Genomic DNA, 57,671 nt, shown 5'->3' with positions numbered 1-57,671 from the left:
GCGTCGGCGGGCCGATGCGCTTCTCCGGCGGCGAGGCCGGCGAGATGATCCGCGAGGCCGAGGTGTCGAGGCGCTGCTGCTCCTGCAGCTCCCGGGCCCGGACCAGGAAGGCCTCGTAGACCGCCCGGCTCGCCTCGACCTGGCGCTCCAGCTCGCGCAGCTGCACGAAGTCGTCGCCGACCTTCGAGGCCTCGGCCTTGCGCCGCTCCAGGGTCGTGGCGAGGACCCGGGCGCTCGCCTGGGCGGCCTCGAAGTCGTTGCGGCTCGCCGCGGCGATGCGGCGGATCTCGGCCTCGATCGCCGCGCGCAGGGCCTTCTCCTGCACCACGGCCGCCATGTAGCTCGGATGGCGTTTCCCCAAGGTCTCCTCGGCGTCGGCGCGCAGGCGTTCGACGCCGGCGAGCTGCCCGCGCAGGGCCGAGATGGTCGGGTTCTGGACGATCTCGTTGACCGCCTCGGAGCGCCCGCCGGCGAGCACGGCCTCGACCTGGCGCAGGCGGGCGCCGGCCTCAAGGGCCCTGGCCCGGGCGGCGCCGAGCTGCTCGCTGAGCTGGGTCAGCTGCTGCTCGCTCACCAGCTGCGTGCGGGTGCCGACGAGGCCGCGCTTCGTCCGGAATCCTTGAGCCTTGTCCTCGGCCTGGCGCAGGGCCTCGCGCAGCTCGGCGAGCCGCCCCTCGATCGCTTCGCCGGCCCGGCGGGTGGTGTCGGAGCGGGTCGCCGCGTCGCGGGCCAGATAGGTCTCGGCGATGCCGCGGGCGAGCCGCGCCGCCTTCTCGCGGTCCTCGGAGGTGACGCCGAGCTCCAGCACGAAGCTGCGCTCCAGGCGCCGGGCGCCGACCCGGTCGCGCAGGATTCGCAGCGCCGTCAGCCGGGGCTCGGCCGGCGGCTCGGTCCGGCCGGTGAACCGCGCGATCAGGCCCTTGATCGCGCCGAGCAGGGTCTCGCGGCCCTGGAACTCGGGGTCGCGGACGAGGTCGAACCGGTCGACGGCGCGGCCGAGCACGTCGTCGGAGGTGAGCACCCGGAGCTGGCTGTCGACGAGGAGGAGGCTGGCGTCGCTCGCCTGGTCCGGCGGGGTCAGCCCGTCCTTGACCACCTGCAGCCCGCGCGGATCGATCAGGATCTGTGTCGAGGCGGCGTATTGCGGCGGGTTCAGGTGCGTCCAGGCGGCAGCCAGCGCGAGGCACAGCGCGACCGGCAGCAGCACCGTGAGCCAGCGCAGGCGCACGGTGCGCAGGATCTCCCGCGGGTCGAGGAACCAGGGCTCCCGCCCCTCCTCCCCCCGCGGGGCCGCGCCGACGAGCAGCCCGGTCCGGACATTCTCGACCATGGTCATGATACGCCCAAGGCTCCCCGAAGGATCTCGTGGTAGGTCGGATCTGTTCCGTTCCGGGACGATCGGTCGGGAATTCAGCCCTTGTGCCGATGACGCTTCAAGCGGCGGGCCAGACCCGGTCCGTCTCGCGCAGGGACACGACGGCGGGGCCGGCGATCTCCGGCGCCTCGGCCTCGCGCCGCGCCGCCCGGGCGCAGGCCAGCACCGCGACGTAGGCGAGCACGTTGACGTTCCAGTCCTGGAACAGCCCCGGGGTCGTCATTCCGTTGAGGGCGAGCATCAGGATCAGGCAGGCGACGAGGCGGCGGGTGCCGCGGTCGGCGCGGGCGGCGAAGCGGACCGGCTCGACGAGCGTCAGGACCGCGAAGCACAGGCCGACGATCCCGGTGCCGGCCCAGGCGCTCAGGAACATGTTGTGCGAGCTCGTGATGAACACCGCGTCGCGGCCGAGCTCGTCGGCGAGGCCCGTGGTCGGGATCAGCAGCTGCACGAAGCGGTCGGCGGCCGAGAAGCCGGAGCCGAGCAGGTGGTCCTGCGTCGCCGCGATGAAGGTCGGCCAGAACTGGCCGCGGCCGGTGGCGTTGGCGAGCTCGACCTTGGGCTTCTGGAGGACGACCGAGAGGAGGTCGAGGAGTGCCGGAAAGCTCGACAGGCCGACCATCAGGAACAGGAACAGCACCAGCGAGACCAGCGCCAGGACGATGCCGGCGACGCGCAAGCCGGGGCGCCGCGAGGCGATCATCAGCCCCGGCCCGACGGCGATCAGCGCCCCCGTCGAGGCGGCCGAGCCCGCGATGACGAAGCCCGCCGCCGCCAGCACCAGGTAGCGGCCCCGCCGCCGGTTCGGCGGCCCGAACGCGACCGCGAAGCCGAGGAGCGCGCAGACGAGCGGCATCATGTTGTTCTTGGCCGAGGAGAACACGATGCCCGAGGCCAGGCTCTGCAGGATCTCCGGCGTCACCGCGACGAGCCAGGCCAGCGTCACGATGGCGAGGATGTCGGCGAGCCGCCGCCGGATGTCGGGCCGGTCGAAGATCAGGATGCAGGCGAGCGTGAACACCGCCAGCTCCGCGGTGCGGTAGAGCGTGTAGGTCGGCACGATCGACCAGGCGGCGCTCACCCCGTTCACGCCGATCATCATGGTGAACGGCAGGTAGGGCATCGCGAAGGGCAGGAGCAGGACGCGCCGGTCGGCGGCCACCTTCACGACGAGGTAGAAGGCGGTCAGCCCGGTGAGCACGATGGTGACGACGTTCGAGGCGGTCAGCCCCTGCTCCAGCACGGCGTTGCCGTCCTCGCGCGGCACCGTGAAGACGAGCGGCATGAAGGCGAACACCACCAGGAGGGCGAGCGGCCAGAACAGGGGGGCGCCGCCGGAGGGCGGATGCGTCTCGAGGCGGCGGCGCAGGACCGGGTAGGCGACCGTGAACCAGGTCGCGGCCCCGACGGCGATGAGGGCGTTCAGCATCGCGGGCTCTCCGCCGGTGTGGTCGGGGCTTTCGGGACCGGGGCGCGGCCGAGGGCCGCCAGGAGGGCGAGGAGCGAGGCACCGTGGGCGAGCGACACCGCGGCGGCCGCTCCCGTCGCGCCGTAGCGGGTCAAGAGCGGCTGGATCAGCGCGAGCGACACCACGAGGCTGATCGCGAAGGCCCGGAAGATCACGTCGGTGCGCCGCCGCGCCCGGAAGATCTGCGCCGCCATGTCCCGCAGGAAGATGAACACGACGCCGAGCGCCAGCCAGCGCAGGGCCGGCGCGTAGGGCGCGTAAGCCTCGCCGAAGACGAGGCCGAGCCAGAGCTCCGCCGGCACGGCGACGAGGGCGAGGAGGCACAAGACCGGGATTCCGAGGCGGCGGGTGACGCCGAGGAGATAGGCCCGGAGCGCCGCCTCGCCGCCGGTGTCGTAGGCCCGACCGGCGCCCGTCGGCACCACGTTCTCGGTCGCGGCGAGCGTCAGGAGCACGAGGCCGACGAGGTACTGCGCCGCCCGCAGGCCGCCCAGGGCCTCGTCGCCGAGGACGCCGCCGGCAAGGATCCAGACCAGCTGCTCCTGCCCGAAGGTGACGAGCACGACCGGCAGGAGCCAGCGCGCCATCTGCCAGTGGCGCAGGGTGGCGGTGGCGAGGCGCCGGCGCCCGGGATCGGCGGCCCGGCCGAGGAGCGTCGGCAGCGTGGTCAGGACGGCCGTCAGCGCCAGCAATTCGACGAGCCGCGCCGCGTCGAGGGGCACGCCGGCCGCCCAGAGCCCCGCGACCGCGAGCGGGAACGACGCCGCCCGGGCGAGGTCCATGGCGAGCGCCTTCAGCCCCCCGCCATAGGCGAAGAGCAGGCGGCGGGCCGTCAGCTGGAGGTTCTGCGCCAGGGTCAGCGCGCCGGCCGCGGTGACGAGATCGACCGGGACCGCCTCGCCGCGGGCGGCGAAATACAGGGCGAGCGCCCCCGCGACCCCGAGGGCCAGGGCAGCCGCCAGCACCAGGGCACCGGCGCCGACGGCCGCGGCGTAGCGGGCCGGGTCGCGCACCGAGCCGGCGAGCGTCATCAGCGGCGCGGTGACGAGCGCGTTGTGCAGCCCCTGCGCGAAGCCCGCCACGATGAGCACGAGGGCGAAGCGCCCGAACCCCTCCATGTCGATCAGGCGGGCCGCCGCGATCCCGGCGACGAAGCCGAAGCCGCTCACCGCTCCCTGGTCGAGGAGCGAGAGCAGGGCCGGTCCGCCGAGACGCCTGGAGAGCCGCGCAGGAAGATCGGCGAAGAGCGTGGAGACCCTCCTCACCGGGCGAGCACCGCCCCGGCCGCCGCGGTGACGAGGCGGTTGCGGCCGTAGAGCCAGAGCGGCCCGCTCGACGCGACGTTGCGGGTGAGCCCGCGCTTGAAGTCGTAGACGCCGCGGTTGTGCGCCGGATCGATGCCGCCGAAATCGAACACCCGGCAGCCCTCCTCCGCGCCGCGGCGGATGAAGCTCCACACCGCCAGGTAGGCGGCGGCGTTCGCCTTGGCCCGCTCGGTCGAGGCGGTGAAGAAATCGGTGAAGCGGTCGCGGCTCACATGCGCGATGCGCACCAGGCACAGCTCGTCGCCCTCCCGCACCTCGAGCATGACGTGGCGCGGGTCGTTCGCCGCGAGGTCGCGGTAGGCCGCGGGGTCGAAGTCGTTCGAGAAGCCCTTGCGGGTCTTCAGGGCCGCGTACATCGCCGCGAAGGCATCGAAGGCCTTCAGCCGCTCGGCGGGCTCGTCGAGGAAGCGGAGGTTAAGCGCCGCGTTGCGCTCGGCCTTGCGCAGGGCCTTGCGCCAGCGCTGCTCCATCTCGGCCTGCACCGCGTCGAGGCCGCGGGTGAGGTCGACCTCCAGGGTGTGCCGGCTCGCCTTCGCGACCGGTCGGAATCCCGTCGCCAGCAGGCCGAGCACCGCCCCCGGGCTCTCGGCGCGGTTGAAATCGATCACCAGGAGGTCCAGCGGCCCGAGGGCGAGGTGCGCGAGCAGGGCGCGCAGCACCGCCTCGCCGTGGCGCTCGCCCTTCTCGGTGAGGAGCGGCCCGCCCTGGAGGTAGAATTGCCGGGCCGGGCCCCGGCGGCGGCTTTGCACCTGCGCGAGGCCCAGGAGGTCGCCGGCCTCGTCGAGGACGCTCAGCCGCTCGACGCCGGCGCCGCGGCGCGTCTTATAGGTGCCCCAGCCGGTCGTGGAGAAGATGGTGCCGCGCGGCTGCGCCCATACCGCTTCGTCCCAGTTTGGCGCGTCGATCACGGGTTGCACCCGTAATCCCGTCTCAGGGTTCGTCATGGTCTTGGGAGTTCCGTGCCAGGATGCGACATCGCTCGCCGCCGATGCTCCGGTGACGCAAGCGGCGCACCGGCTCGCGCCCGTCCGGCGACGATGGGCAGGGAAGATCCACACGATTTCCCGGTCTACGTGGTTTTCTTGGGTTGTCCCTGCGGCGGGTCGGTCTCACCTACGGCGGGCGGATTATTTTCCAGCACGATGGCCGGGATGCTGCACGCCTTCAAGACCCTCGCCCGCGATCATCCGGCAGTCCGGGCCGTACTGCTGCGCGGGCTGTCCCGGTTGCGCCGGCTCGCCGACGCGCCGCCGGGCCTCTACACCCTGTGCTACCACCATGTGCCCGAGCATCGCCGGGCGGGATTCGCGGCGCAGATCGCCTATCTCCGGCGCCACGGCCGCTTCGTCGGGGCCGACGAGGCGGCGGCCCTCGTTGCGTCCGGCGCTGCCGCGGCGGAGCGGCACTTCCTCGTCACCTTCGACGACGGCTACGCCGACACCGTCGAGGTCGCGCTGCCGGTCCTGCGCGCGGCCGGGGTCCCGGCGATCCTCTTCCTCGTCGCCGACTGGCTCGACGCGCCGCCCTCGAGCCCGCCCGGCCCCTATGCCGGCCGGCCCCTGATGGCCGAGTGGCTCGAAGCCGGCATGGAGATCGGCTCGCACGGCATGAGCCACGCCCGCATCGCGACCCTGGACGAGGCCGGCGCCGAGCGGGAGATCGCGGCCTCGCGCCGCGCGCTGGAGGCGGCGACGGGTCGGCCGATCCGGCACTTCGCCTGCCCCTGGGGCGTCGCGGAGCACGATTACCGGCCGGACCGCGACCCGGCCCTGGCGCTCGCGAGCGGCTACGCCACCTTCTTCACCACCCGTCGCGGCGTCGCCACCCGTGCCGACGATCTCCCATCGATGCCGCGCCACGTCCTCGAACCGGAATGGCCCGTGCACGAACTCGACGCCCTGATGGGGGGCCCTGCCCGGGGAGCCCGCCTTGCGCGACCCTGACCGTCCCGTCGTGGTGGTGACGGGCGCGCTCGCCCCCTACACCCAGGTGCTCTACCGGGCGCTGGCCGCCGCCCTCGACCGCCCGCTCGCCGTGCTCGCCTGCGCCGCCAGGGAGCCCGCCCGCCAGTGGGAGCTGGCGGCGGCGGACGGCTACGGCTTCGAGGTGCTGCCGGGCCTGCGCTGGCACCGGGACGCGGTGCGCAACCTCTACGTCAATCCGGGCGTCGTTACCCGCCTCGCCTGGTTGCGGCCGGCAGCGGTGATCCTCAACGACTTCTCGCCCACCATGGCGATGGCGGCGCTCGCGGCGCGCGCCTTGCGCATCCCCTATGCGATCCGCACCGACGGCGTGCCGGAGACCGATCCCGGCACCCGCTCGCCGGCGCATCGGGCCTTGCGCCGGGCGATCGTGCCCGGCGCCGCCTTCGGCCTCGGGCCGAGCGAGGGCAGCCGGGCGCTGCTCGCCGGCTACGGGCTGGCGCCCGAAGCCGTGCTGCGCGCGCCGCTCTTCCCGGCCTGGACGCCGGCGCCGCCCCTGCCCGGGTCGGAGGATCGCCCCTACGACGTCCTGTTCTGCGGCATCCTCAACGAGGAGGTGAAGGGTGCGCGCTTCTTCACCGACGTGATGCGCGCCTGCGCCGCCGCCGGGCGCCCCTTGCGGGTGCGGGTGGCGGGCGACGGCCCGTTGCGGGCCGAGATGGCGGCGCGCCTCGCGGAGGCCGGGATCCCGGCCCGGTTCGACGGCTACCTCGCGCAAGGAGCGCTCGCCGAGGCCCACGCCTCGGCCCGGCTGCTGCTCTTCCCGAGCCGGGGCGACGTCTGGGGCATCGTGGTCAACGAGGCCTTGCAGAGCGGGGCCTCGGTCCTCGCCTCGCCCCATTCGGGCGCCGCCCGCGAGCTTCTGGAGGCGCGGGGCTGCGGCACGGTGCGGCCGATGGAGGTCGAGGACTGGGCGCGCACGACGCTCGCCCTCCTCGACGATCCGGACCGGCGGGCGCGCCTGCGGCGGGCGGCCGAGCGCGCGATGCCGGATTTCTCGCTCGATCGCGCGGTCGCGGCGTATCGGGAGGGGCTGGCGTCGGTGGTGTGAGGCGGGGAGGCCTCTCCCGCGCGGATGCATAGTCTTCAGCGCCAGTTCGATTGGCCTCACAAGATTGTAGACCCTCCACGTCATTCCGGGGCCGCGCAGCGGAGCCCGGACTCCAACCCGCGGATGGTGTAGGAAAGCGCGGACCGCGTTCCGCTCTATTGCCTCCGACCTGTGTTTCTCGAGTCCGGGCTCCGCTGCGCGGCCCCGGAACGACCCGGAGGGTGTCAAGACTGATGGGAGATGCAGGCCAACTCTCGCACGATGCAGCACGAATCTCGGTCTCCCCGCCGGTCTCCCCATGCGCGAACCGGATCCTTCGCCCAAGCTGAGCGTTGAGACGAACCAAGCACCCGGTCCGGCCCAGTGCGCCTCCGGCAGAGGAAATCGCGCCCCATGAAACTCTCCCTGATGGCCGCCCTCGCCCTCGCCACCCTGGCGCTCGCCGGCGCCGCCGAGGCGCAGGGCATTCCCGGCGGCATCGACCGCGGCGCCCGCGAGGGCAACCGGGTCGGCGGGCCGATCGGCGGTGTCGTCGGCGGCGCGGTGGGCGGCGCCGTGGGCGGCGTCAACGGCGTGCTCGGCATCGATCCGGGCCGGCGCGCCTACCGCACCGGCCTGCCGGGGCGGCGCCATCATCACCACCGCCGGCACCGTCACTACCGCTGAGTGCGCGAAGCGGGCGAGTGTTCGTCGCCCGTCGGTCCCGGCAGTCAGTGAGATCGATTTTGCCGATTTGATCGATCTTGTAGACGTTGCTTCTCCGCGCCGGTTCACGACGGTCACGGCGCGCCGGACGGGCGGGTTCTACTGTGTCGAACGACAGGGCTCCCCGCTTGACCCTCAGGCCCGCCAAGTCCTAAGCACGTCGGCCAAAGACCGACGCCCGAGGACGCCATGACCGACCGCCAGCCCGGCTTCAACACCCTCGCGATCCATGCCGGCGCGGCGCCGGACGCCGCCACCGGCGCCCGGGCGACGCCGATCTACCAGACCACCTCGTTCGTGTTCGACGACGTCGACCACGCCGCCTCGCTGTTCGGGCTGCAGGCCTTCGGCAACATCTACAGCCGCATCACCAACCCGACCAACGCGGTGCTGGAGGAGCGCATCGCCGCGCTCGAGGGCGGCACCGCCGCCGTCGCGGTGGCGTCGGGCCACGCCGCCGAGTTCCTGGTGATGCACGCCCTGATGCAGCCCGGCGACGAGTTCATCGCGGCCAACAAGCTGTACGGCGGCTCGATCAACCAGTTCAACCACTCCTACAAGAACTTCGGCTGGAACGTCGTCTGGGCCGATACCGACGACCCGGCCTCGTTCGAGGCGGCGATCACGCCGCGCACCAAGGCGATCTTCATCGAGTCGATCGCCAATCCGGGCGGCGTCATCACCGACATCGCGGCGATCGCCGAGGTCGCCAAGCGCCACAACATCCCGCTCGTCGTCGACAACACCATGGCGACGCCCTACCTGATCCGCCCGTTCGAGCACGGCGCCGACATCGTGGTCCACTCGGCCACCAAGTTCCTCGGCGGCCACGGCAACTCGATCGGCGGGCTCATCGTCGACGGCGGCTCGTTCACCTGGGCGGGCGACGCGCGCTACCCGATGCTGTCGCAGCCGCGGCCGGAATATGCCGGCATGGTGCTCTCGGAGACCTTCGGCAATTTCGGCTTCGCCATCGCCGTGCGGGTGCTGGGCCTGCGCGACCTCGGGCCGGCGCTCTCGCCGTTCAACGCCTTCCTGATCATCAACGGCATCGAGACCCTGCCGCTGCGCATGCAGCGCCACTCCGACAACGCCAAGACCGTGGCCGAGCACCTGAGCCGCCACCCGGCGGTGGCCTGGGTGAGCTATCCGGGCCTCGAGACCGACCGCTACCATCAGTTGCACAAGCGGTACTGCCCGCACGGGGCCGGCGCGGTGTTCACCTTCGGCCTCAAGGGCGGCTACGAGGCCGGCGTGGCCCTGGTGTCGAACCTCAAGCTGTTCTCGCACCTCGCCAATATCGGCGACACCCGCTCGCTGGTGATCCACCCGGCCTCGACCACCCATCGCCAGCTCACCGACGAGCAGAAGACCCGGGCCGGCGCCGGCCCGGAGGTGGTGCGCCTCTCCATCGGCATCGAGGACCCGCGCGACCTGATCGCCGACCTCGATCAGGCCCTGGCCTGAGCAGACTCCCCGCCCGGCCGCGACGATCGCCCGCGGCCGGACGGCCTTCCGTTGTGGCAGAGACGATCGGGAAAAATTCAAGCAAGCATTGCAGCCAAGCCTGCTCCCGTGATCTACTGGCATCGTCCAGTTTCGGCGCCGGGTGAGCCGATCCGTGCCGAGCGGGACGCATGCCGCCCGGGCGGGTCTGGAGGCTGGTGCGATGGTCGCCCACGACGACGCCCAGGACGACGCCGACGCCGAACGCGCCTCCTGCGACGAGACCGCGCGCCGGCGCGCGATCCGCGAGGAGACCGCCCGGCTGCGCGCCCTGCTGCGCGACGCCCATGGCAGCCCCGTCCGGACCGCCAGCTTTGAGCCTCCCGCCACCGCCGAATGGGAGGCGCGCCTCGCCACCGCCGAGGAACTGAACGCGCGGTTGCGGGCGAGCGAGGCCTTCACCGCCCGGCTCCTGGCGGCGAGCCGCGACAGCATCCAGGTCCTCGCCCTCGACGGCACGGTGCAGTGGCTGAGCGAGGGCGGCCGCCTCGCCGCCGGCCGTCCCGACGAGGCGGTGATCGGCACCGCCTGGGCGGCCTCCTGGCCGGAGCCCGCCGACCGCATCGCCGCCGAGGTGGCGCTCGCCGCCGCGCGGGCCGGGCGCACCGGCCGGTTCCGCGCACCCTCCGGGAGCCTGGACCCGCGCTGGTGGGACGTGGTGGTCTCGGCCATCCAGGGGCTCGACGGAACCCCCGAGCGCCTGCTGGCGGTCGCCCGCGACGTGACCGAGGCGCATCGCGCCGAGGAGCAGCAGGCGCTGCTGATGCAGGAGATGGCGCACCGGGTGAAGAACACCCTGGCGCTGGTCCAGGCGGTCGCCGCCCAGACCCTGCGCAGCGCCCCGACCCTGGACGCGGCGATGGAGGCGTTCAACGGCCGCCTGATGGCCCTGTCCGACGCGCACGACGTGCTGATCCGCGGCGCCTGGGCGGAGGCCGACCTCGCCGCGGTGGTCGAGGGCGCGATGGCGCCTCACATCGACCGGGAGGCCGGCCGCTTCGCCGCGGCCGGGCCCCGCATCAGCCTCGGTCCGCGCTCGGTCCTGACCCTGTCCCTGATGCTGCACGAGCTCGCCACCAACGCGGCGAAGTACGGCGCCCTGTCGATCCCGTCGGGCCGCGTCGCCGTCACCTGGGAGCTCGCGGGAAGCGCCGAGGCGATGCTGCGCCTGTGCTGGCGGGAGAGCGGCGGCCCGCCCGTCGCGCCGCCGGTCCGGGGCGGGTTCGGCTCGCGGCTGATCGAGCGCAGCCTGGTGCACAGCTTCGGCGGCCGGGTCAGCCTGCGCTTTCCCCCCGAGGGCGCGGTGATGGAACTCGAAGCGCCGCTCGCGGCGATGCAGGACGGGACGACGTAGCCGTCGCCGGGGCGGAATGGCGCGCGACTTGCTCGGGACGCGACAGTCCCGCGCCGTTCTCCGGCCACGCTTGACCCACGAGATGCGGACCCATAGGCAGCACGCTTCGGCCGCAACCTTTCCCCCCCACCCGCATTGCCCGCGATGACATCCGACCTCGACCGACACGATCAGGCTTCCCGTCGGGAAGACTCCCGACAGGATGCGCCGGACGCTCCCTGCGACGCGGCGCCGGTGGTGCTCCTCGTCGAGGATGACGGCCTCCTGCTGATGGAGGCCGCCGACACCCTGGCGGAGGCCGGCTTCACCGTGCTGGAGGCGCCCCATGCCGACCAGGCGCTGAAGGTGCTGGAGAGCCGGCCCGACGTCGAGGTGCTGATGACCGACGTCGACATGCCGCTCGGCTCGATGAACGGCTTCGCCCTCGCCCGCCTCGTCTCCCGGCGCTGGCCCCGCCTCCCGGTGCTGGTGGTCTCCGGCATGGGCAGCCCCGGCCCGCACGACATGCCGCCGGGCGCGCGCTTCATCCCGAAGCCCTACGCGCCCTCGGCCCTGGTGCGCACCCTCCACGACACCGTGCGCCGCGCCGCCTGAGCGAAGCCGAAATCCGCGTTGGGAAAGCGATCCCGCAGGGATCGCCTGAAGCAATCAGTCGGATTTCGTATGAGCCTGCCTTTTCCACGGACGACCTCGATGACCGATCCGACCAAGCCGCACTCCGCCGAACTCCATTTCGCGACTCGGGCGGTCCATGCCGGCACCGCCCCCGATCCGGCCACCGGCGCCCGGGCGCAGCCGATCTACTTCACCAACGGCTTCGTGTTCGAATCGAACGAGCAGGCCGCCGACATCTTCGCCATGCGGGCGACGGGCTTCTCCTATTCCCGCGGCTCGAACCCGACCGTGGCGGCCCTCGAGCGCCGGGTCGCCTCGCTCGAGGGTGCCAAGGCGGCGGTGGCGGTGGCCTCCGGCCAGTCGGCGATGCTGCTCGTGCTGATGACCCTGATGCAGTCGGGCGATGCCTACGTCGCCTCCTCGCGGCTGTTCGGCGGCTCGCTCGGGCTGATGCGCCGGCTGGAGGGCCGCTACGACCTCGTGCCGCAATTCACCCGCGGCCTGACGCCCGACGACTTCGAATCCGCGATCACCGACAAGACCCGGGCGATCGTCTGCGAATCGATCGTCAACCCGTGCGGCACGATCATCGACCTCGAAGGCGTCGCCGCGGTGGCGCGCAGGCACGGCCTGCCGCTCGTCGTCGACAACACGCTGGCCTCCCCGGCGCTGATCCGGCCGATCGAGCACGGCGCCGACATCGTCGTCCATTCGACCTCGAAGTTCCTGTCGGGCTCCGGCACGGTGATCGGCGGCATCGTCTGCGATGCCGGCCGCTTCGACTGGCGGGGATCCGGCCGCTACAACCTGATCAACGAGCCCTGGCCCGATTACGAGGGCCTGATCGTCTCCGAGCGCTTCCCCGAGACGTCCTTCGCCACCGCCTGCCGGCTGTTCGGCCTGCGCGACCTCGGCCCCGGCCTGTCGCCGATGAACGCCTTCCTGACGCTGACCGGCACGGAGACCCTGCCGCTGCGCATGGAGCGCCACTGCGCCAACGCCAAGGCGGTGGCCGCCTTCCTGCGTGACCACCCGAAGGTGGCCTGGGTGAGCTACCCGTCGCTGCCGGGCCAGCCCGGCGAGGCGCTGGCGAACCGCTACTCGCCGATGGGCGCGGGCTCGATCTTCACCGTCGGCTTCAAGGGCGGCGAGGCGGCGGCCCAAAAATTCATCACCGGGCTCAACCTGATCTCGCACCTCGTCAATATCGGCGAGATCAAGTCCCTGGCGATCCACCCGGCGACCACGACCCACCGCCAGCTCCCCGCCGCCGACAAGGAGGCCGCCCGGGTCGGGCCGGACACCGTGCGGCTGTCGATCGGGCTCGAATCGGTCGAGGACCTGCTCGCCGACGTGGCGCAGTCGCTGGACGCGCTCGACTGAGCGATCCTCCGTTTCGCGCGACCGAACCTGTCACCCTCCGCGTCATTCCAAGTGCCGCTTTCGCGGCACCGGGATGGCGCGGAGTATTATCGGAGGAGCGGTATCGCTTCGCCCTTTTCGCTTGCCTGATGTCGCGAACAAATATAGAACACTTTCTGGCCTTCGGCATGTGTGAAGCGGGCACAAAGGCGCCCCTCCCCTTGCCGGTCCCGGCCTGTTCGGCCCAACTCGCGTGACCGAAGCGGTGGTCCGCGGCGTCGGCCGGGCATGCGCCCGAGTGAGATGGAACGAGAGGAGAGCGGGATGGCGGGCAGCGTGAACAAGGTGATCCTGGTGGGCAATCTCGGGCGCGATCCCGAGACCCGCCGGCTGGCCTCCGGGGATCCGGTGGTGAACCTGCGCCTCGCGACGTCCGAGTCCTGGAAGGACAAGGCGTCCGGCGAGCGCAAGGAGAAGACCGAGTGGCACTCGGTCGTGATCTACAACGAGAACCTGGCCCGCGTCGCCGAGCAGTACCTGCGCAAGGGCTCGAAGGTCTACATCGAGGGCCAGCTCCAAACCCGCAAGTGGCAGGACCAGTCCGGCGTCGAGAAGTACACGACCGAGATCGTGCTGCAGCGCTTCCGCGGCGAGCTGACCATTCTCGACGGCCGCGGCGGCGGAGCCGAGGGCGGCATGGGCGAGATGGGCGCCGACGACATGGGCGGCGGCCAGATCAGCCGCGGCGGCGATTACGGCGGCGGCGGCGGTGGTCGCAGCAGCGGCGGCGGACGCTCCTCCTCGTCCGGCGGCGAGCGGCGCCCGGCCTCGTCCGGCGGCGGCAACCAGAAGCGCTACGACGACCTGGACGACGACATCCCGTTCTAGGACGCTCGCCGGCGGAGCGCGGAGCCGCTCCGTTCGGGGCCATATTGTCAGAGTAAGAACCAGGAGCACCGTCCGATCGCGCCGCGATCGGGCGGTGTCGGCGTTCGGCCCCGGGCGTGATGAGGCGGACCTGAACGGGTTACCGGTCCGGGCTCCGTGTCGATCGGCGAGGCCGCGTGAGGGTGCGAGGCGTCACGCGCTGTCTCAAGCCGGAACGGGCTGGCAATGGGCTGCCGATACCGGTCGAGGCTCTCGCGTGCAGAAGAGCCGGGTCGGTCAAGTCCCTGCCCCCATTCACGACCGGCAGCGCCCGCCGACGGCGCGGTCGAGCGGCTCGCCGCTGGCCCGGGGGGGCGGCCTGCAACCTGAGCGCTCACTCGAATCCGAGTTGCGAAATGCAGTGCCGTGCCGACGTCGAGAACGAACAGTATCGCGGCTGCTTGAGTCCTTCCGCGAGGGCGCCATATCGGTCCTGCGCCGCGCCTTCGGCCGTGTTCGATGAGGACCGTTCGGCGGACACCTGCGTCACCCTCGGATCCTGTCGCGATCGTCATCGTGGATCGCCCTTCCGACAGATTATGATCTTACAAAATATTCCTTTGAAGCTTGATCTCGCCATCGCAGGCCAGCTTGCGAAATGGGCGCCTGTCCCAGGCGATCCACGATCAAGTGTGGCAATTTGATACGGGACAGAAGCGATTTTCGCGCTCCAATCCATTGAGGGCCATCGAAAAAAAGCAGGTTCTCGTAACGAGAAACCGACATATTCCTATGGCGTAGGGGACTTGGCGATTCTGAGGTGACGGGCGTGGTGCGTGTGTTGCGATGGCTGGCCTGGATGGGGACGACGGCGGCCGGCCTCGCCCTCCTGAGCCAGCCCGTCGGCACCCAGAACCAGCTCGCGATGAGCCTCGCCGCCATGGCGGCGATGGCCGGGCTGTGGCTGGTCTTCGACGGGCCGCGGACGCGCTTCGTTTTCCTGGCGATGGGCAGCCTGGTGGTGCTGCGCTACATCCTGTGGCGCGTGACCGACACCCTGCCCTCCCCGGGCGATCCGGTCAGCTTCGGCTTCGGGCTTTTGCTGCTGCTCTGCGAGCTGTACTGCGTCTTCATCCTGTTCGTCAGCCTGATCATCAACGCCGAGCCGCTGCGCCGCCCTCCGCCCGCCGCCCTGCCGGCGGCCGACCTGCCCTCCGTCGACGTCTTCGTGCCGAGCTACAACGAGGATGCCGAGATCCTGGCGATGACGCTGGCCGCCGCGCGCCAGATGAACTACTCGCCCGAGAAGCTGACCGTCTGGCTCCTCGACGACGGCGGCACCGACCAGAAATGCGCCGATCCGGACCCCGAGAAGGCGCAAGCCGCACGGGACCGCCGGGCCGCCTTGCAGGCGCTCTGCCGCGACCTCGACGCCCGCTACCTGACCCGCGCCCGCAACGAGCACGCCAAGGCCGGCAACCTCAACAACGGGCTGGCTTCCGCCACCGGCGACCTCGTGCTGGTGCTCGACGCCGACCACGTCCCGTTCCGCTCGCTCTTGGCCGAGACCGTCGGCTACTTCGCCGAGGATCCGAAGCTCTTCCTGGTCCAGACCCCGCACGCCTTCCTCAATCCGGACCCGATCGAGCGCAACCTCAAGACCTTCGAGCGGATGCCGTCCGAGAACGAGATGTTCTACGCGGTGACGCAGGCCGGGCTCGACAAGTGGAACGGCTCGTTCTTCTGCGGGTCGGCGGCGCTCCTGCGCCGCACCGCCCTCGACGAGGCGGGGGGCTTCGCCGGCATCACCATCACGGAGGATTGCGAGACCGCCTTCGAGCTGCATTCCCGCGGCTGGACCAGCGCCTATGTCGACAAGCCGCTGATCGCCGGCCTCCAGCCCGACACGCTCGCCGATTTCATCGGCCAGCGCTCGCGCTGGTGCCAGGGCATGTTCCAGATCCTGCTCCTGAAGAATCCCGCCCTGCAGCGCGGCCTCAAGCCGATCCAGAAGCTCGCCTACCTGTCGAGCATGACGTTCTGGTTCTTCCCGGTCCCGCGGCTCGTCTTCATGTTCGCGCCGCTGCTCCACATCTTCTTCGATCTAAAAATCTTCGTCGCCAGCGTCGACGAATCGATCGCCTACACGGCGACCTACATCGTCATCAACCTGATGATGCAGAACTACGTCTACGGCAAGTTCCGCTGGCCGTTCGTCTCCGAATTGTACGAGTACGTCCAGGGCCTGTACCTGTCGAAGGCGATCGTCTCGGTGATCTGGTCGCCGCGCAAACCCACCTTCAACGTCACCAACAAGGGTGCGACGCTCGATCACGACCACCTGTCGGCGTTGTCGCTGCCGTTCTTCGCGGTCTACGGCCTGCTCCTGACCGGCTGCGTCGTCGCGGCCTGGCGCTACCTGTTCGAGCCGGGCGTCACCAACCTGATGCTGGTCGTCGGGTTGTGGAACCTGTTCAACCTGCTCACCGCCGGGGCGGCGCTCGGGGTCTGCGCCGAGCGGCGCCAGCTCGAGCGCACGCCCTCCCTCCCGATCACCCGCCGCGGCCAGCTCACCCTCGGCGGCCGGGCGGTCGACGTGGCGATCGAGCGGGTCTCGGCCGAGGCCTGCACCGTGCGGATGCCGGCGGCCTTCCTCGCGCCCGGCGCCGGCCACCGCCCGGTCCCCGGCACCCTCACGGTGGTGCCGGTGGCGGGCGCCCGCCCCGCCGGCGCCCTGCCGGTGGTGCTTGGGCCGGTCACGCGGTCCGGCGCCGACGCGGTCTGCCGCCTCGCCTTCGGGACCCTGCGGCCGCAGGACTACGTCGCGCTCGCCGGGCTGATGTACGGCGATGCCGAGGCGATGCGCCGGTTCCAGCTGCGCCGGCGGCGCCACAAGGACCTGTTCACCGGCACGCTGCAATTCGTCTGGTGGGGCTTTTCCGAGCCGGTCCGCGCCCTGCGCTACGCGCTGGCCGGCGAGCGCCGGCCGATGCCGGTCGAGGCCTCTGAGGTCGGCCCGGTCTACGACGAGCCGGTCCGGGACGCGGTCCCGCCCCAGCCGGTCGACCTGCCCCTCGCCCCGCTCGCCCGCCCGACGCTCCCGATTCGCACGCAGGCTCACGCCTCCGCCCAGCCCCAGCCCCAGGCTCACGCGCAGGCCGCGACTCGAGCCGAGACGGAGGACGACGGCGACTGGGTCCGCCTGATGCTCGATTTCGAGAACGACCGCGCGCTCGCCGCGCGCGGCCGGCGCACCGATGCGGCGTGAGGCAGCGATGATCCTGCGCCGCCTCGCCAATCTCCTCAGGGGGACCCGCGCGGGTTTTCCCCTCTCCCCGACAGATCCCGGGCAAGCCCGGGATCTGCAAGCGACGGACGAAGTCGGGCAAGCCCGACTTCTCGCGGGGAGAGGGCCGTGTCGCCGTTCAGGTGACTCGGCAAGCGGGGGCGAAAGCCGGAGCGAGGGTGAGGGGGTGGTGCCGGATGTGGCTCCTCCGGAAACACCCCCTCGCCCTCGCGGCGAACCTGCGGTTCGCGGCTCGCTTCGCACCCGGCAAGGGGTGCGAAGCCCTCTCCCCGCCCGCGGGGAGAGGAGAGGACCCGCGCCTTCTCCTGGACGGTCCTGTCACGAGCTCGATCGCCCTTGGGCTTGTGCGAGGCCGACAGCGAAGGAGAAGCGCACGCGTCGGACCGCGGCTTTCCTCCTGCTCGCCTGCCTCCTCGCCACCCCCACCCGCGCCCAGAGCTTCCTCGGCACCGGCCCGACCGAGCGCCTGACCTTGCCGCCCACCGGCGAGCCCATGCGCCCCGCAACCCCGCGGCCGCAGGGAGGGCCGGGAGCACAGGGACAAGCGCCGCAGGCTCAACCCCCCGAGCCCAACCCCGCCCGCCGCGGCGTGGCGGTCGTGGCGGCGGTCGAGGCGGCGCGGCGGTTTCCCGCCGGCACGGGCGGCTACCGCCTCGCCGGCGAGGAAGCGTCGCTGCAATTCCCCGTCCACGTGACCGAGGCGCAGGCCCGCGGTCCGGCGAAGCTGCGCGTCTCCTACCTCTCGGCGATCTCGGTGGCGCCGGAATCCTCCGAATTGTCGGGCAGCGTCAACGGGACCCGGGTCGGATGGACGCGGATCCAGGCCCCCGGCGCCGTCAAGGTGGTCGAGTTTCCCCTCCCCGAGGGCGTGCTCAAGCCCGGCTACAATGCGGTGACCCTCGCGGCGAGCCAGCGCCACCGGGTCGATTGCTCGACCGAGGCCACCTACGAGCTGTGGACCCAGATCGATCCGTCGCGCTCCGGCCTCGTCGTGGCCCAAGCCTCCGACCTCGACCTCAAGACCCTGGCGGCGCTCGAGCCCGACGAGAGCGGGGCGCTGCCGATCGGCGTGCTGCTCGCCGAGCGGCCGAGCCCGGAGCGATTGGAGCGGATGATCGGCGCCGTGCAGGCGGTCGCCCTGGTCGGGCGGCTCGCAAGGCCGGCGGTGAGCTTCGGCCCCGCCCTCTCCGGCCGCGCCGGCCTCACCCTCGCGGTCGGCACCGCCGCGGAGCTCCGCGGGACGGACGGGCTGGAGGAGCTCGGTCCCATCGCCGGCCCGCGGGTCGCCGTGCTGGCGCCGCGCGGCAGCCGCGCCCCGGTCCTCGTCGTCACCGGGGTGAGCGCGGCGGACGTGCGCCAGGCGATCGCGACGCTCGCCGCCTCGGGCGACGAGTCCGGAACGCCGCCGGGGACGCGGCTCGCCGAGCTGACCCGGGGCATTCCGGTCGAGGGCGGCGAGAGCCTGACCCTGGAGCAGCTCGGGGTCGCGAGCCGCGAGTTCAACGGCCGGCTGCTGCGGGTCGGCTTCGCGGTGCGCTTCCCGGCCGATTTCGTCCCGGCCGATTACGGCAAGGTGATCCTGCACCTCGCCGGCGGCTACGCCGCCGGCCTGGAGCCGAGCGCCCGGATCGTCGTCGACATCAACGGACGCAACGCCGCCAGCGTGCCCCTGCCCTACAGCCGCGGCGAGGTCTTCACCGACAGCGCGATCCCGCTGCCCCTGAGCCTGTGGCGGCCGGGGCTGAACCGGGTCGAGATCAGCGCCCAGCTTCCCACCGCCGCCGACCGGACCTGCGATACCCTGGCGCCGGGCGCCCGGCGCGCCCGCTTCCTGTTCCTCGACCGCACCCGGATCGACATCCCGGCGCTCGCCCGCGCGGTGCGCAGCCCCGACCTCGCCGCCGTCAAGGCCGGCGCGGTGCCGTTCCTGGCGCCGAATCTCCCGGCCGCTGCTCCGCGTCCGCGCCTCGTCCTGCCCACCCCCGACCGCGACTCGGCCTCGGCCGCCGCGACCCTGGCGGCGCGCCTCGCCATCGCGGCAAACCGGGTGATCGATTTCGAGATCGGCAGCGACGAGCGCGAGGCGGGGGGCGGCGCCCACCTGATCGTCGCCCCGGTCCGCGCGCTGACCCCCGCCACCCTCGAGGCGGTCGGGCTCGATCCGGCGCAGGTCCGGGGAATCTGGGAGGGCCGGGCCGAGACCGTCGCCACCCCCGGCCCGTTCGGGGCCGAGGGCGTCGTCACCCTCGACCGCCTGCGCCGCAACCTGCCGATGCGCTGCGCCCTGCCGGCCCTCACGACGCCCCTGCGCACGGCCTCCGCGCAACCGATCCAAGTCTCCGCGCAGCAAGTCTCCGCGCAGCAAGTCTCCGCGCAGCAAGCCTCCGCGCAGCAAGCCTCCGTGCAGGCCGCCCCGCAGGCGCCCGCGCCTGATCCGACTGATGCGCCCGCTGACAGCGAGGCGGATCTGGTCGCGCGCTGGGACGAGTCGGCGCGCGGCCTCACCATCATCCCGGCGGTGCTCGCCAATGCCTGGACCGGGCTGGTCCAGCGGGCGGCGGAGACCCGCGACCTCGCGCTCCGCCTCGCCGGCGGGCCGGCGCCGGAGGCGGTGCCGCTCAATCCCCGCGCCTCGCTGATCATCGCCCAAGGGGCCGGCGGGCGGCTCAGGGACGGCACCGTGCTGGTGACCGCCCCGAACGCCTCGATCCTCAGGGCCTCGGTTTCCTGCCTCGTCGATCCGGTGGTGTGGACCACCCTGTCGGGCCAGGCCGCCTTCCTCGACGCCTCGGACGGCAGCCTCACCACCGTGCAGCCCAAGCGCGTCGGGCTGATCGAGACGCAGGCGCGGGGTCTCGCGAACCTGCGGCTCGTCTCCGCCGCCTGGCTCTCCCTCAATCCCGGCGCCTACGTGGTGATGACGCTGGTCATGGCGCTCTGCCTCGGCCTCGCCACCACGAGCCTGGTGCGCCAGCTCGGCCGGAGGAACCGATGAGCCGCCGGACCCTCCCCGCCCTCGCCTGCGCCGCGTCGCTGCTCCTCTCGGCGATGCCCGGATGGGCACAAGCGCCGCAGGCTCCGCTCCCGGCTCAAGCGCCCGACGGCACCCAGGGTCAAGCCGTGCAGGGACAGGTCGCACAAGGACAGGAACCGACCCCCGTGCCCCCCGCCACCGCCGTGCCGAGCCTGCCCTCCGCCAATCCGGGCGAGATGCCGGGCCGGGCCGCCGGGCTCGCGCTCGCCGGCAGCCTCGGGGACGATCCCGGCTGGCGCGCCTACCGGGCCCGGTTCGTGACCGAGAAGGGCCGGATCGTCGACACCGCCAACGGCTTGATCAGCCACAGCGAGGGCCAGGGCTACGGCATGCTCCTCGCGGTCGCGGCGGGCGACCGGCCGGCCTTCGAGCGGATCTGGGGCTGGACCCGCGCCAACCTGCTGGTGCGCTCCGACGAGCTGCTGGCCTGGCGCTGGGCGCCGGACCACCGCCCGGCGGTCTCCGACATGAACAACGCCACCGACGGCGACATCCTGGTCGCCTGGGCCCTGACCGAGGCGGCGGAGGCCTGGGGCGAGCCGTCCTACCGCACCGCGGCGCGGCGCCTCGCCGTCGAATTCGGCCGCAAGACGATCCTGTTCCGCGCAAGCCCCGGGCCCTTGCTGCTGCCGGCGGTCGCAGGGTTCGCCGCCCGCGACCGGGCCGACGGGCCGCTCGTCAACCTGTCCTACTGGGTCTTCCCGGCCTTCCAGCGCCTCGGCATCGTCGCGCCCGAATACGACTGGGCCGCGGTGATCCGCAGCGGCGTCGAGGTGCTGCGCCGCTCGCGCTTCGGCCCGAGCGGCCTGCCGACCGAGTGGATCTCCGCCAAGGACGAGGCGCTTCGCCCCGCCGACGGCTTCCCGCCGCTGTTCTCCTACAACGCCATCCGGATCCCGCTCTACCTCGCCTGGGCGGGCGTCGGCCGGCCGGAAGATTACGCGCCGTTCCGGACCCTGTGGGGCGGGATCGACCGCGAGCGCCTGCCGATCGTCGACACCCGCGACGGTCGCCCGGTCGAGTGGCTGACCGAGCCGGGCTACACCGCGCTCCCCGCCCTCGTCGCCTGCGCGCAGGACGGCACCCCCTTCCCGGACTCCTTGCGCAGCGTGCAGGACGGGCAGAACTACTACCCGACGACGCTCCACCTCCTCGCCCTGGTCGCGGCCCGGATGCGCACCCCGTCATGCCTCAAGTCGTGAGCCGCACCCTCCCCCTCGCCGCGGCGGTCCTGCTTCTCGCCGCGAGCCCCGCCCTCGCCCAGGCGCCCGAGAGCGCTTCGCCGCGGGTCGTCTACGGCGACGGCGTGCGCGCGCCCGCCATCATGGTCGACCCCGAGACCTCCCGCACCCCCGGCATGGTCGACGAGAGCGCGCTGCGCTACTACGCCTCGCAGAAGCAGACCACCCGGATGCGGGCGGAGATCGCCCGCCTGAAGCGGCTCTATCCGGGTTGGACCGAGCCGCCGGACCTCGACAGCCTGCAGCCGAGCCCCCCCGAGGAGGCGCCGCTCTGGGACCTGTTCACCGCCGGCCGCCTGCAGGACCTGCGCGCCGCGATCACCGCGCGCCGCTCGGTCGAACCGTCCTGGCAGCCCTCGGAGGAGCTCGGGCGCAAGCTGCGCCGGGCGGAGTTCCGCTCCAGCATCGCGGCGGCGGCGGGCAAGAACCCGGAGGAGGTCGTCGCGCTCTACCGCGCCGATCCGAGCGCCCTCGATCCGGCCGACGTCGAGAGCATCTGGACCATCGCCGACGACCTCGCCGCCACGGGGGCGAGCGAGGACGCGTTCAACCTCTACAAGTCGGTGCTGGACGGCAACGCCGATACCGGCGCTCGCCTCGCCACGATCCAGAAGGCGATGGCGCACATCAAGATGGAGCAGGCCGAGCGCCTGATCGCGATGGGGCGCCAGGACCCCTCCGGGGCCTCCGAGTTCGAGCCGATCCGCCTCGACATCACCCGGGCGCGGATCGCCGCCTTCCTGCACGACGAGCCGGCACAGACCCCGACCCTGCCCGACCTCACCGCCTTCCAGGCCTATGCCCGCAAGACCGCCGAGCCGAGCCAGACCGGGCTCCTGGGCTGGTACGCCTACAAAAGGCGCCAGTTCCGCGAGGCGCTGGAATGGTTCAAGCTGGCGATCGCGCGCGGCGGCGACGCCATGGTGGCGCACGGCCTCGCCCACACCCTGCGCGAGCTCAACATGATGCGCGAGGCCGAGGAGGTGGCGTACGCCTGGCGCGACCGCTTCGTCGGCAACGAGCTCCTGTTCATCGACCTCCTGGAGCGCAAGCTGACGCTGGCGAGCCCGCCCTACATCGAGCCGGCCCGGATCGAGCGCTACGCCCGCGTCGTCAACGCCACCGCCTCCGGCGAGGGCGCGCAGGGGCTGGCCTGGTACGCCTACAACTCGTGCCAGTTCGACGCCGCCCTCGAGTGGTTCCAGCGCGCGGTGGCCTGGATGCCGAGCGAGAGCACGGTGTTCGGCTACGCCCTGACGCTCCAGCGCCTGCGGCGCCAGCGGCCGTACCTGGAGGTGGTCAACCGCTACGACGGCCTGTTTCCGAAGGTGGTCGACCTCCTGTTCCGCGAGAGCCAGGGCGGTCCCCCGCTGCCCTGCGCCGTGCAGGGGGCGACCGCCTCCACCGGCGGCCGGGCCGCGCCCGCGGCGGCGAACGCCGTGCGGCCCGAACCGCAGGCCTCCTACGGCCGGGTGCCGCGGCCGGACGCCCCGGGCGCCGGGGGCCGGACCGAGGCGGTGCCGCCGGCGGTCCAGCGCGGCGAGTTCCCCCTGGCGGTGCCCCTCGACAATCCCCTGCGCTATCCCGCGTCCGGGACCGGCCAGGTGCAAGCGGGGGCTTACGCCCGCGAGCCGGCGGTGCCGGCGCCGCCGCTCGTCGCCCGCCGGGTGCCGGGCGCCGGGGCGATGCCGTACGAGCGCTACGGCTACACGCTCCTGCCGGGCTATAACGGCCTCGACAAGCCGGAGGGCCTGACCGGGCCCCCGCCCGGGACGCTGTGGCAGGACCAGCAGGGCGAGCGCACCCGCTCCGCCGCGCCGGAGAGCGTCCGGTTCTCGGTGCCGGCCCGCACCACCTCGGAACGCGCGGTCCCCGCCGAGAAGGGTTATCCGTGAGCGCCCGCCTCTGCCTCGTTCCCGTCTTTGCCGCTGTCCTCGCGCTCCTCGCGGGGGCGGGCCCCGCCCCGGCGCAGCCCGCCCCGGCCCTGCGGCTGCCGGGCGCCGGCCGGGTCGCCGCGGTCATCGAGACGCGCCACCGCGACGGCTTCGACCAGCGCATCCGCTACGAGGGTGGCGACGGGCGCAACCACGCCGAGATCGCGCTTCGCAACGAGACCGGCGACCTGCTCCTCGCCTTCCCGCCGCGCCTCGCCAAGCCGAGCGAGTTCGGCATCGCCGGCGAGATCGCCGTGCGCTTTCCCGGCGAGCCGATGCGGATCCAGGCGGTACCGCCCCGCAACGCCTACGGCCCGATCGGCCTGGCGCTCGGCACCGATTGCCTCTACGCCTGGCAATGGTTCGAGCGGCCGCGGCGCGACGCGCAGGTCGCATCCCGCGACGGGATCTTCGGCACCACCGATCCGTCCGTGCCGCGCCGCGCCCTGTCGCTGCGGATCCGGCTCTGCCGCACCGCGCAGGCGAGCCTCGACGACCTGGTGGCGGCAATCCGGCACCTGACGATCGCGCTGCCGGGCGACGGCGCGGTCCGGGCGCCCGCCGCGCCGCGCCCGGCCCCCGCCGCCGGGTGGCGAAGCCGGCGCCCCGCCCCGCCCCGGCGGAGCCCGCGCCGGAGCAGGAGGCCCGTCCGGCGCCCCCGCCGGCGCGGCCGCAGCCGCAGCCGCAGCCGCAGCAGCCGCCGCCGCCGGCGGAGCCCGTCCCGCCCCGCCCGACCGTCCCGGTCCCCCCGCCGGCCGAGGGCGGACGCCGCTACCTCGCGCCACGGGCTCCCGAGTCCCGGACTCCCGAGGCCCCGGCGGCTCCCGAGGCCGCCCCCCGCAGCGGGTCGCAGCGCTACATCACCGACGGTCCCCAGCCCGCCGAGCCCCCGGGCGCCACCCCGACGCCGAGCCCCGCTCCGGGCCGCGGCGCCGGCGAGACCCTCTCGCGCGACCTGCCGCCCGAGGCCTACCGCCCGCCGCCGGAACGCGCCCCGGGGCGCTGAGGCGCGGGTTGCGATCCGCGTCCGGGCGCGGCGCCTCACACGGCCTCCCCTCGCCGCCGCCGCTCGGCATCGTCCCAGGCGGTGAGCGGCTGGTAGTCGGGCACGAAGCCCAAGCCCTTGCGGGCGTCCGACGACACCGCGACCTGCGAGGTGGTGACGTCGATGAGCGCCGGCGCGTTGGCCAGCGCCCGCTCGATCGCCGCCGCCAGATCCTCCGGCCGCTCGACCCGCTCGCCATGGGCGCCGAGCGCCCGGGCCATCGCCGCGTAGTCGGAATCGGCGAGCCGCGTGCCGACGACCCGGCCGCCGTAATTGAACTCCTGGTCGTAGCGCTCGATGTTCCAGGCGGCGTTGTTCGACACGATGACGACAGGCTTGGCGCCGTGGCGGACCGCGGTGTCGATCTCCATCGCGTTGATGCCGAAGGCCCCATCGCCGGTGACGCAGATCACCTGCCGGTCGGGATAGGCGAGCGACGCGGCCGTGGCGTAGGGCACCCCGATGCCGAGGCAGCCGAAGGCGCCGGCATCCATGTAGGTCCGCGCCTCCAGGCCGACCCGGGCGAAGCTCAAGAGGTCGCCGCCATCGGCCACGGCGATGTAGTCGGGCGCTGCGACCTGCCGGATCGCGTCGAAGATCGCCGCCGGGTGGACGCGGCCGTCCTCCCCCGTCTGAGGTACCGTCGCGCCGGTCGAGCGCTTGACGTGGCGTGCCCGCAAGCCCTCCGCCCAGGCACGATCGAGGGCGGGCGCGCGGTTGCCGGCGGCATCGACGATCGCCGCGAGGGCGAGCGCCGGGCTGGCGAGCAGCTCCGGCTCGCCGCGGCGGTTGTCGACGAGCTCGCCGGCGGTGTCGGCGATGCGCACGAAGCGGGCGTTCGGAAACACCGCCGGCGAGCCGTAGCCGAGCTGGTAGTCGAGCTTGCGGCCGACCACCAGGACGACGTCGGCCTCGGTCATCGCGGCGGCGCGCATCGCGCCCACGGTCGCCGGATGGTCGGCCGGCACGAGGCCGCGGCTCTCCTGGGTGTCGAGATAGACCGCGCCCAACGCATCGAGGAGCCGGACCAGCTCGGGTCCGGCGGTCTTCGCGCCGCGGCCGCTCACCACCAGCGGGCGACGCGCACTCCACAGCACCTCGACGGCGGCGGCGATGCCGGCCGGATCGGGCGGCAGCACGCGCGGCGCCTTCGGCCGCATCCAGTCGTCGAGCACCAGTTGCGGTGGCACGTGGGCGCGCAGCACGTCGGTCGGAATCTCGAGGTAGACGGGGCCGGGCTCGCCGAGATCGCCCATGGCGCGGGCCAAAGCCTCGTCGAGCTCGCGGATGACCTGGTCGGCGACGCGGGCGGTGCGCGACTGGCGGGTGACCGGCCGCAGGATGTCGACGTGCGGGATGTCCTGGAGCGGGCCGAGATTGGCTTGCGGCCGCGAGGTGCAGCCGCCGATCAGCAGCACCGGCACGCGGGCGAGCGAGGCGTTGGCGATGCCGGTGACGCAGTTGGTGACGCCGGGCCCGGCGGTCGCCATGCAGACCCCGAGCTCGCCGGTCAGCTCGGCATGGGCGTGGGCCATGTGGACGGCGGCGCCCTCGTCGCGCACGTCGACGATGCGGATGCCGAGGCGGGCGCAATGGTCCCAGATCGGCTGGATGTGGCCGCCCTGGAGCCCGAACACCCGGTCGACGCCCCGCGCCTTCAGGAACTGGGCGATCCAGGCGGCGCAGGATTGCGCGTCGGCGTTGAGGTCCTGGACGGTCTGGCTCATGGGTTTTCCTCCCGTTGTGTCGTTGCTCGCGCCATCGGCGCGTCGTGCTCGCCTCGGAATGCATCCCGGGCGAGACAGGCATCGTCGCAGATCACGATGCCCGGATCCGCTGCCCCACCAGGATAGAGCGCCCTTCCCCTCCCCCCTCTGCGGGGGAGGGTGCCCGGCTGAGCCGGGCGGGAGAGGGGCAGCGCGACGCTGTTCCAGGTGGCGCCCCTCATGAAGCGCACGCCTTCTCCGGAGGCGGTGTCCCCTCTCCCGGCTCGCTTACGCTCGCCACCCTCCCCCGCAGAGGGGGGAGGGGTCCCTTGCGGCAGCCGTCGCTTCCACACCGCGCAACCTGCCGTGCTGTGGTGTGTCGTGGGGGTAGAGGACATCGGCACCCTACCCCTCCCCCCGCACCAGCCGTTCCTTCAGCTTGCGATGCAGGTTCTTCCCCGTCGCGGTCCGGGGCATTGCGACGTCCTCCATGAACGAGATCGTGCGCGGGCGCTTGAAGCCGGCGAGGCGATCCTTGCACCAGCCGAGGATCTCGGCCTCGGTGGCGCTGGCGCCGTCGCGCAGCACGACCACCGCGTGGACGCGCTCGCCCCAGGTCTCGTCGGGAAGGCCCACCACGGCGACGTCGTGCACCGCCGGATGGCCGCCGAGCAGGGCCTCGACCTCGGACGGGTAGATGTTCTCGCCGCCCGAGATGATCATGTTGCTCTTGCGGTCGACGAGGTGGATGAACCCGTCCGCGTCGCGCCGGGCCATGTCGCCGACGGTGCAGTACGCGCCGCGGAAGGCCTCCTTCGTCTTCTCCGGCTGCTTCCAGTAGCCGTCGAACAGGTAGGGATTACTGCAATACAGCTCGCCGGCCTGGCCGTCCGGCACCTCGTTGCCGGATTCGTCGAGCAGCTTGATCGGGGCCGAGCCGACGCATTCGCGGCCGACCGAGCCGAGCTTGCTGAACTGCTCGGGCGGGTGCAGCATCGTCGCCCAGCCGACCTCGGTGGCGCCGTAGAGTTCGTAGAGGCCGGAATTCGGGAAGAACTCCATCACCGCCCGCTTGGTGTCGGGCCGGGCCGGGGCCGAGGAGATCATCAGGCGGGTGATGCGGGTGAGGTCGTAGCGCTCCCGCACCTGCTGGCTCAGGGACAGCATCATCGCGTAATGCGTCGGCACCAGGGAGGTGAAGCTGGCGCCGCCCTCGGCCAGCGCCCGCACGCAATGCTCGGGATCGAAGGTCTTGCGAGAGTAGACGCTGGTGACGCCGCCGCAATAGCTGAACGCGCCGAAGAAGTAGAGCGAGTTGGCGTGGCAGAGCGGCATGACCAAGAGCGCCGAATCGCGCCGGTGGACGCCGAGTTCGATGTCGGTGATCATCGACAGCATGGCGGCGCCGCGATGCGAGCGGATCGCGCCCTTCGGCTTGCCGGTGGTGCCCGACGTATACATCAGCATCCACGGATCGGCCGGGTCGACCGCCGTGCCGGGCTCGTCCTCGCTGGCCCGGTCGATCAGGTCCTCGTAGGACGAGAAGCCCGCCGGGCACGGGGCCGCGCCGAACCACACCACCCGCGACTCAGGCACCGGCAGGTCGGCGCGGATCTCCTCGATCGTGCCGGCGAGTTCGTCCTGCAGGATCAGGGCGGAGACCTCGGCATCCTCCAGGATGTAGCGCACCTCGGGGCCGACGAGGCGGAAGTTGATCGGCACCGCGACGAGGCCGGCCTTCGCCATGGCCGGATACAGCTCCAGCCACTCGACGCAATTGTAGGCCAGCACCGCCACCCGGTCGCCCTTCCGCAGGCCGAGGCCGAGCAGGGCATTCCCCAGGCGGCAGGCGCGGGCATTCCACTGCCGGAACGTCATCTCGCGCTCGAGGTCGCGCGCGCCGATCCGGTCGGGCTGCAGGCGCGCCTGGACGGCGAGCATCTGCCCGGGCGTGAGCACATCCCTCATCGTGGTGGTCCTCGTCTGGTCTTTCTGCGCGAGATGGGTTCGTCGATCGTCGTACGGCCCCCCGACGACCTCATCCTGAGGTGCTGCTGCTTGCAGCAGCCTCGAAGGAGGCCTCCAGGGATCTCGGAGACTTCTGGAGCCCTCCTTCGAGGTCAATCGATCGCCGATCGACTGACACCTCAGGATGAAGTCGCGAGTGGGAGGGGCGAGAGCTCGCCGGATGGGCCGGAAAGGCTGACACCTCAGCCGATATCCCCGGCATATTTCTGCACCAGCGCCCAGGCCTCCGGCCCGAACTTCTCGCGCCACTGGCCGTAGAACTTCGTCGCCTTGAGCGCGGACTGGAAGGCCGCCGGGTCGGTGGCGTTGAACACAAGCCCCCTGCCCTCCAACTCCTTCTGGGTGTCGCGGTTGGCCTGGGCGATGTCGTCGCGCTCCTTCAACGCCGCGGCGTTGAGGTGCTTCTCCATGATCGCCTTCACGTCCGCCGGCACGCCGCGCCAGACCCGGCCGCTCGCCATCATCCAGAAGCCGTCCCAGGCATGGTTGGTGAGCGAGCAGTATTTCTGCACCTCGTAGAACTTGGCGAAGTTGATCAGCGCCAGCGGGTTCTCCTGCCCGTCGGCGATCCGGGTCTGGAGCGCCGAATAGGCCTCGCTCAACGGGATGCTGACCGGCGCGGCGCCGAGGGCCGAGAACATCGAGACCCAGAGCGGCACCACCGGCACGCGGATCTTGAAGTTCTTGAGGTCGTCGGGCGTGCGGATCGGCTTGGTGCTGGTGGTGATCTGCCGGAAGCCGTTGTCCCAAGTCGTCTCGAACGGGACGAGGTTCGCCTTCTCGATCGACTTGCGGATATAGCCGCCGACCTCGCCGTCCATCGCGGCCCAGACCTTGTCGTAGCTCGTGAAGGCGAAGCCGATGCCGGTGAGCGAGGTTGCCGGCACCAGCGTCGAGACCACGGTGCCCGGGAAGGTCGCGAGTTCGAGCGCGCCGGAGCGGATCTGGGACAGCATGTCCGAGTCGCTCCCCAACTGGTTCGACGGGAACAGGCTGATCTCGACCGCGCCGTCGGTCTCCTCGCCGATCGCCGCGATCGCCTCCTTGAGGCGCACGTTGACCGGATGCGGCACCGGCAGGTCGGTGCCGAGCTTGAAGGCGAGCTTCCAGCCCTGTGCCAGCGCCGGCCGCGGGAAACCGGCGGCGAACGCCGCGGCGGCCCCGAGGCCCGTGGCCAACAGGTGCCGGCGGTGAAGATCCGCCGGGCGGGGGCGAGCCATCCAGGGGCGAGTCATGGCGTTTCTCCCTCAGGAATTCCGAACCCGTCGGCCTTTCCGGCCGTGTCGATTATTGAATTCAGAATTCGAATTTCGAATTCGATATTGCATGGGCGCCCGGTTTGCGCAACACGTCGGAGGAGTGTTTTTGCGTGAGAGGGGATCCGGCCATGGTCGGCGAGACCGACACGAGCGGCCCGGCGCGCCACCGGCTCGTCGAGCAGGTCTATGGAGCGATCTTCAGCGAGATCACGGCGGGCCGGCTGGCGCCGAACACGCGGCTGATCCAGGACGAGCTCGCCGATGCCTACGGCGTCTCGCGCCAGCCGGTGCAGCAGGCGCTGCTGCTCCTACGCAACCACGGCATCGTGCGCGACGCGCCGCGCCGCGGGCTGGTGGTGGCGCCGCTGGAAGCCTCGTTCGTGCGGAACCTCTACGAGGTCCGCGGCGTGCTCGAAGGGCTGACGAGCCGGCTCGCCGCCGAGCGCAACCCGGCGCGCGCCCGCGCCGAGGGGCCGCCGCTGGTCACGGCGGGGCGCGCGGCGGCGGAGACCGGATCGGTCGCGGAGCTGATCGCCGCCGACATCGCCTTCCACCGCTTCCTCGGCGAGATCGCCGAGAACCCGATCATCGTCGAGACCGCGGCGCCGCACTTCAACCACCTGCAGCGGATCATGGGCGAGGTGTTGCGCGAGGACGAGACGATGCCGCGCCGGATCTGGGACGAGCACGCGGCGATCCTCGACGCGATCGCGGCCGGCGACGGCGACACCGCCGACCGGCTGGCACGCCAGCACATCGCCCGGGCGGCGACGGTGTTCGTCGATCGGCTGCGGGCGCAGGAGGATGCGGTGGCCGAGGAGGCGCGGGGCCGGCGGGTGCGGCGGTAGGCGCGGAGCGCTTCGCGGTTCTGGACACCGACCGTCGTGAAACCCTCGATGTCATCCCGGGTTCTCGGCTACGCCGAGCCCCGGGACGACCCGGAGGGTGGAAGGACCGTCGAGCAAGAGCGAAGGTCGCTCTCCCTCACTCACCCCCGCGCGAACACCCGCGCCGCGCCGACCGCGAGCGCCACCCGGTCCCCCGGCTCGTAGACCTCCGTCACCTTCACCTCGACCGGCGCTTCGGCGCCATCCAGGAGGATCTCCGCCACGGTGCCCCGCCCGGTGCGGCGCCACTCGCGCACGGTGCCGGGCAGCGTGCCGGCCCCCTGCCCGACCGTGAGGTCCCAGGGCCGCAGGCAGAGATCGACCGGCCCCTGCGGCCAGCCGGGCTCCGCCGCGATCACCGGACGGCCGGCGACCCGGACCTCGCCACCAGAGACCTCGGCCGCCAGGCGCGCGGTCTCGCCGACGAAGGACATCACGAAGCGCGAAGCCGGATGGTCCTGGACCTCGTGCGGCGCGCCGACCTGCTCGATGCGGCCCCGGTTGAGGATCGCGATCCGGTCGGCGAGCTCCAGCGCCTCGTCCTGGTCGTGAGTGACGAAGATCGTGGTCTGGCCGGTCTCGCGGTGGATCTCGCGCAGCCAGCGCCGCAGGTCCTTGCGCACCTGGGCGTCGAGCGCCCCGAACGGCTCGTCGAGGAGCAGCACCGAGGGCTCGACGGCCAGCGCGCGGGCGAGCGCGACGCGCTGGCGCTGGCCGCCCGAGAGCTGGCCCGGATAGCGCTTCGCGAGGTCGGGCAGCTGCACCAGCTCCAGCAGGCGCTCGACCCGGCGGCGGATCTCGTCCTCCTTCGGCCGGTGGGCCCGGGGGCGCGAGCGCAGGCCGTAGGCGATGTTCTCGAACACCGTCAGGTGGCGAAACAGGGCGTAGTGCTGGAACACGAAGCCGACGCCGCGGCGCTGCACGGCGATCTCGGTGGTGTCCTGCGAGCCGAAGAACACCCGACCACCGTCGGGGATCTCGAGCCCGGCGATGACGCGCAAGAGCGTCGTCTTGCCCGAGCCCGAGGGGCCGAGCAGCGCGAGCAGCTCGCCCGGCTCGATCGCAAGGCTAACGCCCTCGAGCGCCGCCGGACCGCCGCCGCCGTAGCGCTTGACGATGCCGTCGACGCGCACGGAGGTGCCGGCGTGGCGCAGGCGCTCGGGCGAAGCGGCCTCGACCGGGCGGGCCTGGGCCTGCGCGTCGCGGCGCAGGGACAGGGTGCTGGGAGCGAATCCTGCCGTCATCTCAGTGGGCTCCGCGTCCGGCCAGCGCATCCGCGTGGCGCCATTCGAGGAAAGTCTTGCCCGCCAGGGTGACGAGCGCCAGGAGCGCCAACAGCGAGGCGATCCCGAACGCCGCCACGTAGTTGTACTCGTTGTACAGGATCTCGACGTGCAGCGGCATGGTGTTGGTGAGCCCCCGGATGCGACCCGACACGACCGACACGGCGCCGAACTCGCCCATCGCCCGGGCGTTGCAGAGCAGCACGCCGTAGAGCAGAGCCCAGCGCACGTTGGGCAAAGTCACGGTCCGGAACACCCGCCAGGGGCTGGCCCCGAGGGTCAACGCGGCTTCCTCGTCGGTGGTGCCCTGATCCTGCATCAAGGGGATCAGCTCGCGGGCCACGAACGGGAAGGTGACGAACACGGTGGCCAGCACGATGCCCGGCACCGCGAAGATGATCTCGATGCCGTGGCGCTGCAGGAACGGCCCGAGCAGCCCCTGCGCCCCGAAGATCAGTACGTAGATCAGCCCCGCCACCACCGGCGAGACCGAGAACGGCAGGTCGATGAGGGTGATGAGCAGGTTACGGCCACGGAAATCGAACTTGGCGATGGCCCAGGAGGCACACAGGCCGAACGCCACGTTGAGCGGCACCGCGATCACCGCGACGAGCAGGGTCAGGCGGATCGCCGCCAGCGCGTCCGGCTCGGCGAAGGTGGCGAAGTAGGCGCCCACGCCCTTGCCCAGCGCCTCGACGAACACGACTGCCAGCGGCAGCAGCAGGAACAGGGCCAGGAAGGCGACCGCCACCAGGGTCAGGGCGAGGCGGACCGGGCGCGGCTCGGTCAGTGCCGCGTGCGGGCCGCGCGCGGTAGGATCGTTCGACGGGCGGATCGACGGAACGGTGGTCTCAGACATGCCCGAACCTGCGGCGGCTGAAGTCCTGGACGAGGTTGATGGCGAGGAGCGCGGTGAACGACATCAGCAGCATCACGGCGGCGATCGCCGTGGCGCCTGCGTAGTTGAACTCCTCGAGCTTGATCACGATCAGGAGCGGGGCGATCTCCGACACGTAGGGCAGGTTGCCGGCGACGAAGATCACCGAGCCGTACTCGCCGACGGCGCGGGCGAAGGCGAGCGCGAAGCCGGTGAGCATCGCCGGGATCAGCGGCGGCAGGATCACCGTGACGACGGCCCGGAAGCGCGAGGCGCCGAGGATCGCGGCGGCCTCCTCGCTCGACTTGTCGATCTCGGCCACCAGCGGCTGCACCGTGCGGACGCAGAACGGCAGGCCGACGAAGACCAGCGCCACCAGGATGCCGAGCGGCGTATAGGCGACCTTGACGCCCAGAGCCATCAAGGGCTCCCCGAGCCAGCCGTTCGGGGCGTAGAGGCTGGCCAGCGCGATGCCCGCCACCGCCGTCGGCAGCGCGAAGGGCAGGTCGACCAGTGCGTCGATGATCCGCCGACCGGGGAAGCGGTAGCGGGTCAGCACCCAGGCGATCAGGAGCCCGAACACCGCGTCGATCGCGGCCGCCGCGAGCGACAGGCCGAACGAGGTCTTGAGCGCCGCGAGGTTGCGGGAATCGGTGACCAGCGCCCACAGGCCCGCCGGGCCGACGCTGGCGGCGCGCAGGAGCAGCACCGCCAGCGGCAGCAGCACCAGCAGGGTCAGGTAGGTGAGCGTGATCCCGAAGGTCAGGCGGAAGCCCGGCAGCGCGCTCGGGCGGCGGAAGCGGGGTGCGGCCCGCCCCGCGGGCAGGGCCGCGGCGCCGCTCATTGGCGGGCTTTCAGGATGGCGTCGAACACGCCGCCATCGTCGAAATGGGTTTTTTGCGCCTTGGCCCAGCCGCCGAAGGTGTCGTCGATGGTGACGAGCTTCAGCTTCGGGAAGCGCGCCAGGTCCTCCTTGGCCGCCGCGGACTCGTCGCGCGGGCGGTAGAAGTTCTTGGCGATGATGGCTTGCGCCTCCGGGGTGTAGAGGAACTGCAGGTAGGCCTCGGCTTGGCGGCGGGTGCCCTTCTGGTCGACATTGGCATCGACGAGCGCCACCGGCGGCTCGGCCAGGATCGAGAGCGAGGGCACGACGATGTCGAACTTGCCCTTGCCGAACTCCTCGTCGGCGAGGAACGCCTCGTTCTCCCAGGCGATCAGCACGTCGCCGAGGCCCCGCTGCACGAAGGTGGTGGTGGCGCCGCGCGCGCCGGTGTCGAGCACCGGCACGTTCTTGAACAGGGCGGTGATAAAGTCCTTCGCCTTGGCCTCGTCGTTGCCATTCTTCGCGAGCGCGTAGGCGTAGGCGCCGAGGTAGTTCCAGCGCGCGCCGCCCGAGGTCTTGGGGTTCGGGGTGATGACCTGGATCCCCGGCTTCACCAGGTCGTCCCAGTCCTTCACGCCCTTCGGGTTGCCCTTGCGGACCAGGAACACGATGGTCGAGGTGTAGGGCGTCGAGTTGTTCGGCAGCCGCTTCTGCCAGTCGGCCGGCAGCTTCTTCGAGCGGGCGGCGATGGCGTCGATGTCGCTGGCGAGCGCCAGCGTCACCACGTCGGCCGGCAGCCCGTCGATCACCGAGCGGGCCTGGGCGCCGGAGCCGCCATGCGAGGCGCGCACCGTCACGGTCTCTCCGGTCTTGGCCTTCCACTCCTTGGCGAAGGCCGCGTCGATCGCCCGGTACAGCTCCCGGGTCGGGTCGTAGGAGACGTTCAGGAGCTGTTGCGCCTTCACCGGGGCCGGCGAACCGGCGAGCGCCAGGAGCGAGGCCCCGGCGACGATCACCGGGGACGTAGCCCGGAAGAGGCGCCGCAGCGAGCCGAGGAGGCCGCCCCGGGCGGGAGCCTCGGCCCTCGGCGTCTCGGACTTCGGCGTCTCGGTCTTCGCGCCGCCCTGCGGAGCCGCTTGGGGCGCCTGGACGAGCCCGAGCGCCGCCGTGTCGGTGGTCGCCCGGTCGATCAGGATCAGGCTGCCGGTGTCGCGGTTCTGGCGATAGGCGTCGACCGCGACCTGGCGGTCGAGGCTCAAGGAGACGTCGCCGATGTCGTTGGCGCTCAACGCGTCGGCCGGCACGCCCTGCCCGGTCTCGGTGTCGATGCGCGCACGCACGGCCTCGACCACGGCATTCGCCGTCACCGTCCCGACCTTGGCGAGATAGGTGGCACCCGGCTTCAGCTCGGCCTCGTTGGCCCAGAACAGCCGCACCTCGAGCCGGTCGCTCACCAGCGGGACTTGCGCCGCCGCCGCGATGACGCTGCCGCGGGACGCGTCGACCTCGTCGGCGAGCACCAGGGTCACCGACTGGCCGGCGATGGCCCGGTCGAGGTCGCCGTCATAGGTGACGATCCGGGCCACCGTGGACGGGGTGCCGGACGGCGCCACCACCACCGCGTCGCCGACCGCGACCGCGCCGGAGGCGATCAGGCCGGAGAAGCCGCGGAAGTCGGAATTCGGCCGGTTGACCCACTGCACCGCCATCCGGAAGGGGGCGACCTCCTCCTCGACATGGGCCGGCACCTCTTCGAGGTACTGGAGCAGCGGCGCGCCGGTGTACCAGGGGGCGGCGGTGCCGGGCAGCACGACGTTGTCCCCGTTCGCCGCCGAGAGCGGGATGCCAGCGACGTCGGTGAAGTTCAGGTCCTTCGCGAAGGCCTGGAACTCGGCCACGATCGCCTCGAACCGATCTTGCGACCAGCCGATCAGGTCCATCTTGTTGACCGCCAGCACGACGCGGCGGATGCCGAGCATCGACACCAGCAGCGCGTGGCGCCTCGTCTGCGGGCTCAGGCCCTTGCGCGCATCCACGAGCAGCACCGCGACCTCCGCGGTCGAGGCGCCGGTCGCCATATTGCGGGTGTACTGGACGTGGCCGGGGGTGTCGGCGACGATGAACGAGCGCCGCTCGGTCGAGAAGAACCGGTAGGCGACGTCGATCGTGATGCCCTGCTCGCGCTCGGCCTGGAGGCCGTCGACGAGGAGCGCGAGGTCGAGTTCGCCGCCCCGCGTGCCGTGGCGGCGCGAATCGCGCTCCAGTGCGCTGACCTGGTCGTCGAAGATCTGCTTGGTGTCGTGCAGCAGGCGCCCGATCAGGGTCGACTTGCCGTCGTCGACGGAGCCGCAGGTGATGAACCGCAGCACTTCCTTCCGCTGGTGGGCGGCGAGGAAGGCCTCGTAGCCGAAGGCGCGGGTGGATTGATGCACGGTCATCAGAAGTAACCTTCCTGCTTCTTGCGCTCCATGGCGCCGGCGCCGTCCTTGTCGATCACCCGGCCCTGCCGCTCGGAGGTGCGGGCGGCCAGCGTCTCGCCGATGATCTCCGGCAGCGTCGCGGCGTCGCTCTCCACCGCCCCGGTCAGCGGGTAGCAGCCCAGCGTCCGGAACCGGACCAGGCGCGTCTCCGGCATCTCGCCGGGGTTCAGCGGCAGGCGCTCGTCGTCGACCATGATCAGCTGCCCGTCGCGTTGCACCACGGGGCGCTCGGCCGCGAAGTAGAGCGGCACGATCGGGATGTTCTCCTGCTCGATGTAGAGCCAGATATCGAGCTCGGTCCAGTTCGACAGCGGGAAGATCCGTAGGCTCTCGCCGCGCTGCTTGCGCATGTTGTAGAGGTGCCAGGGCTCGGCGCGCTGGCGCTTCGGGTCCCAGCGGTGCTGCGCGGTGCGCAACGAGACGATGCGCTCCTTGGCGCGCGAGGCCTCCTCGTCGCGCCGCGCGCCGCCGAAGGCCGCGTCGAACTTGTGCTTGTCGAGAGCCTGGCGCAGGGCCTGCGTCTTCATCACGTCGGTATGGACCTCGGAGCCGTGGCTCACCGGCCCGATGCCGCGGGCGAGCCCGTCCGGGTTGGTGTGGACGAGGAGGTCGAGGCCGAGCTCCTTCGCGCGCTGATCGCGAAAGGCGATCATCTCGCGGAACTTCCAGGTCGTGTCGACGTGGAGCAGCGGGAACGGCAGCCGGCCCGGCGCGAAGGCCTTCAGCGCCAGGTGCAGCAGGACCGAGGAATCCTTGCCGATCGAGTACAGCATCACCGGGTTCTCGGTCTCGGCGACCGTCTCCCGCATGATGTGGATGCTCTCGGCCTCCAGGCGCTGGAGGTGGGTCAGGCGGTCGAGGCCGTCCGTACGAACTTTGAGGGCGGCGCTCATGCGGCCAGCTCCGGGTTGGTCTTGGTCGGGGAAGACTTGGTCGAGGATGATTCGGGCGCGGGTTGGCTGTCGGAGAGTGCCGGCTCGAAAGCGGCGGGCTCGCGGCCGGGAGCGATCGCGCTGCCGGGCGCGCCCGCGACGTGCAGGCCGCATTCCTGCTTGCCCGCCTGCTCCCACCACCAGCGGCCGGCCCGCTCGGGCTCGCCGACCTTGACGGCGCGGGTGCAGGGCGCGCAGCCGATCGACGGGAAGCCGCGGTCGTGCAGCACGTTGTAGGGCACGTAGTTCTGGTGGATCAGCTCGGCGAGCGCCTCGCGGGTCCAGTCGGCCAGGGGGTTGAGCTTGATCAACCCGCGGGCGTGGTCGGCCTCGGCGAGCGGCGTCTCGGCCCGGTTGGCCGATTGCCCGGCGCGCAGGCCCGTGAGCCAGCCGGCGGCGCCGGCGAGCGCACGGCCGAGGGGCTCGACCTTGCGGAAGCCGCAGCAGGCCTGGCGCGCCGCCACCGAGTGGCGGAAGCCGTTGATGCCGGATTCCGCGACGAAGCTTTCCTCCGCCTCGCGCTCCGGCGCGTAGGCGCGAATCCGAAAGTTATACGCCGCCTCGGTCTCGGCCCAGACGTCGTAGGTCTCCGGAAAGAGCCGGCCGGTATCGAGGGTCACGATCTCGGCGCGCGACTTCGCCATGCGCAGGGCGTGCGTGAGCGCCTGATCCTCGAGGCCGAAGCTCGTGGTGAAGACCAGGCGGCCGTCCACCGTCGCGTCGATCAGCGCGAGACGCGCCGGCAGGGCGAGGGGACGCAGGCGCGCGGCCAGGTCCTGCGCCGCGCGGTCGAGGGGAAGGGTCATGGGGAGCCCGGGATTGGCTGCTTGTGTGAAGCGGTAACTGTTCGCTATACCGAACACTGTCAAGGCATGGCTGGGATGCGATCCTGGAGTTTTTCATCCCCTTCGCACCCGCATCCCGCGATAGTCGGGATCCGGCCAACCCTCGGGTAGAAAATCCGTTCCCTTCCCGAGGGTCAATCTTGAAAGAATCTTCTCCAAAAGCGGAGCCGCGCAGTGGATGCCATCGATTTGAAGATCCTCGCCCTGCTCCAGAACGACGCCACCCTGTCGATCGCCCAGATCGGGGAGCGCGTCGGCCTGTCGCAGACCCCCTGCTGGAAGCGCATTCAGCGCCTCGAGGCGGACGGGGTGATCGACCGCCGGGTGGCGGTGCTGGATCCGGTGAAACTGGGGCTAGGGTTAACGGTCTTCGTCTCGATCGAGACCAGCGACCATTCCCGCGAATGGCTGGAGCGCTTCGCCGCCACCGTCTCGGGGATGCCCGAGGTGCTGGAATTCTACCGCATGGCCGGCGACGTGGATTACATGCTCCGCGTCGTGGTGGCGGACATGCAGGCCTACGACGCCTTCTACAAGCGCCTCATCGCGGTGCTGCCGCTGAAGAACGTGACGTCGCGCTTCGCCATGGAGAAGGTGAAGAGCACCACCGCTCTGCCGCTTCCGACGGCCCCCTTCGTCCAGCCCCTCGCGGCCGGCGGAAAATAATATTCTCCTTCCGGCCTCGCTGGCGATAATGATGTTCTCTCGCGGGGTCGTTCTTCAAAAAGAACATTTTGGTTGACTCCGACGCGGCGCGGGCACATCTGTGCGGGCATGTCTCGCTCCGCGCTTCTTCCCCGCACGGCTCCCTTCGGCGACGCCGAGCGGGCCCATCTCGACGCCGCCCTCGGCTCCACGACCGCCCTGCAGCGGGCGTGGCTGGCGGGCTTCCTCGCCGGCCTCGACGCCGCCGGCGGCACGGCCGCCGCCGAGGCCCCGGCCCCGGCCGCCCCGCCGCGGGCCGCCGAGCCGCTGACGATCGTGTTCGCCAGCGAGTCCGGCAACTCCGAGAAGCTCGCCGGCGACGTGTCGAAGCTCGCGCGCAAGAGCGGCTTCAAGCCGAAGGTCGTCGACTTCGCCGACCTCGACGTGGCCGCGCTCGGGAAGGAGAAGCGCCTCGTCGTCATCGCCGCCACCTGGGGCGAGGGCGAGCCGCCGGCCCGGGCCGTGCGGGCCTATGGCGAGATCATGGGCGAGGGCGCGCCGCGCCTCGACGGGGTCGAGTTCGGCGTGCTGGCGCTCGGCGACACCTCCTACGCGGAGTTCTGCGCCATCGGGAAGCGCCTCGACGCCCGGTTCGAGGAGCTGGGCGGCAAGCGCGTGCTGCCGCGGATCGATTGCGACCTCGACTTCGACAAGCCGGCCGCCGCCTGGATCAAGGACGCCCTCAAGGCGCTGGCTCCGGCCGAGCCGGCCGGCAACGTCGTGGCGGTGGATTTCGCCCGCAGCACCGCCGATGAGGACGCCGAGGTCAGCCGCGAGCCGGTCACCGTCGAGGTGATCGAGCACGTCAATCTCAACTCGTCGCGCTCCGACAAGGAGACGATCCACCTCGCGCTGGCCTTCGAGGACGCGGCCCCGGCATACGAGCCCGGCGATTCCCTCGAACTCTACCCCGAGAACGATCCGGCCCTGGTCGACCAGATCCTGAAGGCCGCGGGCCTCGAGGGCGATTCCGCCTTACGCCAGGCGCTGCTCGCCGAGCGCGACATCACCACCCTCTCGGCCGCGACGGTCGAGCGCTTCGTCAAGGCCACCGGCCACGAGGAGGCGCGCCGCCTGATCGAGTCGAACGAGGTCCGGGCCTGGATCGAGGGCCGGCACCTCATCGACCTGATCGAGACCTACCCGGCGAAGCTGACCGCGCAGCATCTCTCGGACATCACCCGGCCGCTGCCGCCGCGGGCCTACTCGATCGCCTCCTCGCGGGCCGAGGTCGGCGACGAGGCCCACCTGACCATCGCGGCGGTGCGCTACACCACCCATGACCGCGCGCGCACCGGCGTCGCCTCGGTCCACGTGGCGGACCGGATCCGCAGCGGCGCCAAGCTGAAGGTGCGGGTGAAGCCGAACAAGCATTTCCGCCTGCCGAAGGATCCGGCCACCGACATCATCATGGTCGGCCCCGGCACCGGCGTGGCGCCGTTCCGCGCCTTCGTGCAGGAGCGCCGCGCCACCGAGGCGCCCGGCCGCAACTGGCTGTTCTTCGGCGACCGCCACTTCACCCACGACTTCCTGTACCAGCTCGAATGGCAGGAGGCCCTGGAGGACGGCTCGCTCAAGCGCATCGACGTCGCCTTCTCCCGCGACCAGCCCGAGAAGATCTACGTCCAGGACCGGATCTGGGAGCAGCGCCGGGAGCTGGTGTCCTGGCTCGACGGCGGCGCCCACTTCTACGTCTGCGGCGACGCCAAGGCGATGGCCAAGGACGTCCGGGCGGCGCTGGTGCGGGCCTTCGCCGACGTGAAGGGTCTCGACGCCGCGGCTGCGGAAGCCGCCGTCGCCGGCCTGGAGCGCGGCCACCGCTACCAGCAGGACGTGTACTAGGACTCGCACTGCCTCCCCTCTCCCGTGTGGGAGGGGGGCCGTGGGGATCGAAGATCCCGCGTGAGGGTGGCTCGGTCTCCGCAATGACCCTGAACCGTCGAGCTGCGCAGCTTGACGTTTAGTGGATCGTCCTGAAGCCGCGCCACCCTGCGCGATCTTCGATCGCCCCTACCCCTCTCCCACTCGGGAGAGGGGATCCCGCGTCTCATCCGGCGCTGTTGCGCGCTGGAGATGCCGGTAGATTACGCGCCGTACCCGGCGACCGAACGGACACCTCCCCCATGGCCGACCACAAGACCGCCGAGACCCAGACCACCGAGCGCGTCTACGAGACGCCGCCGACCGAGCGCCCGATCACCGACGCGGAGGCCGCCCGGGCCGCCAAGCTGTCGGCCAACGAGCACATCAAGATCGCCAGCGGCTACCTGCGCGGCACGCTCGCCGAGGGGCTTCTGAAGAACGCCACCGGCGCGATTTCCGACGATGACGGGCAGCTCGTGAAGTTTCACGGGATGTACCTGCAGGACGACCGCGACCTGCGGCCTGAGCGGACCAAGAAGAAGCTCGACAAGGCCTATTCGTTCATGATCCGCCTGCGCATCGCCGGCGGCGTCGTGACGCCGAAGCAGTGGCTGATCCTCGACGAGATCGCCCGCACCTACGCCAACGGCACCCTGCGGGCGACGACGCGCCAGACCTTCCAGTATCACGGCGTCATCAAGTCGAACCTCAAGCGCACGATGGCGGCGATCGATTCGGCGCTGCTCGACACGATCGCGGCCTGCGGCGACGTCAACCGCAACGTGATGGCGGCGACGAACCCGGCCCAGAAGGGCGCCCACGAGGCGGCCTACAAGCTGGCGAAGGACATCTCCGACAGCCTCCTGCCGAAGACCAATGCCTGGCGCGAGATCTGGCTCGACGGTGAGCGCGTGGTCGGCGGCGAGGATGCGGCCGAGGTCGAGCCGGTCTACGGCAAGACCTACCTGCCGCGGAAGTTCAAGACCATCGTGGCGGTGCCGCCCTCCAACGAGGTCGACGTCTATGCCCACGACCTCGGCTTCATCGCGATCCTCGACAAGAAGGGCAAGGTGACGGGCTGGAACGTCACCGTCGGCGGCGGCATGGGCATGACCCACGGCGAGACCGACACCTTCCCGCGCACCGCCGACGTGATGCTGTTCTGCGAGCCGGACTATGCCCTCAAGGTCGCCGAGGCGGTGATGACCGTCCAGCGCGACTGGGGCAACCGCAACGTCCGCAAGAACGCCCGCCTGAAGTACACGATCGAGCGCTACGGCCTGAAGGCCTTCCGGGCCGAGGTCGAGAAGCGCGTCGGTCGCGCCTTCCCGGATCCGAAGCCGTTCACCTTCTCGGGCAACGGCGACCGCTACGGCTGGGTCGCGGGCGACGACGGCAAGCACCACCTGACGCTCTACGTCCCGTCCGGCCGGATCAAGGACGTCGAGGGCGGGCCGCAATTCCTCGCGGGGCTCCGCCGCATCGCCGAGGTCCATCAGGGCGATTTCCGCCTCACCGGCAACCAGAACGTCATCATCGCCAACGTTCCGGCGGACAGGAAGGCGGAGATCGACGCGCTGGTGCAGGAGTACGGCCTGACCACCGGCGCGGGGGCGCTTCGCCGCAACAGCCTCGCCTGCGTGGCTTTGCCGACCTGCGGTCTCGCTCTCGCCGAGAGCGAGCGCTACCTGCCGAGCCTGATCGACGAGCTCGAGGAGAGCCTGGCCTCCCACGGCCTCGCCGAGGACGACATCACGATCCGGATGACCGGCTGCCCGAACGGCTGTGCCCGGCCGTTCATCGCCGAGATCGGCCTCGTCGGCCGCGGGCCCGAGCGCTACAACCTCTATCTCGGCGCCGCCTTCGACGGCTCGCGGCTGAGCAAGCTCTACGCCGACGACGTGTCGGCCTCTGAGATCAAGGCTAAGCTCGACCCGCTCTTCGCCGCCTACGCCAGGGACCGGCAGACGGGCGAGCGCTTCGGCGACTTCGTGATCCGGGCCGGCTACGTGGCGAAGACCGGCAACGGGCCGGACTTCCACGCGCAGACGGGTCCGCAGAAGGCGGTGGCCTGAGCAGGTCTGCGACGGGCCTGGTGCTCCAGGCATCAGGCTCAACCCGGCCCGTCAGCACCTCCGCTCCTGGGGGCCTGCGCCTCCCGAGCAAACTCTCTGCGTCGTCCCGGGTTCTCGCCTTCGGCGAGCCCCGGGATGACCCGGAGGGTGTCACGTCCGTCGTGGCAAACTCCGATGGACGGACAGCCCTCACCCCACCGCATCCAACTCTCTGACGATCGCCGCGATCACTCGCGGATCGGTCGGCTCGACCGGCGTCGCGAAGGCGGCGGACACGTGGCCGTCGCGGCCGACGAGGTACTTGTGGAAGTTCCAGCGCGGGGTCTCGGCCGGCTTCTCGGCGGCGGCCCAGCGGTAGAACGGATGCGCCTGCGGCCCGGTCACGCTGGTCTTGGCGGTCACCGGGAAGGTGACGCCGTGGTTCTTGCGCGCGGCCTCGGCGATCGCCACCCCGTCGAGGGGCTCCTGATGCCCGAATTCCGGCGAGGGCACCGCGATCACCGTCAGCCCGCGCGGGCCGAACCGGGTCCAGAGCTGCTGCAGGCCGGCGAATTGCGGGGCGTAGCCGCAGGCGGTGGCGGTGTTGACCACCAGGATCGGCTTCCCGGCATGCGCGGCCAACGCCAGGGTGCCGCCCTCCGGCTTCGCGAAGCCGAAGGCGGAGGCGGTCGCACCGCTCTGCAGCGGCGCGGCCCGGGCCGGCAGGGCGAGCGCCCCGGCGATCAGACAAAGGGCCTCGCGGCGGACGACCGGCATGATCTTCCTCTTGATGCTTTCTCTTGCGGAACTCGCCCGATTGTCCCCCGATGCCGGGGACGGCGCAAGCGGTCGCGTATGCTCAAGCTTGCTCATGGCCGTGCGACTTTGCCATGCGACTTGGCCGTATGATCGGACGCAACTTCCCGTGAACTTCCCCGCGACTGTCACGTTGTTCCGGCAGGATTGACCGGGAGGACGGAGATGGGCGGGCACGAGATCCTGGACTGTTTCGAGCATCGCCGTGACGGAGCCTGGGTCTGCACCCGGCCGGTCACGCTGACGACCCTGCGCGAGAGCGTGGCGATCCGGCCCGGCATGCGGTTCGACTACGGCAAGAAGGTCGGCGGCGTCGATCTCGCCGAGTATCTAGAGCGGCTGGGTTCGCAGTTCGGCTCCTGACGAGGCGGCACGGGGTGACGCAGAGATGCCACACCCCGCGCGAAGGTCGCCGGTGCCTTTTGACCTACCTGTGATCGGCACGATAGGCTTCGCGGATGATCCCTGCCCTGTCCGCATCCTCTCCGGTCGAGGAAACGGTGCCCAATACCCGCTGCCGCATCCTGGCGACGGCGGAGCGCTTCTTTCGTGAGATCGGCTACCAGAAGACCACGGTGGCCGACATCGCCAAGACGCTGCGGATGAGCCCGGCCAACGTGTACCGCTTCTTCGACTCGAAGAAGGCGATCAACGAGGCGGTGGTCGCCCGCCTGATCGGCGAGGTCGAGGCGCGGATCGCAGGCCTCGCCGACCGGCCCGGTCTTCCCGCCGAGGCCCGCCTGCGCGAGATCATCGTCTTCCTGCACCGCGACGCCGTCGGCCGCTTCACCGGTCACCCGCGCATGCACGAGATGATCGAGGCGGCGATGTCCGAGAGCTGGGACGTCTGCCGCCACCACGTCGACCGGATCACCGCCGTGCTGGAACGCGTCATCGCCGACGGTACCGCAAGGGGGGAGTTCGCGGTCGAGGATCCGGCGGTGGCGGCGCGCTGCGTCCACACGGCGATCGTGCGCTTCTGCCACCCGGTGCTGGTGGTGCAGTGCCCGGAGGATTTCGTCCCGGCGCTCGACGCGATGATCGGGTTCCTGATGGGCGCGCTGAAGGCCGGGCGGGGTGGGCCGCAGGCGGGTTAGGTTACCGCCACGTTCTACGAAAACAACTCGACGTTCACAGCGGATCAACCCTCCCCCCGCAGCGGGGGAGGGTGGCCCCTGTGTCAGCAGGGGGCGGGCCGGGACGAAGTCCCGCAAGAGGGGCAGCGCGAAGCTGATCCAGGCGGCGCCCGTCATCACGGCCGCGACTTCTCCGGAAGCGGCGTCCCCTCTCCCGCCCTGCCTTCGCAGGGCACCCTCCCCCGCAGAGGGGGGAGGGTTCGGGTGGGCGACGCCCGCGCTTCAGTCTTACCGCGCCTCCGCCGCCGCCGGCGGCTCGCGTTCGACCGTGCGGAAACCTTCCAACTCGCCGAGATAGCTCCTCGCCCACCAATCCACGTCCTCGCGCGCCATGCGCTCGAACATCGGCTTCCAGCGCTCCACGCGCTCGGCCTTGGGCATGTAGAGGGCGGCGCGGATGGCCTCCGCCACCTCGAACCGGTCGTAGGGGTTGACCAGCAGCGCCTCGGGCAGCTGCCGGGCCGCGCCGGCGAATTTCGACAGCACCAGCACGCCCGGATCGTCCTCGCTCTGGGCGGCGACGTATTCCTTGGCGACGAGGTTCATGCCGTCGCGCATCGGCGTGACGACGCCGACCCGCGCCGCGCGGTAGAGCCCGGCCAGCACCGCCCGCGGATAGGCCTTGGTGACGTACTGGATCGGTGTCCAGGACGGCTCGCCCAGCGAGCCGTTGATGTTGCCCAAGACCTCGTTCACGTCGCGGCTGAGCTGCTCGTATTCGGGCACCTCGGTGCGCGACTTCGGGGCGATCTGCAGGAAGACGACGTTGCCGCGCTGGTCGGGATTCGAGGCGAAGAAGCGCTCGACCGCTTCCATGCGCTCCGGAACGCCCTTCGAGTAGTCGAGCCGGTCGACGCCGATCAGGAGCTTGCGGGTGCGCAGGCCCGCCACCGTGTCGCGCACGGTGCGGTTCATGCCGGCGCGCTCGGCGGCCTGGCGGAAGCCGTCGACGTCGATGCCGATCGGGAAGCTGCGGATGCGGGTGCGGCGCCCGTCGACCATCAGCGAGCCGCCGCCGAGCGGGATCGCCCGCAGCTCGTCGACGAGGTTGCGCGAGAGGTTGTGGACGTCGCTGTCGGTCTGGAGGCCGATCAGGTCGTAGTCGGAGACCGCGCGCAAAAGCTCGGTCGAGGCCGGCAGGGTGTTGAACACCTCGCCCGACGGCCACGGGATGTGGTGGAAGTAGCCGATCGGGTTCGAGACCCCGAGGCCCCGGAGCTCCGAGGCGAGGGGGATCAGGTGGTAGTCGTGGACCCAGATCAGGTCGCCGGGCTCGATCAGCCCGGCGAGCGCCTGGGCGAAGATCCGGTTGACGCGCTGGTATCCGGCATAATCGGCCCGCGAGAACGCCGCCAAGCCGAGGCGGTAATGCATGATCGGCCAGAGCGCCCGGTTGGCGAAGCCGCTGTAATACTCGCGGTGGTCCTGGGGCGAGAGGTCCATCACCGCGTACTGCACCCTCCCCCGGTCGGCGATGACCGGCTCGGAGGACGGGTTGTCGGTGATCTTGCCGCTCCAGCCGAACCACAGCCCCTTGTAGGCGGTGAACGCCTCCTTGAGGGCGACGGCGAGCCCGCCGGCCGCGACCGCCTTGGAGCCCGATTCCGGGACGGCGACGCGATTCGACACGATGATGAGGCGTGACACGGCGGGTATGGACTCCGGCTTCACGGACCTAGAGCATTTTCCGACGACGTGGACACCGGTTCGTCGAAGGAAATGCGGCAAAATTAATGACCCCGGGTCCCTTGCCGACCGCGTGGTGGTCGACAGGGGACCCAATGGAGCGGGAACGTCGCCGCGTCCATCCGCCCCCGACGGAGAAAACGCACCGGCAGCAAGCGCGATCCGCACGAATTGGTCAACCCTTTCGGCGAATCGGGCGGGGTTGGTACCCGTTCGGGCTGTGCCCGGCGCTCCACAGGAATCCCGCCGCGATTCCACCTTCGTTCAGGCCGGAACCGGGCGCCTTGGCTGCTGTTACCCGCAATATCGTCGCATGTGGTCGGCGCGGTGGCCGGTCCGGCCTGCCGGCCGCGCCAGCCGAGAACGGAGTTGCCTGATGAGCGCGGGTTACGAGAACGGACAGCACCGGACCGGTGAAGAGCGCCCGGCGGATTGGAACGACCTGCGGTCGGATGTGCGCCAGCTCGGCGACGTCGCGATGGAGCGCGGCTTCAGCCTGGTCGAGTCGGCCCGCGAGCAGGTCCACGGCTACGTCGACCGGCGCAAGGGCGACGCCGCCCAGTCGGTCTCCGACCTCGCCCAGGCCCTGCGCGATTCCGGCGGCAAGCTCGACCAGCAGCCGAACGTGAAGGCGTTCTTCGACAGTGCCGCCGACGGCCTGGAGCAGCTCTCCGGCTCGATCCGCGAGCGCAGCTTCGAGGATTTCTACGGCGAGATCGAGGCGGTGGCCCGGCGCCGGCCGGCGGCCGTCGCGGTGGCGACCTTCCTCACCGGCTTCCTCGCCGCCCGCTTCATCCGCGCCTCGGCCCATCCCGCGCACGTTCTCGACGGCCGCGAGGCCTTCGCGCGGGGTCCTGAGGTCGGTGCCGATCGGGCGCGCGGCACCTCGTACGATCCCTACGCCGCGCGCCACCGGGACGTGCCGGGCGCCCACAGCGAGCCGGAGACCGCCCGGCCCGATCCCTACCGGACCGGCGCGTCCGGCCCGCGCTACTCGGCCTGACGGGAGGAGCCGCGATGGCCGACCCCACCGACGGCCGCCCGATCGGCGGCACCGGAGCCCCCGGGAGCATCCAGGGGCTCCTCGGCGACGCCCTGCGCGAGACCACCGACCTCGCCCGCAAGGAGATCGCCCTCTTCCGCACCGAGATGTCGAACAACCTGAGGTCGCTGTTCCTCGGGCTCGGCATGATGGTGGGGGCGGCGGTCTTCGCCGTCGTCGCCCTCCTGGTGCTCACCGACGCCCTGGTGAAGTGGCTCGCCACGGTGGTCAATTCCGAGGCGCTCGCCGCCCTGATCGTCGGGGCGGTCTTCCTGGCGATCGGCATCGGGCTCGCCCTGTGGGGCCGCAGCGCCATGTCCCTGTCCACGCTGACGCCGACCCGCACGACGCGCCAGGTGCGCCAGGATGCGAGGGTCCTGTCCGAGAGGGTGTCGGGATGACCCAGTCGATCAACGAGCTCGAACACGACATCGAGGAGACCCGGGCCCGGCTCGACCGGACCATCGACCAGATCCAGGGCCGGCTCTCGCCGGCCAGCATCGTCGACGAGATGCTCGGCACGGTGCGGCAGAACCCGTCGATGAGCGGCCTCTACGACGGGGCGCTGGCGGCGGTGCGGCGCAACCCCGTCCCGGTCATGCTGATCGTCGCCGGGGTGGGCTGGCTCATCCACCGCGTCGCCCGGGACACGCAGCGCCGCCAGCACCTCGACGCCACGATGAACGGGGCGGAGGCCGTGCCGGTGCTGAATACCGGGACCGCCCGGGTCTACGACCCCGACCGGCCGACCGCCCACCCGGCCACGGACCGCGTCGCCGGCGGCATGCGGATGTAAGGCGGCGCCGGCCCCGAGGGCCGGCGCCCCTCTCGAACCTTCGATTGGTCGCAGGCCCCGACGGCTCAAGTCCCGCCCTCGCAAGGCCTGCCAGGGAGTACCCGAGTCATGGCAGAGCACACCATCAACCCGGCCAATCCGGGCGCACCCTCGGCCCACACCCCCGCCACCGGGCCCGAGCGCAACCTGCACCAGGACCACGACACCGTCCGCCAGAATCTCGACGCGGCGCAATCCGCGGCGCACGACGCCGGCCATACGGTGAAGGACACCCTGAAGGACGCCGCTGCTGGGGCCTCCGAGCGGGTGAGCGACACCGCCTCGGCCATCGGCGAGCGCATCAGCCAGACCGCCGACCAGCTGCGCGCCAAGGCCGACGCCGCCGCCGACCGGCTGCGGCAGGGCGCCAACGAGGCGGTCGACCGCGCCCACGCCCAGGCGAGCCAGGCCTACGGCGCCGTCGGCGGCCGCGGCTCGGAGACGCTGGACCGCGCCCGCGACTGGGCCAGCGACCGGATCGAGACCAGCTCCCAGCGTTATGCCGACCTGCGCGACCGCGGCAGCGAGCGGCTGGCGCAGGGGCAGAACGCCGTCGAGCGCTTCGTCACCGAGAACCCGGTGCTGGTCGGCGTCGTCGGCCTCGCCGCCGGCATGCTCCTCGGCGCGCTGCTGCCGCGCACCCGCCAGGAGGACCGGACGGTCGGCCCCTACGCCGACGAGGTCCGCGACCAGGGCCTGCGCTACGCCCGCGAGGCGACCGAGCGCGGCCGCCAGTTCGTCGAGACTGCGCTCGACCAGGCCCAGGACGCCGCCGTCGCGGCCGCCAACGCCGCCTCGGACGAGCTGCGCAAGAACCAGCCTGGCCAAGGCCAGCCGGGACACGCCCAGCCGGGGCACAACCCGACCGGGACCGGCGAGCCGGGCCGGCAGACGCACTGATCCCGGCACGGCGGATCGTCGCCACGATCGATCGACATGGGCCGGCCCCTCGGGGCCGGCCTTTTTCTTGGGCCGATTTTCTTCTCGGGCCAGCCCTTTTCCCGGGTCGGGCGCGTACTTCCTGTCGGTATCGCGTGGACCCGCGCCGGCTCGCGCCGCGTTGTCGGCCATGATCTCCGCCGCTTCCTCCCCCCGCCTCGGCTTCTGCTGCAAGTTCATCCCGGACGAGCCGCCCGGCCGGCACAAGACCCTGAAGGCGGCGAAGGACGCCGCGATGGTGATGAACGTCACCACGGTGACGATCGCGCATCTGCGCAAGCTCGATCCGGCCGCGGCGCGCGAGAAGCTGGTCGCGGTGGTGACGCACAACCTCGCGGCGATGGGGCGGCAGGTCGCCTGGGTGGCGGCCCGGCCGCCGCTGGAGCGGCTGCTCCGCCTCGCGAGCTCGATCCTGCCGGGCTACACCCACCCGGAGGTGCGCGACCTCTACGCGGACCCGGACTTCCGCCGCGCCATCGAGGCCGGGCTCGCGGCGGTCGGCGAGGCGGCGCGGGCGGGCGGGGTGCGGCTCAGCATGCATCCGGGCCCGTTCTGCATCCTGGCGAGCCGCAACCCGGCGGCGCTCGCGAACGGCATCGCCGAGCTCGACTATCACGCCGAGGTGATGGCGATGATGGGCTATGGCGGCGGCTGGCACCCGCACGGCGCCCACGTCAACATCCATGTCGGCGCCCGCGACCCCGGGGTCGATGCGTTCCGGGAGAACCTGGACCGGGTCTCGCAGGTCGCCCGCGACCTCGTCACGGTCGAGAACGACGAATCCTCCTTCGGCCTCGACGAGGTCCTGCGCCTCGCCGACCGGGTGCCGGTGGTGCTCGACCTGCACCACCACTGGATCCAGAGCCGCGGCGACTACATCGAGCCGGACGATCCCCGGATCGCCCGGGTCATCGAATCCTGGCGCGGGGTGCGCCCGGTCGGCCATGTCAGCGTCTCGCGCGAGGACGTGCTGCCCGGCCACGACGCCGACGCCCTGCCCGACTTCGCCGCGCTCACCGGATCGGGCCTCAACGGCCGCGACCTCGCCGCCCATTCCGACATGATGTGGAACCGGGCGCTCAACGACCTGGTCGCCCGCCATCTCGCCTGGTGCGACATCGAGGTCGAGGCCAAGCTCAAGAACCTCGCCTCGACCGGGCTGGCGCTGCATGTCGGCCCCGGCCTCCTCGGCACGGCCCCGGCGGCGGTCGCGGCGGAGTAGGCACGGCCCTCGACGCTGCGGCCTCGGCGCTGTAACGGTGCGGCATGAGATCGGCCGATTGCGACATCCTCGTCGTCCCGGGCTACACCAATTCCGGGCCCGACCACTGGCAGAGCCGCTGGCAGGAGCGGCTCTCGACCGCCCGCCGGGTGCACCAGGAGAGCTGGGACCACCCCGAGCCGGAGGCCTGGCGCGACGCGGTGATCGCGGCGGTGCAGGCCGCGAGCCGGCCGGCGGTGCTGGTCGCCCACAGCCTGGGCGTGATCTCCTGCGTGCAGGCCGCGCCCTATCTGCCCCCGGGCAGCGTCGCCGGGGCCTTCCTAGTCGCGCTGCCGGACGTCGAGCGGCCGGACACGCCGGCGGGCTTGCGCGCCTTCGCGCCGATCCCCCGCGCGCCCCTGCCGTTCCGGTCGGTCCTGGTGACGAGCCGCACCGACCCCTACACGGCTTACGACCGCGCCGAAGACTTCGCCGCCGCCTGGGGGGCCGAGCTCGTCGACGCCGGCGAGTCCGGGCATCTCAATGCCGAGAGCGGGCACGGGCCCTGGCCGGAGGGGCTGATGCGCTTCGCCGGCTTCCTCCGCGGCCTCTAAGCAGACCTGCGTCGGCAGGCCAACGCAGGTCTGCTTAGCGTCTTGTTTTGTCGCCGGTTTTTAACGCAAAACCGGCGACCATTTTTGCGAAACCTGCTCAGGGCCGCCCGTGGTGCACTATCTCGACATGGTCGAGCCGGCGACGGCGGCGACCTTCCGCGAGGCCGACTACCTCGCGGCCAACCCCGACCTCCACCTCGCGGTGCGCGAGGGACGGCTCGCCAGCGGCCGGGCGCATTTCGAGCGTCACGGCCTGCGCCAGGGCCGGCGCCAGAGCCGCCTGCCCGAGGGGCTGGACGCGATGCGGGCGGACAAGCTCGCGCGGCTGGCGCCGCTGATGCGGGACGACCTGCCCCATCGCCGCCTCGGCGAGAAGTACGACTACCTGAGCGAGGAGCTGCGCACCCTCTCGGGTGCCGAGGACAGCCCGAACGTCTCGCAGAACGCCTATGACGGTCACGTGCAGGAGCTGATCGCGGCTCACCCGGACGGGTTGATCCTCGATTGCGGCGCCGGCCGGCGCGACCGCTACTACGCCAACGTCGTCAACCTCGAGATCGCCGATTACGACACCACCGACGTGCTCGGCATCGGCGAGGTTCTGCCGTTCCGCGATGCCAGCTTCGACGGGGTGATCTCGATCGCGGTGCTGGAGCACGTCCGCGATCCCTTCGCCTGCGCCCGCGAGATCGCCCGGGTGCTCAAGCCCGGCGGGCGGCTGGTCTGCGCGGTGCCGTTCCTGCAGCCGTTGCACGGCTACCCGCACCATTACTACAACATGACCGGCGAGGGCCTGCGCAACCTGTTTTCCGGCCAGCTCGCCATCGACCACCAATACGTCCCGGCTTCGCTGCTGCCGATCTGGAGCCTGACCTGGATCATCCAGTCCTGGGCCGCCGGCCTGCCGCCGGACGTGCGCAAGCGCTTCCTGTCGCGCCGCCTCTCCGACTTCACCGCCGACCCGCTCTCGCTCCTCCAGGAGCCCTACGTGACGCAGCTCGGCGACCAGAAGAACATGGAGCTGGCGAGCGGCACCTACCTGTTCGCGCACAAGGAATAGCGGGCGCGGCGTCCGGATCGGCGTCGACGCGGGGTCCGCGCCGCTCTGTCCCTCCGGAGCGTTCCGAGGAGAGCGCCGTCCCGAAGGTATGCCTCGCCGGGGACAGGCTGCTGCGTGTCCGCCATTCCGGCATCAGCGAGCAGCCCATCGCGGACGCCGACCGCCGCTCCCACTGGCCCCTGGGCCGCCGGTCGGACGACCATCCCGGGCTCAGCCATCTCGGTTTCTGAGCGGGGCGTCGTCGCGGCCCCGGACATGCCCGGGACCGACGGTCATCGCGCTTCGGCGGCGAGCCACGTCGCGACCGGTCCGCATCCGGGCGAAGCAAGGCTCGTAGCGTCGCGACAACGATCAAGCCGCGGCGGCCCGAAGCAATCGGCCGGGTGCGACGCGAGTGGCACTGTTCCTCGACGGCCCGAATGCGCCACGCGCCGTTCTGCCGAGGTCGATCGGGCACGCTCCTCCCCGAATGCGTTGCATTCTTGCCGCCCGAACGCCTGATCAGTGTTGCGGTGCAGCGGTACCGCCATATCGTCAGACGTCGCATGGTTCGCGCGGTTGCCTGTCCCAAGGACTAACAAACGACCCGAGGCATTCGACTTGATGCGATGCAACGAGAGTTGACTGCAAGAACATCGTCATTCCGATCGACAACATTCATCGTTCGCCGGCTTCGAAAAAATAAACGCGCGGCGCGGGAGCGATGCCGATCGGTGATGTCGCGGCATCAACGGCAGCTTTGCGCCGCGATCCGCTTCGCGGTACGCCCTTGGCAGCCGCGCTATGCTTGCATCGATTTTTTGTTAATTGATAAGTAGTTACATACCGAAATGCCTATTCTAAATAGTAATATGATGCAATCGCCCTCTTCCAGCATGTTCGAACACAAACGATCCTCGCCAATTCCCATGTTGCGGCGAGTCAACAAAACTCAGCCGAAGGTGGGCAGCCCGATTGAAGTGGCAGATTACCCTTGGTAATATGATTCCCGGCGGAACCAGGAGCGAGGGGATGTTTATGCTGACGGAGGCGCAGTGGGCGGTGCTCGTGCCCTTGCTCGAAGGCTGCAGGCCTCGCGGCAAGACGCAGCCTCACGATCTCAAACGGACCATCGACGCGATACTCTGGCGCCACTGGCACGATACCAACTGGCGCGCCGTTCCCGCCCATTACGGCCCGTGGTGGATGGCGGCCCAGACCTTCATCCGCTGGTCGCGCCTCGGCGTCTGGGGGCAACTCCTCACTCGCCTCGAGCATTATTTCGAGGAGTCCGGCCTGCCGGTCCCGGGCATCGACCATGACGAGTTCGCCTATGGCGGCGCCCGCAAGAAGGAACTGCAGGACAGCGAGTTGCAGGTGCGCCAGATCGCCAACATGCTGCTGAGCCTGCAGAAGCGGGCGGCGGTGGCCTGACGCCGCGCGTCGCGCCGGCGGGCGCCGCGGGGCAGTGCCCTCCTCCGGATCGGGCCTGCCCAGGGGCGGCTCGACACCGCGGCCTGGCCGGGACACGGGGAGCATCGCTCGCCGACCGTCGGCCTACGGTCGACGAGCGGACATACCGTCCGGCGGAACGAGCGGGGCGGGAGGGACCTGTCATGATGATCGAACCGTCACGGTGATGCCATCATGACGTGGCCGTCAGGCGACGGCGAGATGGCCCGGCGCATCCGGGACCACGATTGGTCCGCGACGACGCTCGGGCCCGTCGAGGCCTGGCCGTCGCCGTTGCGGGCCGCGATCGACCTCATCCTCCCGGCCGCGACCCCGATCGGCCTCTACTGGGGCGCCGACCTCGCCCTCGTCTTCAACGACGCGTGGCGCCGGCTCGTCGGCGCGAAGCACGAAGTCGCCCTCGGCCGGCCGGCGCGCGAGGTCTTTCCCGAGATCTGGCCCGAGATCGGGCCGATGCTCGCGGGCGTCCTCGCCGGCCAAGGCGCCGCCCAGGTCCGGGACCGTCGCCTCCCGCTCGACCGCGCCGGCCGGATCGAGGATGCCTGGTTCAGCTTCAGCTTCGATCCGATCCTGCTGGCGGACGGGTCGGTCGGCGGCGTCCTCAACATCGCCACCGAGACGACCGGGCGCATCCTCACCGACCGGCGGCGCGAGGAGGCCGAGCGGGCCCTGCGCGACAGCGAGGAGCGCCTGCGGATGGCCGTCGAGCTCGTCCCGGCGATCCTGTGGTGGTGCGACGCCGAAGGCAACAACACCGCCATCAACCACCGCTGGCGGTCCTATACCGGCCAGGATCGCGCCGCCCTTCAGAATGACGGCTGGCTCGACGCGATCCATCCCGACGACGTCGAGGCGACCCGCGCGGCCTTCGCCCACGCCTACGCGACCGGCACGCCGGTCGAGCGCCAGCAGCGCATCCGCCGGACCGACGGCGCCCATCGCTGGCACCTGGTGCGGCAGGTGCCGATCCGCGGCCTGGACGGGGCCATCACCCACTGGTTCGGTGCGGCCATCGACATCCAGGACCTGCGCGTCCTGCAGGAGCGCCAGCAGGCCCTGGTCGCCGAGCTGCAGCACCGGACCCGCAACCTCCTCGGCGTGCTCCGCGCGCTGGCCGACAAGATCATGGCGCGCTCGACCGATCTCGCCGATTTCAGCGCCCGCTTCGGCGATCGGCTGGCCGCCCTGGCCCGCGTCCAGGACCTGCTGTCGCGCCTGGCGGAGGGGGAGCGCGTCACCTTCGACGAACTGTTGCGCATCGAGCTCGCGGCCCTGAACGGCGGTGCCGGGCGCGTCACCCTGGACGGGCCGACGGGCGTCTCCTTACGCTCCTCCACGGTGCAGGCCTTCGCGCTCGCCCTGCACGAGCTCGCCACCAACGCGATCAAGTACGGAGCGTTCTCCCAGCCCGACGGGCGGCTCGACATCCGCTGGCGCCTGGCGCGCCGGCCCGAGCCCTGGCTCCACGTCGACTGGCGCGAGCGCCACGTCGCGATGCCGGCCGGCCCGCGGGAGAACGGATCCGGCCGCGAGCTGATCGAGCGGGTGCTCCCCTATCAGCTCGGCGCCGAGACGACCTACGCGCTGCGGGCGGACGGCGTCCACTGCACCATGGCGCTGCCGGTCTCGACGCAACAGGCCGCCGGCGGGACCGCGCCCGGGTGAGGGACTTGCGCCCCTACTCCGCCGCCTCGCGGAGCTGCCGCGGCGCCTCCTCCTCCGGCGCCTCCTCCTCGCCGTGCGGCCCGTGCGAGCCGCCGGACAGGAAGGTCGCGAGCTTGTCGAGGTAGATGTAGATCACCGGGGTGGTGAACAGCGTCAGCACCTGGCTCACCGCGAGGCCGCCGACCATGGCGTAGCCGAGCGGCTGGCGGATCTCCGAGCCGGTGCCGGTGCCGAACATCAGCGGGATGCCGCCGAGAAGCGCCGCCATCGTGGTCATCAGGATTGGGCGGAAGCGCAGGAGGGCCGCCTTGCGGATCGCCTCCTCCGGCCCGATGCCCTCGTGGCGCTCGGCGACGATCGCGAAGTCGACCAGCATGATGCCGTTCTTCTTCACGATGCCGATCAGCAGGATGATGCCGATCAGCGCGATCAGGCTGAAATCGTAGCCGAACCACAGGAGCATCGCGAGCGCGCCGACGCCGGCCGAGGGCAGGGTCGAGAGGATCGTCAGCGGGTGAATGTAGCTCTCGTAGAGGATGCCGAGGATCAGGTAGACCACCACGAGCGCGGCGGCGATCAGCAGCGGCACCGTCGAGAGCGATTGCTGGAACGCCTGCGCGGTGCCCTGGAATCCGGTCGCGAGCGTCGCCGGCACGCCGATCTCCTTGGCGGCGGCATCGATCGCATTCGTCGCCTGGCCGAGTGCGACGTTCGGCGCGAGGTTGAAGCTGATCGTCACCGAGGGGAACTGACCCTGGTGGCTGATCGAGAGCGGCCGCACCGGCTCGGTGGTCCAGGTGGCGAAGGCCGCGAGCGGCACCTGCCCGCCGGTGGTCGGCGACTTCACGTAGATGTTGCGCAACGAATCCGGGTTGCCTTGGAGCGCCGGCAGGATCTCCATCACCACGTGGTAGCTGTTGAGCTGGGTGAAGTACTGCGCCACCTGGCGCTGGCCGATCGCGTCGTAGAGCGTGTCGTCGATCAGTTGCGGCGTGATGCCGAAGCGCGAGGCGGCGTCGCGGTTGATCGACAGGGTCAGCGTCGTGCCGCTGGTCTGCTGGTCGGTGGCGACGTCGCGCAATTCCGGCAGGGTCTTGAGCTTGTCGAGGAGGCGCGGCGACCAGGTGTTCAATTCGTCGAGGTTCGGATCCTGGAGCGTATACTCGAACTGGGTGCGCGAGGAGCGTCCCCCCGTCCGCACGTCCTGCGCGGCCTGGAGGAAGACCTTGACGCCCTCGAGTTGCGCGAGCTTCGGCCGCAGCCGGTCGATGATCTGGAAGGCGTTCGCCTCGCGATCGTCCCGGGGCTTGAGGGTGATGAACATCCGGCCGGAATTGAGCGCCTGGCCGCTGCCGCCGATCGACATCGCGACGCTCGCCACATCCGGATCGGCCTGGATCACCGCGCCGACCGCCCGCTGGCGGTCCTCCATGGCGGAGAACGAGATGTCCTGCCCGCCCTCGGTGATGCCCTGGATGAGGCCGGTATCCTGCTGCGGGAAGAAGCCCTTCGGGATGACGACGAAGAGGTAGCCGGTGAGGGCGACCGTGCCGAGGAAGGTCAGGAAGGTGACGACGTGGTGGCGGAGCGCTACGTCGAGGGCCGACTCGTAGGCGTGCAGCATCCCGTCGAAGACGCGCTCGCTCCAGCGGTAGAGCTTTCCGTGCTGCTCGCCCTTGTGCTCCTTCAGGAAGCGCGAGGCCATCATCGGGGTCAGCGACAGCGACACGAAGGCCGAGACGCCGATCGTCATCGACAGGACCACCGCGAACTCGCGAAAGAGCCGGCCGATGATGCCGCCCATGAGCAGCAGCGGGATCAGCACCGCGATCAGCGAGACCGAGATCGACACGATGGTGAAGCCGATCTCGCCGGCGCCCTTGAGCGCCGCCTGCATCGGCTTCATCCCCTCCTCGACGTAGCGGGCGATGTTCTCCAGCACCACGATCGCGTCGTCGACGACGAAGCCGACCGCGATGGTGAGCGCCATCAGGGACAGGTTGTCGAGGGTGTAGCCGGCCATCCACATCAGCGCGCAGGCGCCGAGCAGCGCCAGCGGCACCGTCACGCTCGGGATGATGGTCGCCCAGACCGAGCGCAGGAACACGAAGATCACCGCCACCACCAGCGCGATGGTGAGAGCCAACGTGAACTGCACGTCCTCGACCGAGGCGCGGATGGTCTGGGTGCGGTCGCTGAGCGTCTGCACCTTCACGCCCGCCGGCAGCGAGGCGGTGATGCGCGGCAACTCGGCCTTGATCCGGTCCACCGTCTCGATGACGTTGGCGCCGGGCTGCTTGAAGATCACCAGGAACACGCCGCGCTGGCCGTTGGCCCAGGCCGCCTGCTTGGTGTCCTCCGGCCCCGCCACCGCCGCGCCGATGTCGCGCACCCGCAACGGCGCGCCGTTGCGGTAGGCGATGATGACGTCGTTCCAGTCCTTGGCGAGCGTCAGCTGGTCGTTGGCGTAGACGGTGTAGCTGCGGGTCGCGCCGTCGAAGCTGCCCTTCGGGCTGTTGACCGTGGTGATCGAGAGCTGGGTGCGCACGTCCTCCAGCGACAGGTCCTTGGCGACGAGCTTCGCCGGGTCGATCTGCACCCGCACCGCTGGCTTCTGCTGGCCGCCGATCAGGACCTGGCCGACGCCCGAGACCTGGCTGATGCGCTGCGCCAGCTGCACGTCGGCGGCGTCGTCGACCTCGATCAGCGGCAGGGTGTCGGAGGTGACCGAGAGCAGCAGGATCGGCGAATCGGCCGGATTCACCTTGCGGTAGGTCGGCGGGCTCGGCAGGGTCTTGGGCAATTGCCCGCCGGCCGCGTTGATCGCCGCCTGGATGTCGTTCGAGGCCGCGTCGATGTTGCGGTTGAGGTCGAACTGCACCGTGATCGACGAGATGCCGAGAGCGCTCGTCGAGGTCATCTGGCTCACGCCGGGGATCTGGGCGAACTGGCGCTCCAGCGGCTGGGCCACGGACGAGGCCATCGTCTCCGGGCTGCCGCCGGGCAGCTGCGCCGTCACCTGGATCGTCGGGAAGTCGACCTGCGGCAGCGGCGCCACGCCGAGCAGCGGGTAGGCGACGATGCCGATGAACAGGATCCCCGCCATGATGAGCGAGGTCGCAACGGGAAAGCGGATGAAGTAGCCGGAGATGCCGGTACGCGCGGCATTCTCCTGCCCGGACCCGAACTGCATGTCAGCGCGCCTCGCTCTGCGCCAGGGCGGCGTTGTCCGCGCGATGCGCGTCCTGTGCCACAGGCTTTTCGGCTGCCACAGGCTTCGCTTCGGCGACGAGCGCCCCCTCCTGCACCCGC

44 protein-coding genes and 3 pseudogenes (2 of these 47 only partly in view) are annotated in these 57,671 nt (G+C 71.3%); 29 read left to right on the top strand and 18 right to left on the bottom strand.

Annotated elements, in window-relative coordinates; genetic code table 11:
* The 4 genes from DK412_RS24235 to DK412_RS24220 form a co-directional block, all read right to left on the bottom strand.
* Positions 1 to 1,336 carry the 5' portion of an exopolysaccharide transport family protein gene (locus DK412_RS24235; RefSeq protein ID WP_109974054.1) on the bottom strand. 800 nt of this gene lie to the left of the window's left edge, so the window shows 1,336 of its 2,136 coding nt (coding positions 1–1,336); its start codon is at positions 1,334 to 1,336; its stop codon lies beyond the left edge, outside the window.
* A gap of 97 nt (positions 1,337 to 1,433) precedes the next feature.
* Positions 1,434 to 2,804, bottom strand: a complete 1,371-nt coding sequence (locus DK412_RS24230) for an O-antigen ligase family protein (RefSeq protein WP_109974053.1) — start codon at positions 2,802 to 2,804, stop codon at positions 1,434 to 1,436.
* Positions 2,798 to 4,108 (bottom strand): lipopolysaccharide biosynthesis protein, encoded by a 1,311-nt coding sequence (locus DK412_RS24225; protein ID WP_162596287.1) that lies wholly within the window; start codon positions 4,106 to 4,108, stop codon positions 2,798 to 2,800. The genes DK412_RS24230 and DK412_RS24225 overlap by 7 nt, the downstream gene beginning before the upstream one ends.
* Positions 4,105 to 5,076, bottom strand: a complete 972-nt coding sequence (locus DK412_RS24220; protein ID WP_348629346.1) for a GNAT family N-acetyltransferase — start codon at positions 5,074 to 5,076, stop codon at positions 4,105 to 4,107. The genes DK412_RS24225 and DK412_RS24220 overlap by 4 nt, the downstream gene beginning before the upstream one ends.
* A gap of 243 nt (positions 5,077 to 5,319) precedes the next feature.
* On the opposite strand from DK412_RS24220, the gene DK412_RS24215 reads away from it, so the two are divergent.
* The 13 genes from DK412_RS24215 to bcsN all read left to right on the top strand — a co-directional run bounded on the left by DK412_RS24215 (position 5,320) and on the right by bcsN (position 24,217).
* On the top strand, positions 5,320 to 6,111 hold the full coding sequence (locus tag DK412_RS24215; protein WP_109974050.1) for a polysaccharide deacetylase family protein: 792 nt from the start codon (positions 5,320 to 5,322) through the stop codon (positions 6,109 to 6,111).
* A complete protein-coding gene (locus tag DK412_RS24210; protein WP_109974049.1) occupies positions 6,098 to 7,201 on the top strand; it encodes a glycosyltransferase in 1,104 nt (367 codons plus the stop codon). The genes DK412_RS24215 and DK412_RS24210 overlap by 14 nt, the downstream gene beginning before the upstream one ends.
* Positions 7,202 to 7,594: 393 nt before the next feature.
* The gene (locus tag DK412_RS24205; RefSeq protein ID WP_109974048.1) at positions 7,595 to 7,867 is read left to right on the top strand and encodes a hypothetical protein; all 273 of its coding nucleotides are present in this window, start codon (positions 7,595 to 7,597) and stop codon (positions 7,865 to 7,867) included.
* A gap of 228 nt (positions 7,868 to 8,095) precedes the next feature.
* Positions 8,096 to 9,373: an O-acetylhomoserine aminocarboxypropyltransferase gene (locus DK412_RS24200; protein ID WP_109974047.1), complete on the top strand. Its 1,278-nt coding sequence runs from the start codon at positions 8,096 to 8,098 to the stop codon at positions 9,371 to 9,373.
* Positions 9,374 to 9,575: 202 nt separating this feature from the next.
* On the top strand, positions 9,576 to 10,766 hold the full coding sequence (locus DK412_RS24195) for a PAS domain-containing sensor histidine kinase (RefSeq protein ID WP_109974046.1): 1,191 nt from the start codon (positions 9,576 to 9,578) through the stop codon (positions 10,764 to 10,766).
* A 234-nt stretch (positions 10,767 to 11,000) separates the two neighbouring features.
* Entirely contained in the window at positions 11,001 to 11,360 is a 360-nt protein-coding gene (locus tag DK412_RS24190) for a response regulator (RefSeq protein ID WP_280142292.1), read from the top strand.
* A gap of 99 nt (positions 11,361 to 11,459) precedes the next feature.
* A complete protein-coding gene (locus DK412_RS24185; RefSeq protein ID WP_109974045.1) occupies positions 11,460 to 12,764 on the top strand; it encodes an O-acetylhomoserine aminocarboxypropyltransferase/cysteine synthase family protein in 1,305 nt (434 codons plus the stop codon).
* Positions 12,765 to 13,067: 303 nt separating this feature from the next.
* Positions 13,068 to 13,631 (top strand): single-stranded DNA-binding protein, encoded by a 564-nt coding sequence (ssb, locus tag DK412_RS24180; RefSeq protein ID WP_109974044.1) that lies wholly within the window; start codon positions 13,068 to 13,070, stop codon positions 13,629 to 13,631.
* A gap of 799 nt (positions 13,632 to 14,430) precedes the next feature.
* The gene (bcsA, locus tag DK412_RS24175; RefSeq protein WP_109974043.1) at positions 14,431 to 16,878 is read left to right on the top strand and encodes a UDP-forming cellulose synthase catalytic subunit; all 2,448 of its coding nucleotides are present in this window, start codon (positions 14,431 to 14,433) and stop codon (positions 16,876 to 16,878) included.
* A 532-nt stretch (positions 16,879 to 17,410) separates the two neighbouring features.
* Entirely contained in the window at positions 17,411 to 19,912 is a 2,502-nt protein-coding gene (locus DK412_RS24165) for a cellulose biosynthesis cyclic di-GMP-binding regulatory protein BcsB (protein ID WP_109974041.1), read from the top strand.
* Positions 19,909 to 21,153 carry a glycosyl hydrolase family 8 gene (locus tag DK412_RS24160; RefSeq protein WP_245447225.1) on the top strand — a complete coding sequence of 415 codons (1,245 nt, stop codon included), beginning with the start codon at positions 19,909 to 19,911 and terminating at the stop codon, positions 21,151 to 21,153. Before DK412_RS24165 ends, DK412_RS24160 begins: the two co-directional genes overlap by 4 nt.
* Positions 21,138 to 23,087, top strand: a complete 1,950-nt coding sequence (locus tag DK412_RS24155) for a hypothetical protein (protein ID WP_109974040.1) — start codon at positions 21,138 to 21,140, stop codon at positions 23,085 to 23,087. Before DK412_RS24160 ends, DK412_RS24155 begins: the two co-directional genes overlap by 16 nt.
* Positions 23,084 to 24,217: a cellulose biosynthesis protein BcsN gene (bcsN, locus tag DK412_RS24150; protein WP_245447223.1), complete on the top strand. Its 1,134-nt coding sequence runs from the start codon at positions 23,084 to 23,086 to the stop codon at positions 24,215 to 24,217. The genes DK412_RS24155 and bcsN overlap by 4 nt, the downstream gene beginning before the upstream one ends.
* Here bcsN and DK412_RS24145 read toward each other — a convergent pair.
* The 3 genes from DK412_RS24145 to DK412_RS24135 form a co-directional block, all read right to left on the bottom strand.
* Entirely contained in the window at positions 24,168 to 25,898 is a 1,731-nt protein-coding gene (locus DK412_RS24145; protein WP_109974039.1) for a thiamine pyrophosphate-binding protein, read from the bottom strand. The genes bcsN and DK412_RS24145 overlap by 50 nt on opposite strands.
* A 384-nt stretch (positions 25,899 to 26,282) precedes the next feature.
* On the bottom strand, positions 26,283 to 27,845 hold the full coding sequence (locus DK412_RS24140; RefSeq protein WP_109974038.1) for an AMP-binding protein: 1,563 nt from the start codon (positions 27,843 to 27,845) through the stop codon (positions 26,283 to 26,285).
* Between the two features lie 242 nt (positions 27,846 to 28,087).
* Positions 28,088 to 29,140 carry a TRAP transporter substrate-binding protein gene (locus DK412_RS24135; RefSeq protein WP_245447221.1) on the bottom strand — a complete coding sequence of 351 codons (1,053 nt, stop codon included), beginning with the start codon at positions 29,138 to 29,140 and terminating at the stop codon, positions 28,088 to 28,090.
* 134 nt (positions 29,141 to 29,274) lie between these two features.
* Between DK412_RS24135 and DK412_RS24130 the strand changes: the two genes are divergently transcribed.
* Positions 29,275 to 30,012, top strand: a complete 738-nt coding sequence (locus DK412_RS24130; RefSeq protein ID WP_348629345.1) for a GntR family transcriptional regulator — start codon at positions 29,275 to 29,277, stop codon at positions 30,010 to 30,012.
* A gap of 140 nt (positions 30,013 to 30,152) precedes the next feature.
* Here the strand turns inward: DK412_RS24130 and DK412_RS24125 are convergent, their stop codons facing one another.
* The 7 genes and pseudogenes from DK412_RS24125 to DK412_RS24100 all read right to left on the bottom strand — a co-directional run bounded on the left by DK412_RS24125 (position 30,153) and on the right by DK412_RS24100 (position 37,252).
* Positions 30,153 to 31,295 carry a sulfate/molybdate ABC transporter ATP-binding protein gene (locus DK412_RS24125; protein WP_109974035.1) on the bottom strand — a complete coding sequence of 381 codons (1,143 nt, stop codon included), beginning with the start codon at positions 31,293 to 31,295 and terminating at the stop codon, positions 30,153 to 30,155.
* A gap of 1 nt (position 31,296) precedes the next feature.
* Positions 31,297 to 32,193 carry a sulfate ABC transporter permease subunit CysW gene (gene cysW, locus DK412_RS24120; protein WP_109974034.1) on the bottom strand — a complete coding sequence of 299 codons (897 nt, stop codon included), beginning with the start codon at positions 32,191 to 32,193 and terminating at the stop codon, positions 31,297 to 31,299.
* Positions 32,186 to 33,055 (bottom strand): sulfate ABC transporter permease subunit CysT, encoded by an 870-nt coding sequence (gene cysT / locus DK412_RS24115; RefSeq protein WP_109974033.1) that lies wholly within the window; start codon positions 33,053 to 33,055, stop codon positions 32,186 to 32,188. Before cysT ends, cysW begins: the two co-directional genes overlap by 8 nt.
* The gene (locus DK412_RS31175) at positions 33,052 to 34,026 is read right to left on the bottom strand and encodes a sulfate ABC transporter substrate-binding protein (RefSeq protein WP_245571978.1); all 975 of its coding nucleotides are present in this window, start codon (positions 34,024 to 34,026) and stop codon (positions 33,052 to 33,054) included. The genes cysT and DK412_RS31175 overlap by 4 nt, the downstream gene beginning before the upstream one ends.
* Positions 34,027 to 34,065: 39 nt before the next feature.
* Positions 34,066 to 35,472, bottom strand: a pseudogene (gene cysN / locus DK412_RS31170) (sulfate adenylyltransferase subunit CysN); the annotation flags it as partial.
* Positions 35,472 to 36,407 carry a sulfate adenylyltransferase subunit CysD gene (cysD, locus tag DK412_RS24105; RefSeq protein WP_109974031.1) on the bottom strand — a complete coding sequence of 312 codons (936 nt, stop codon included), beginning with the start codon at positions 36,405 to 36,407 and terminating at the stop codon, positions 35,472 to 35,474. The gene cysD and the pseudogene cysN, both read right to left, overlap by 1 nt.
* Positions 36,404 to 37,252 (bottom strand): phosphoadenylyl-sulfate reductase, encoded by an 849-nt coding sequence (locus DK412_RS24100; protein ID WP_109974030.1) that lies wholly within the window; start codon positions 37,250 to 37,252, stop codon positions 36,404 to 36,406. The genes cysD and DK412_RS24100 overlap by 4 nt, the downstream gene beginning before the upstream one ends.
* Positions 37,253 to 37,465: 213 nt before the next feature.
* Between DK412_RS24100 and DK412_RS24095 the strand changes: the two genes are divergently transcribed.
* The 3 genes from DK412_RS24095 to DK412_RS24085 all read left to right on the top strand — a co-directional run bounded on the left by DK412_RS24095 (position 37,466) and on the right by DK412_RS24085 (position 41,934).
* On the top strand, positions 37,466 to 37,957 hold the full coding sequence (locus DK412_RS24095; RefSeq protein ID WP_109974029.1) for an Lrp/AsnC family transcriptional regulator: 492 nt from the start codon (positions 37,466 to 37,468) through the stop codon (positions 37,955 to 37,957).
* Between the two features lie 108 nt (positions 37,958 to 38,065).
* Positions 38,066 to 39,838: a flavodoxin domain-containing protein gene (locus tag DK412_RS24090; protein ID WP_109974028.1), complete on the top strand. Its 1,773-nt coding sequence runs from the start codon at positions 38,066 to 38,068 to the stop codon at positions 39,836 to 39,838.
* Between the two features lie 281 nt (positions 39,839 to 40,119).
* The gene (locus DK412_RS24085; protein ID WP_109974027.1) at positions 40,120 to 41,934 is read left to right on the top strand and encodes an NADPH-dependent assimilatory sulfite reductase hemoprotein subunit; all 1,815 of its coding nucleotides are present in this window, start codon (positions 40,120 to 40,122) and stop codon (positions 41,932 to 41,934) included.
* Between the two features lie 189 nt (positions 41,935 to 42,123).
* Here DK412_RS24085 and DK412_RS24080 read toward each other — a convergent pair whose 3' ends face one another.
* A complete protein-coding gene (locus DK412_RS24080; protein ID WP_109974026.1) occupies positions 42,124 to 42,690 on the bottom strand; it encodes a glutathione peroxidase in 567 nt (188 codons plus the stop codon).
* 204 nt (positions 42,691 to 42,894) lie between these two features.
* Here DK412_RS24080 and DK412_RS24075 point away from each other — a divergent pair, with 204 nt between their 5' ends.
* Complete coding sequence (locus tag DK412_RS24075; RefSeq protein ID WP_109974025.1) at positions 42,895 to 43,092, top strand: hypothetical protein; 198 nt, start codon at positions 42,895 to 42,897, stop codon at positions 43,090 to 43,092.
* Between the two features lie 95 nt (positions 43,093 to 43,187).
* Positions 43,188 to 43,826 (top strand): TetR/AcrR family transcriptional regulator, encoded by a 639-nt coding sequence (locus DK412_RS24070; RefSeq protein WP_109974024.1) that lies wholly within the window; start codon positions 43,188 to 43,190, stop codon positions 43,824 to 43,826.
* Positions 43,827 to 44,093: 267 nt separating this feature from the next.
* Here DK412_RS24070 and DK412_RS24060 read toward each other — a convergent pair whose 3' ends face one another.
* Positions 44,094 to 45,512: a trehalose-6-phosphate synthase gene (locus DK412_RS24060; protein ID WP_093568457.1), complete on the bottom strand. Its 1,419-nt coding sequence runs from the start codon at positions 45,510 to 45,512 to the stop codon at positions 44,094 to 44,096.
* A 415-nt stretch (positions 45,513 to 45,927) separates the two neighbouring features.
* Between DK412_RS24060 and DK412_RS24055 the strand changes: the two genes are divergently transcribed.
* From DK412_RS24055 to DK412_RS24010, 10 genes and pseudogenes are all read left to right on the top strand, one after another.
* Positions 45,928 to 46,554: a hypothetical protein gene (locus DK412_RS24055; protein WP_245447219.1), complete on the top strand. Its 627-nt coding sequence runs from the start codon at positions 45,928 to 45,930 to the stop codon at positions 46,552 to 46,554.
* A 14-nt stretch (positions 46,555 to 46,568) separates the two neighbouring features.
* Complete coding sequence (locus tag DK412_RS24050; RefSeq protein WP_109974023.1) at positions 46,569 to 46,994, top strand: phage holin family protein; 426 nt, start codon at positions 46,569 to 46,571, stop codon at positions 46,992 to 46,994.
* On the top strand, positions 46,991 to 47,389 hold the full coding sequence (locus DK412_RS24045) for a DUF3618 domain-containing protein (protein ID WP_109974022.1): 399 nt from the start codon (positions 46,991 to 46,993) through the stop codon (positions 47,387 to 47,389). Before DK412_RS24050 ends, DK412_RS24045 begins: the two co-directional genes overlap by 4 nt.
* Positions 47,390 to 47,497: 108 nt before the next feature.
* A complete protein-coding gene (locus DK412_RS24040) occupies positions 47,498 to 48,328 on the top strand; it encodes a hypothetical protein (RefSeq protein ID WP_245447217.1) in 831 nt (276 codons plus the stop codon).
* A 169-nt stretch (positions 48,329 to 48,497) separates the two neighbouring features.
* On the top strand, positions 48,498 to 49,589 hold the full coding sequence (locus tag DK412_RS24035; protein WP_109974021.1) for a UV damage endonuclease UvsE: 1,092 nt from the start codon (positions 48,498 to 48,500) through the stop codon (positions 49,587 to 49,589).
* A gap of 44 nt (positions 49,590 to 49,633) precedes the next feature.
* On the top strand, positions 49,634 to 50,182 hold the full coding sequence (locus DK412_RS24030) for an alpha/beta hydrolase (protein ID WP_109974020.1): 549 nt from the start codon (positions 49,634 to 49,636) through the stop codon (positions 50,180 to 50,182).
* A 109-nt stretch (positions 50,183 to 50,291) separates the two neighbouring features.
* On the top strand, positions 50,292 to 51,242 hold the full coding sequence (locus tag DK412_RS24025) for a class I SAM-dependent methyltransferase (RefSeq protein ID WP_109974019.1): 951 nt from the start codon (positions 50,292 to 50,294) through the stop codon (positions 51,240 to 51,242).
* A gap of 95 nt (positions 51,243 to 51,337) precedes the next feature.
* A pseudogene (locus DK412_RS31165) lies at positions 51,338 to 51,472 on the top strand (DUF1348 domain-containing protein); the annotation flags it as partial.
* Between the two features lie 787 nt (positions 51,473 to 52,259).
* Positions 52,260 to 52,493: pseudogene (locus DK412_RS31160) on the top strand (transposase); the annotation flags it as partial.
* A 375-nt stretch (positions 52,494 to 52,868) separates the two neighbouring features.
* Positions 52,869 to 54,359, top strand: a complete 1,491-nt coding sequence (locus tag DK412_RS24010) for a PAS domain S-box protein (RefSeq protein ID WP_109974017.1) — start codon at positions 52,869 to 52,871, stop codon at positions 54,357 to 54,359.
* A gap of 13 nt (positions 54,360 to 54,372) precedes the next feature.
* Here DK412_RS24010 and DK412_RS24005 read toward each other — a convergent pair whose 3' ends face one another.
* Both DK412_RS24005 and DK412_RS24000 read right to left on the bottom strand, forming a co-directional pair.
* Entirely contained in the window at positions 54,373 to 57,552 is a 3,180-nt protein-coding gene (locus DK412_RS24005) for a multidrug efflux RND transporter permease subunit (RefSeq protein WP_109974016.1), read from the bottom strand.
* A gap of 1 nt (position 57,553) precedes the next feature.
* Positions 57,554 to 57,671, bottom strand: the 3' end of a protein-coding gene (locus DK412_RS24000) for an efflux RND transporter periplasmic adaptor subunit (protein ID WP_109974015.1). The gene runs 1,106 nt beyond the window's last position; the window shows 118 of its 1,224 coding nt (coding positions 1,107–1,224); its start codon lies off the right edge, out of view; the stop codon is at positions 57,554 to 57,556.

The sequence above is a fragment of the Methylobacterium sp. 17Sr1-1 genome (assembly GCF_003173775.1).
Lineage (GTDB): Bacteria > Pseudomonadota > Alphaproteobacteria > Rhizobiales > Beijerinckiaceae > Methylobacterium.
The sequence above is the reverse complement of the archived record's forward strand: the minus strand, read 5'-3'. Positions and strand labels throughout refer to the sequence as shown.

Coding starts and splice junctions, on each gene's coding strand:
- DK412_RS24230 (WP_109974053.1), bottom strand. CDS start 2,804: ATGCTGAACGCCCTCATCGCCGTCGGGGCCGCGACCTGGTTCACGGTC.
- DK412_RS24215 (WP_109974050.1), top strand. CDS start 5,320: ATGCTGCACGCCTTCAAGACCCTCGCCCGCGATCATCCGGCAGTCCGG.
- DK412_RS24205 (WP_109974048.1), top strand. CDS start 7,595: ATGAAACTCTCCCTGATGGCCGCCCTCGCCCTCGCCACCCTGGCGCTC.
- DK412_RS24200 (WP_109974047.1), top strand. CDS start 8,096: ATGACCGACCGCCAGCCCGGCTTCAACACCCTCGCGATCCATGCCGGC.
- DK412_RS24195 (WP_109974046.1), top strand. CDS start 9,576: ATGGTCGCCCACGACGACGCCCAGGACGACGCCGACGCCGAACGCGCC.
- DK412_RS24185 (WP_109974045.1), top strand. CDS start 11,460: ATGACCGATCCGACCAAGCCGCACTCCGCCGAACTCCATTTCGCGACT.
- ssb (WP_109974044.1), top strand. CDS start 13,068: ATGGCGGGCAGCGTGAACAAGGTGATCCTGGTGGGCAATCTCGGGCGC.
- DK412_RS24165 (WP_109974041.1), top strand. CDS start 17,411: ATGCGCCCCGCAACCCCGCGGCCGCAGGGAGGGCCGGGAGCACAGGGA.
- DK412_RS24160 (WP_245447225.1), top strand. CDS start 19,909: ATGAGCCGCCGGACCCTCCCCGCCCTCGCCTGCGCCGCGTCGCTGCTC.
- DK412_RS24155 (WP_109974040.1), top strand. CDS start 21,138: ATGCCTCAAGTCGTGAGCCGCACCCTCCCCCTCGCCGCGGCGGTCCTG.
- DK412_RS24145 (WP_109974039.1), bottom strand. CDS start 25,898: ATGAGCCAGACCGTCCAGGACCTCAACGCCGACGCGCAATCCTGCGCC.
- DK412_RS24140 (WP_109974038.1), bottom strand. CDS start 27,845: ATGAGGGATGTGCTCACGCCCGGGCAGATGCTCGCCGTCCAGGCGCGC.
- DK412_RS24135 (WP_245447221.1), bottom strand. CDS start 29,140: ATGACTCGCCCCTGGATGGCTCGCCCCCGCCCGGCGGATCTTCACCGC.
- DK412_RS24125 (WP_109974035.1), bottom strand. CDS start 31,295: ATGACGGCAGGATTCGCTCCCAGCACCCTGTCCCTGCGCCGCGACGCG.
- cysW (WP_109974034.1), bottom strand. CDS start 32,193: ATGTCTGAGACCACCGTTCCGTCGATCCGCCCGTCGAACGATCCTACC.
- cysT (WP_109974033.1), bottom strand. CDS start 33,055: ATGAGCGGCGCCGCGGCCCTGCCCGCGGGGCGGGCCGCACCCCGCTTC.
- cysD (WP_109974031.1), bottom strand. CDS start 36,407: ATGAGCGCCGCCCTCAAAGTTCGTACGGACGGCCTCGACCGCCTGACC.
- DK412_RS24100 (WP_109974030.1), bottom strand. CDS start 37,252: ATGACCCTTCCCCTCGACCGCGCGGCGCAGGACCTGGCCGCGCGCCTG.
- DK412_RS24090 (WP_109974028.1), top strand. CDS start 38,066: ATGTCTCGCTCCGCGCTTCTTCCCCGCACGGCTCCCTTCGGCGACGCC.
- DK412_RS24085 (WP_109974027.1), top strand. CDS start 40,120: ATGGCCGACCACAAGACCGCCGAGACCCAGACCACCGAGCGCGTCTAC.
- DK412_RS24080 (WP_109974026.1), bottom strand. CDS start 42,690: ATGCCGGTCGTCCGCCGCGAGGCCCTTTGTCTGATCGCCGGGGCGCTC.
- DK412_RS24075 (WP_109974025.1), top strand. CDS start 42,895: ATGGGCGGGCACGAGATCCTGGACTGTTTCGAGCATCGCCGTGACGGA.
- DK412_RS24070 (WP_109974024.1), top strand. CDS start 43,188: ATGATCCCTGCCCTGTCCGCATCCTCTCCGGTCGAGGAAACGGTGCCC.
- DK412_RS24055 (WP_245447219.1), top strand. CDS start 45,928: ATGAGCGCGGGTTACGAGAACGGACAGCACCGGACCGGTGAAGAGCGC.
- DK412_RS24050 (WP_109974023.1), top strand. CDS start 46,569: ATGGCCGACCCCACCGACGGCCGCCCGATCGGCGGCACCGGAGCCCCC.
- DK412_RS24045 (WP_109974022.1), top strand. CDS start 46,991: ATGACCCAGTCGATCAACGAGCTCGAACACGACATCGAGGAGACCCGG.
- DK412_RS24040 (WP_245447217.1), top strand. CDS start 47,498: ATGGCAGAGCACACCATCAACCCGGCCAATCCGGGCGCACCCTCGGCC.
- DK412_RS24035 (WP_109974021.1), top strand. CDS start 48,498: ATGATCTCCGCCGCTTCCTCCCCCCGCCTCGGCTTCTGCTGCAAGTTC.
- DK412_RS24030 (WP_109974020.1), top strand. CDS start 49,634: ATGAGATCGGCCGATTGCGACATCCTCGTCGTCCCGGGCTACACCAAT.
- DK412_RS24010 (WP_109974017.1), top strand. CDS start 52,869: ATGACGTGGCCGTCAGGCGACGGCGAGATGGCCCGGCGCATCCGGGAC.
- DK412_RS24005 (WP_109974016.1), bottom strand. CDS start 57,552: ATGCAGTTCGGGTCCGGGCAGGAGAATGCCGCGCGTACCGGCATCTCC.